Here is a 57,671-nt window from a genome sequence, read left to right as displayed (position 1 = left end):
TCCCACCCGGACCCCGAGGAACAGATCAGGGCGGTCCACGAGGTCTTCGCCGAGATCGACGCGACCGACGTGCCCGAACTCATCGTGGTCAACAAGGTCGACGCGGCCGCCCCCGACACGCTCAAGGTGCTGCGCAGCCGCTACCCCGACGTCGTCGAGGTCTCCGCGCGCACCGGTGAGGGCGTGTCCGACCTCGTCGCGGCGGTCGCCGACGCGCTGCCCGAGCTGGCGCACGAGGTGCGCGCGCTGGTGCCGTACTCGCGCGGGGACCTGGTCGCCAAGGCCTACGAGGAGGGGCGGGTCCTCAGCGAGGAGCACACCGGGGAGGGCACGCGGCTGCACGCGTTCGTCCCCGAACTGCTCGCCGCCAAGCTGGGGGAGTTCGCGCCCAGCACGGCCTGACGGTCGGGGGCTCCGTTCACCTGGAACGACGCCGAGCGGCCGGGGCACCCCGCGGGGTGCCCCGGCCGCTTCGTGTGTGCGTGGTGTTCGTCACGCGAGACGACTCGCGAGTATTGGCGGCAAACGCTCGCATTCGTCCCGCAGGGGAGGTGTACAGGGGGTCGGAGAATGGACTACGGTTTTGGAGCACCGGCCGTCAGCGGCCGCTGTCCCCTCCGACAGGCGACGCCCCCAACCGCTGACACGGCCCCCGGCGGCCTCGCCGCCGCCCCGGCTCAGTCGGATCGCTCCAGATACGAGGTCGCTATGTCCGCCCGTGCACCCCACGACCGTGTCGCCAGCCGTCATCGGCGGATCTGACCGGCGGACACGAACCCATGACGCTGGTACTCCTCACCAACATCGGTCGGCTGTGGACCGGGAACGAGCTGTTCACCAAGGCCGCGCTGCTGCTCAACGGTGACCGCGTGGCCTGGGCCGGCCCCGCCGCCGACCTGCCGCAACGCATCCCGGGCGTGTTCGACGACCTCACCGACGTCGACGAGGTCGTCAACATCGGCGGCGGCCTCGTCACGCCGGGACTGGTCGACGCCCACTGCCACCCCGTGTACGCGGGCGACCGGTACGCCGAGGTCAACATGTGGGCCAAGGGCGCGTCCAAGGGGGACATCTTCGCGGCCGGCGGGGGAGTGTCGACCACGGTGACGATCACCCGTGGGACCGACCCCTGGACGCTGTGCAACGCGGTCCGCGAGCGCCTGCGCCACTGGGTGCTCACGGGTACCACCACGGTGGAGGCCAAGACCGGGTACCACCTGACCAGGGACGGGGAACTCGCCGACGTGCGCCTGCTGCGGGCCCTGGAGGAGGAGCCCGGGATGCCGCGCCTGCACGTGACGTTCTTCCCCGCGCACGGGGTGCCGCCCGAGTTCTTCGGCCGCCCCAAGGAGTACGTGAGCACCGCCGCGTCGTGGCTGAGCGACGCCGCGATGGCCGGGGCCGACGGGGTGGACGTGTACTGCGACAACCAGCAGTTCACCACCGACGACGCGCACATGCTGCTGAGCGTGGGCCAGTCGGTGGGGCTGCGCACGACCCTGCACGCCTGCTCGCGCCCGCGGCACGGGGCCGTGCGGATGGCCGCCGAGCTGGGGTGTTCCTCGGTGGACCTGCTGCACGAGACCGACCAGGAGGACATCCTGGCGCTGGCCGCCACGCGGACACCGGTGGTGGCCTGCCCCACCACGTCGCTGCACGAGCGGCGGACGCCGCCGGTGCGCACACTGCTGGATCACGGGGTGCCGGTCGGACTGGGGACCGACCACAACCCGGGCCAGTCCGGGGCCACGTCGATGCCGCTGATCATCTCGCTGGCGATCTCCATGTTCGAGATGACCGTCCAGGAGGCGCTCAACGCCGCCACCACCGGCGGGGCCCGGGCGCTCGGCCTCGCCGACCGGGGCGCGCTCACCCCCGGCAGCGTGGCGGACCTCGTCCAGTGGGACGCCGACCACGAGGGCGCGTTCGCGTGGTCCATGGGCCTGAACGCGCTGCGGGTGTGGCATGGCGGGCGGGCGATCAACTAGGGCGCGGTCGGCCTTGGGGATCAGCGGGCGGCGCGGGCGCGGGCGATCTCGATCACGGCGCGCTCCAGGGCGTACTCGGGATCGCGACCGGCTCCCTTGATCAGCGCGTCGGTCTCGGCGACCACGCTCATGGCGCGGGTGATTCCGGCCGGGGACCAACCGCGTGCCTGCTGGCGGAGGGTGCGCATCTTCCACGGCGGCACCTTGGCCCGCTTGGCCAGATCCGCCTCGCTCATGCCCCGCTGCGGCTGGGCGGCCACGGCGATGCCGCGCACCGCACCCGCGAGGGCGCTGTTGATCAGCACCGGGGCGGTGCCCACGGCCAACGACCAGCGCAGCTGCTCCAGCGCCTCCGGCAGGCGGCCCTCGACGGCGCGGTCGGCGACCGAGAACCCGGACGCCTCGGCCTTGCCGGAGTGGTAGCGGGCCACGGCGGCGGCGTCCACCCGGCCCTCGGTGTCGGCGATGAGCTGCGTGCACGCGGCGGCGATCTCCCGCAGTTCGGTCCCCACCGCGTCCACCAGCGCCTGGGCCGCGTCCGGCGTGATCTGTCGCCCGGCGGCGGAGAACTCGCCCTTGACGAACGCCACCCGCTCCGGACCCTTCGTCGGCCCCTTGCAGTCCACCCGCTGGGCCCCCGCCTTCACCGCCGCCTGGAGCAACGCCTTTCCCTTGGCGCCGCCGGCGTGGGTGAGGACCAGGTGGACGTCGTCGGCCGGCGCCTTCAGGTAGTCGGTGACGGTCGCCGCCAGATCCTTGGTGAGGTCATGGGCGGAGCGCAGCACCACCACGCGGCGGTCGCCGAACAGGGAGGGCGAGGTGACCTCGACCAGCGTGGACGGGCCCACCTGGGCGGGCACGAGGTCGTGGACGTCGACGTCGGGGTCGGTCGCGCGGACCGCCGCGACCGCGGCGGCGACGGCGCGGTCGACGAGGAGTTCCTCGGTGCCGACGATGACGGTGACGGGGGCGGGTGCAGGCATACTCCGAGGATGCCACGCCGCACCGACCGGCCGGGCGCGATCCGCCGTCACCGGCCCGGATCCGGACCTCGCGCCACGGCCCGGACCGGGCCGGTCCCGCCGCCGTCCAGGACGGCGACGTCCCCGTCGCGATCGGTGCGCAGGTTGATCCGGCCCAGCCGCTCCAACAGGGCCCACGTGTACGGGGACGGATGTCCGTAGGGGTTGTCCCCGCCCACCGACGTCACCGTCACCTCCGGATCGGTGGCCGCGAGAAAGTCCGGGTCCTGGGTGTTCGCGCCGTGGTGCGGCGCGGTCAGGACGGTGACCGGCAGCAGGTCGGCCTCCGGACCCGCGAGCAGTCGCGCCTGAGCCTCCTCCTCGACGTCACCCGTCAGCAGCACCGACATGGACGCGCCGTCCGCCCGCACCACGACGGAACCGTCGTTGACCGACCCGGCGTAGCCCGGCGGCGGCCACAGCACGCGCAGGAGCCAGGGACCGACCCGGAAGGACTGCCCGCTCCGGCCCTCCCACAGCTCCACCTCCCCCTCCGCGAGCACCCGCCCCATCGCGGTGCCGTCGAACCCGTCCGGAGCCAGCGCCGCCTCGACCCGGCGGTGCCGCAGCACGCCCGGTGTCCCGTCCACGTGGTCGGCGTGGTCGTGGCTGAGCACCAGGAGCGGGACCTCCCGCACGCCCAGCCGGGTCAGGCACGTGTCGATCACGGCGGGGTCCTCCCCGGTGTCGGCCACGATCGCCGACCCCGCGCCCGCCGACAGCACGAACCCGTCCCCCTGCCCCACGTCGCAGGCGACCAGGTCCCACCCCGTCGGCGGCCAGCCGCCCGGGACGCATCGCGCCGCCAGGAACAGGAGCAGGACCGCGACGACGGCCACCGCGACCACGCGCAGCAGCCACCCCCGCGACAGCACCAGGACGAGCAGGATCCCGGCCAGGAACAGGGCGCCCACCACGTCCGAACGCCAGGGCAGTGCTCCGTGCGGCACCCGTGCCCCCGTCTCCGCCACCCACGCGATCCACGCCACCCCCCACCCGGGCGGATGCGCGGCGACCGCCGCGCCGACCGGCCAGAGCACGGACAGGACCGCGAGCACGAACCCGGCGACCGTCACCGTGGCCACCACCGGGGCGGCCAGCACGTTGGCGGGCACGGCCACCCACGACACCTCTCCCGAGAGCGGCACCAGCACCGGAGCGACCGCGACCTGCGCCGCCGTGGCGACCGCGACCGCGTCGGCCACCGGCTGCGGCAGCCACCGCGACCACATCCGGGTCCAGGACGGGACGAACGCCAGAATGCCCGCCGTGGCCAGGACGGACAACGCGAACCCGTGGGAGGCCGCGAGCCCGGGTGCGACGAACAGGACCCCGAGGACGGTGACGCTCAGCGCGCCCAAGGCGGCGTGCGCACGACCGGTGGCCAGCGCCAGGAGGGCGAGCGACCCCATGAACGCGGCCCGGACCACGCTGGGCTCCGGTCGGCACACCAGGACGAACAGCCAGATCATCACCGCGCCGCCCGCCACCGAACACCACGTGGGCGCCCGCAGCCACCGGGCGAGCCCCAGCACGAACCCGGTCAGCACGGCCAGGTTGGCCCCGGAGACGGTCAACAGGTGCGCCATGCCGGTCGAACGGAAGTCCTCCGCGGTCTCCTCGCGCAGGAGGGACACGTCCCCGACGACCAGCGCGGGGAGCAGCCCGCGCTCCGGCTGGGGGAGCGCGGAGGCGGCCTCGCGCAGCCCCGCCCGCACCCGACCGGCCAGCGCCTGGACCCCGCTCGGCTCCGTCACCCCCTCGGGGGGACCCCGCACCAGGACCAGGGCCGAGGTGAGCGGATCGTCCTCGGCGGGCAGGAAGACGCCACGGGCGCGGAACGCCTGGCCCGGCAGCAGACCGTGCCACCGCGCACCCGACGCGAGGACCACCACCTCCGCCCGCGACGCGGTCCGCCGACCGTCGACACGTACCCAGGCCGTCCGGGCGCCCACCACCCACTCCGCGCGCCCGGGCCGGGGAGCACCCGACCGGGATCGCGGGTCCGTCCGCACGATCGCCTCGAACTCCGCCTCCCCCTTCCGATCCGCCACCCGCGAGGCCGCGCTGCCCGCCTCACGGGCGACGTGGGCACCGGTGACCGCCGCCACCGTCGCCGCGCAGGCCAGGGTGGCCACCAGGGTGAGGGACACCGTCTCCCACGGCGGTCGTGCCCGCGCGTACACCCCGACCGCGGCGCCGCCCGCGACCGCCGCGCAGGCCCACGACAACCGGGGCGGCGCCGCCAGGGCTCCCAGCGCGGTGAGCCACGCCATCACCGCCGGGAGGAGGAGCCGCACGTCGGGCGGCCGCCGCAGGCCGAGCGCGTCCGTTCCCAGCCATGTCGTCACCGTGCCCACCCCACCGTCACGTGCGGCCGGAGGGTCTCCAGGGTCCGCTCCCCGATGCCGTTCACCTGGACCAGGTCGTCGACGCTGGTGAAGGGTCCGTTGGCCTCCCGGTGCGCGACGATCTCGGCCGCGATGACCTCGCCGATCCGGGGCAGGCCGGTGAGCGTGGCGGCGTCGGCCCGGTTGACGTCGACCGGCGTGCCCGGCGCGCCTCCCCTGTCGGCCGTCCGCGGGACGCCCACGAGCACCTGTTCGCCGTCGACCAGCGGGCGGGCGAGGTTGAGGGTGTCGAGGTCGGCGTCGGGCAGCGCACCGCCCGCCTCCTCCACGGCGTCCGCCACCCGGGAACCCGGCGGCACGGTGTACAGCCCGGGTTCGGCGACCTCCCCGCCCACGTGGACGACCAGGTCCTCCCGCGGCAGCGCGGCCTCGGGCGCCGTGCCGTCCCCGTCGCCCGCCGAGGACGGCGATTCGGGGGAATCCGCCGGGGCGGGCGACGCGGCGGCGACCACCTCGGCGGTCACCGACTCGGGCCGGTCGCGCAGCAGCACCAGGGCGGACCCCGCCGCGATCAGGCCCAGGACGAGGAGGGCGAGGACCGCGCGCCGCGACAGGACGGCGTCGATCCGCCACCGCCGGGTGACCCGTTCCAGAACCGACGCCGGCGGTTCGGGGAGGAACTCCTCGTATCCGGACGGCGGGCGTTCGATCCGGTCACCGTGGACATCGTCCGCGTGGGGGCGCACCCTCCGGGGGTTCGCTGTCTGAGGGATCGGTGGGTCCGTCGGGTGGCCGTGCCCGGTGCCCGAAGCGTCCGGCGGGCGTTGGTCCTCCCGGTCGCCGGACGCATTGCCCGTGTGGGGACGCGTCCTCCGGGCTGAGGCCGCCGTCAAGCGCGGTGGGGCCAGCGGGCGGTCGTCACCGGGGGCCGCATCCCGCCCAGCCTCCGTGGCCTGACCGGGGCGGGACCTCGGTGTGCCGTCCGGTCCCACGCCGGATCCGCCTGACCGGGCGGTCCGCGCCCGGGCTCCCGCACTCCGGCCAGTCGTCGCGGACCTGGTGTCCTCCGTCGTCGGTGCCTCGGCGGCCGTCGATCGCGGGACCCGGGGGCCGCGCGTCGTCGCGGTCGCCCACTGCGGGGACCGGCTGTCCACCACCGGTTCCGGGCTCCCCGGAGCGGCTACGGCGTAGGGCGCGCTCGGGATCGCGGGCGCCTCCGGCGGCGGCCCGGCGGCGCCGGTCGGCGGGCGGGGGACGGGCGGGCGCGGGCCGCCGTCGGGGTCGGCGGTTCCCGGGGAGAGCGCAAGGAGTCGCTCGCGGGGATCGGGGGCGGAGGGGTCACGTCGGAAGCGGCGCTGAAGGGTCATGCGTTCCACGGTAGGAACGCGTCCACGCGGTGTCAGCGGCCAGTTCCACGCTGTGGATAACTCGGGGAGCCCCTCCCGGGGAACGACGAGGGGCCCGGTCCGGCGAACGCGCCGGACCGGGCCCCACCCGTCGGGGTCCAGTCCTTAAGCGGACTGAAGCTGGTGCAGGCGCTTGGCGATCGCGCTCTTGCGGTTCGCGGCCTGGTTCTTGTGGATGACGCCCTTGCTGTGCGCCTTGTCCAGCGCACGCGCGGCGGCGCGCTGGGCGACGACGGCCTGCTCGACGTTGCCGGACTCGGCGGCCTCACGGAACCTGCGGATGGCCGTCTTCAGCGAAGAGCGCACCGCCTGGTTGCGGACACGAGCCTTCTCGTTCTGCCGAATGCGCTTCTTCTGCGACTTGATGTTCGCCATGCGAAAACGTGCTCCAGTTAATCTGATCATCGCGCCGGGCGAACCGGCGGCTCAGCTCGCGGGCAGCCGTACCGCGAGCGGCCAGCGCGGGCGCCGACGCAGGGTGTGTGAGTCCTCAGGGCTCGAATTCGAACGCGGAGGTCCGAGACACGGACTTCCAGTATGCCGCACGCCCGCACCACTTCGTGCACCGCCTGAGCGGTGTCCGCGGCACACGTCCTAGGACAGCAGCCACCCCGCCGTGTAGGCCGCCAGATCCTCCGCGTCGGCCTCGTCCGCCACGTACAGACCCACGCCCAGCGTCATCCCCTCCGGCGGCTCCACGCGCGTCATTCCCAGGCGCACCCCGGTGAGCGCGGTCGCCACCGACTCGGTGCCCTCGACCGGCCCCCACACCTCGCTCGTGTGGGTCGGCAGACCGAACCGCAGCGTCACCTCGTCCCGGCTCGTGAGCGCCGTCACCCCCTCGGTCACCTGCCGCACCATGAACCCCCCGTACAGGGCCTCCACGGGCATGTCCGCGCCCACGCCGGGGAGGACGACCTCGTCCGCGTACTCGGTCACGCGGTCCAGGTACCCCGTGGACCAGTACTTCTCCTCGCCGCCCGCCGCGAACGACGGCACCCGGCCACCGGGCACCAACTCGACGTGCTGGGCCTGCACCGAGAACACGGCGTCCTCACCCAGCTCCTCGCGCACCATGCCCATCAGTTCGGGCACGGAGGGGTCGTTCACGGTGACCGGCCGGATCTCCAGGTGCAGCCCCGCGAACCCGTCGGCGGCGACCTCGGCGGCCCCGCTCGCCAGCGCCGCCCTGGCCTCCTCGTCGAACCGGTCCCTGACCAGCGAGGATCCCTCCGTCACGTGCCGCAGCCACGCCAGCGCCCGCACGTCCGGGTGCTCGGACCCCAGCCACGCCAGCAGTTCCCCGGTGTCCGGAACCCGTTCGACACCTCCGTCGGCGTCGATGTCGCCCGCGTACACGTACACCGTGTTCACCCCGCCGGTCGCCAGAACGGCGTCGAGCGTCTCCGTGTCCTCCCACGAGCCCACCCACGCCGCGTCGGCGCCCCGCGACGCCGCCCACGGCGCCGGTTCACCCGTGAACTGGTACCCCAGGAGCGCCGCCGCCCCCACCAGGACCACCGCGATCGCCGCCAGTCCGGCCAGCACGCGTGTCAGAAACCACCTCAACGGACCGCTCCTCCCCGGCTCTCGAACCCGCGTGTCCGGCACGCCTCCCGACGGCCCGTTCCCAGCTCCAGGTCGCATAATCTGGACACCAGTCCCGAACCCGCGCCCCATCCTGCCGTACGGGCGGCGACCGTCTCCGGAGAGGACGGCCCCGTCCCCGTGGGATGATGGACGACGCCGTCGGCCCGAGCCGCGGCGGGGCGGAGCCCAGAGCCCGCCCGGGACCCGGACCCAACCTGTGAACGGAGCACGGTGGCACAGCCGAACTGGACCGATCCCGCGCTGATCCGCAACTTCTGCATCATCGCGCACATCGACCATGGCAAGTCGACGCTGGCCGACCGGATGCTCCAGATCACCGGCGTCGTCGAGGACCGACAGATGCGCGCCCAGTACCTGGACCGCATGGACATCGAGCGCGAGCGCGGCATCACCATCAAGTCGCAGGCGGTGCGCATCCCGTTCACCGCGCTCGACGACAGGACGTACACGCTCGACCTCATCGACACCCCCGGCCACGTCGACTTCACCTACGAGGTGTCCCGCTCGCTGGCCGCGTGCGAGGGCGCCGTCCTGCTGGTGGACGCCGCCCAGGGCATCGAGGCGCAGACCCTCGCCAACCTGTACATGGCGCTGGAGAACGACCTCACCATCATCCCGGTGCTCAACAAGATCGACCTTCCCGCCGCCCAGCCGGAGAAGTACGCCGAGGAGCTCGCCGGCATCATCGGCTGTGAGCCCTCCGACGTGCTCAAGGTCAGCGCCAAGACCGGTGAGGGCGTCGAGGAGCTGCTCAACGAGATCGTCAACCAGGTGCCGCCGCCGGTCGGCGAGGCCGACGCGCCCGCCCGCGCGATGATCTTCGACTCCGTCTACGACACCTACCGCGGTGTCGTCACCTACGTCCGCGTGATCGACGGCAAGCTCAGCCCGCGTGAGCGCATCCAGATGATGTCGACCAAGGCCTCGCACGAGATCCTGGAGATCGGCGTCAGCTCGCCCGAGCCCAGGAAGTGCGGCGGTCTGGGCGTGGGCGAGGTCGGCTACATCATCACCGGCGTCAAGGACGTGCGCCAGTCCAAGGTCGGTGACACCATCACCTCCCTGGCCCAGCCCGCGACCGACATGCTCGCCGGGTACCAGGAGCCCAAGCCGATGGTGTTCTCGGGCCTGTACCCGATCGACGGCACCGACTACCCGGTGCTGCGCGACGCCCTGGAGAAGCTCCAGCTCAACGACGCCTCGCTGGTGTTCGAGCCGGAGACCTCCGCGGCGCTCGGCTTCGGTTTCCGCTGCGGCTTCCTCGGCCTGCTGCACCTGGAGATCACCCGTGCCCGTCTGGAGCGCGAGTTCAACCTCGACCTCATCTCCACCGCGCCCAACGTGATCTACCGCGTGGAGATGGAGGACGGCATCGAGCACGTGGTGACCAACCCCAGCGAGTTCCCCACCGGCAAGATCGCCAGGATCTTCGAGCCCGTCGTCAAGGGGACCGTGCTCAGCCCCTCCGACTACATCGGCCAGATCATGGAGCTGTGCCAGGAGCGGCGCGGCACCCTGCACGGCATGGACTACCTGTCCGAGGACCGTGTGGAGATGCGCTACACCCTCCCCATGGCCGAGATCGTCTTCGACTTCTTCGACCACCTCAAGTCGCGCACCAAGGGCTACGCCTCGCTCGACTACGAGCCCACCGGCGAGCAGGAGGCCGACCTGGTCAAGGTGGACATCCTGCTCCAGGGCGAGGCCGTGGACGCCTTCTCGGCGATCGTGCACAAGGAGAAGGCCTACGCGTACGGCGTCGAGATGACCAAGAAGCTGCGCGAGCTCATCCCCCGGCAGCAGTTCGAGGTCCCCGTGCAGGCGGCCATCGGCGCCCGGGTCATCGCCCGGGAGAACATCCGCGCCATCCGCAAGGACGTGCTCGCCAAGTGCTACGGCGGTGACATCAGCCGTAAGCGCAAGCTGCTGGAGAGGCAGAAGGAGGGCAAGAAGCGCATGAAGATGGTCGGCCGCGTGGAGGTCCCCCAGGAGGCGTTCATCTCCGCGCTGTCCACCGACACCGGCGGCGAGGACAAGAAGAAGAAGTAGGCCTCTCCGGCCTCCAGAGGCCTCCAGAGCGGGATTCCCGGCCCCGCGCGTCCCGTCCAGGGCGCGCGGGGCCGGTTCCGTCAGCCCTTGACCGCGCCGGAGGTCAGGCCCTCGGTGATGAACCGCTGGAGGAACCAGAACACCGCCAGCGTCGGCAGCGACAGCATCACCGCGCCCACCGCGAACATCCCGAAGTTGGCGTTGCGCTGCGAGGCGACCAGCTGGTAGAGCCCCAGCCCGAGCGTCTTGGCGTCGGTGTCGCGCAGGAACACGCTCGCCAGCAGGAACTCGTTGATGGTGGAGATGAACACCAGCAGCGCCACGATCGCCAGGACCGGCGTGACCAGCGGCAGCATGATCCGGAAGAACACCTGCGCGTGGGTGGCCCCGTCGATCTGCGCGGACTCGTCCAGCTCCTTGGGAACCGTGTCGAAGAAGCCCTTCATCAGCCACGTGTTGATGCTCAACGCGCCGCCGAGGTACACCAGCAGCAGCCCCCAGCGGGTGTCGAACCCGATCGCCGGGTAGTACTCGCCGATGTTGGAGAACATCAGGTAGAGCGCCACGATCGCCAGGAACTGCGGGAACATCTGGATCACCAGGAGCCCGATCAACCCGACCCGGCGCCCCCGGAACCGCATCCGGCTGAACGCGTACGCCGCCAGCGCCGACAGCAGCACCGTGACGGCGGCGTTGGTGAGCGCGAAGAACAGCGAGTTGGCGTACCACGTGGTGAACGGCGTGTTCTGGAACAGGTCACGCGCGTTGGCCAGGCTCGCGCCCGTCGGCCACAGCTCCGCGCTGCTCAGCGTGCCCAGCGGGTTGAGCGCGGCCGAGAGGACGAACAGCACGGGGAAGAGGGCGAAGGCCGCGACCAGCCACATGACCGCGTGCCGCCAGCCCAGGCGCGCCGCCCACAGCCCGAACCGGGTCGCCGCGGTGCGTTCGTGGCGCGGCCGTGCCGCCCCGGCGGTCGGCGCCGTCATCAGTCCACCTCCTTGAGTGCCCTGCTCCGCCACAGGCTCACCACGGAGATCACCGAGACGATGACGAAGATCATCACCGACAGCGCGGCGGCGTACCCGTACTGGGCGGTGGCCTCGTTGAAGGCGAGCCGGTACGTGTAGGTGATGAGCAGGTCCGTCGCCCCGGCCGTGGAGTTGTCGGAGAAGAGCGGGCCGCCGCGGGTGAGCAGCCACACGGCGTTGAAGTTGTTGAAGTTGAAGGCGAACACGGCGACCAGGATCGGCGTCATCGCCACCATGAGCAGGGGCAGCGTCACGTGCCGGAAGGCCTGCCAGGCGCTGGCGCCGTCGATCCGCGCCGCCTGCTCCAGCTCGCGCGGGATGGCCTGGAGCGCCCCGGTGCTCACGAGGAACATGTACGGGTACCCCAGCCACACGTTGGCGAGGATGACCGCCGCGCGGGCGCTCCACGCGTTGCCGAACCAGTCCACCTGGAGTCCCAGCATCCGGTTGAACAGGCCGAAGTCGGTGTTGAACATGTCCCGCCACAGCAGGTACATGGCCAGCGAGCTCATGGCGTAGGGCAGGACCACCAGGATCCGGTACACGACCTTGCCGCGCATGCGGGGGACGTGCAGGGTCAGCGCCACGGCCAGGCCCACCACGAACACCAGGCCGGTCACGGCGACGGCGAAGACGATGTTCCACACCAGGATGCCGAAGAACGACGACGCGAAGGTCGGGTCGAGCAGGAACCGGGCGAAGTTGTCGAGGCCCACGTTCACCCGCCAGCCCTGCGGCAGGCGGTCGCCGTCCTCGGAGACGAACGCGCCGCGCTCGTCGTCGGCGACGTAGACGGTTCCGGTCTCGCCGTCGGTGACGCAGTCGCACCCGGCGTCGTAGGAGCGGACCGCCGTCCCCTCGTAGGCGGTGGACAGGCCGCTGGAACGGATGCCCGTGCCGCTCCCGGTCGGGACGGCGAACTCCTCCAGTTCGGCGCTGCGGGCGTTGACCTGCACGGGGGAGAGGATCGTGTACCCGAACGCCTCGGTGACCTTGCCCGAGGCGTCGACGGTGGCGCCCCCGAGGCCGGCGAGCCCGTCGGCGTCGCCGACGAAGGCCTCGCCCCCGCCGTCGGTGAGGAGGAAGACCAGCTCACCCGTGTCCGGGTCGCCGGTGGTGGCGACGGTGAGGACGTACTCCTCGGAGTCGGGCGCCCGTGTCACGGACAGCGACTCGACGGCGTTGATCGCCTGCTGCTTGTCCCCGCGGTGGCCGTCGCTCATGTTGGTGACCGACGTGCTCATCGTGTACAGGACCGGCAGGATCTGGAAGGCCAGCAGGAACAGGACGCCGGGCACCAGGTACTTGGCCGGGACGGCGCGCCTGGACAGGTAGACGTGGTAGACCAGTGCCACCACGGCGACGACCAGCCCGAGGCCGAGCCAGTTGCCCGCGAGGTAGAGGGGCAGCAGGGCCCACGCGCCGAGCGCGGTGAACAGGCCCAGCAGGCCGATCTTGACGATCCGTCCCGCCAGCGACCCGTCGCGGGCCCAGCGCCCGCCCGGTAGCGGTGGACGGGTGGGCGCCCCGTGCGCGGAGGCGCCCACCGTGTCGGATTCGGGGACCGCCACGCCTACTCGCCGATCTGCTCGGAGATCGTCCGCGACGCGGCCTCCATGGCCGCACGGACGTCGCCACCGCCGATGATCTCGGCCTGGGCGACGCCGAGCGGCTGCCAGGTCTCGCCCATCTCCGGGATGGACGGCATCGGCATGCCCTCGGCGCCCGCCTCGGCGATCGCGGCGACGTTGGGGTCGTCGGCGGAGACGCTCTCCAGGGCGTCGGTCTGGACGGGGACGCGGGGGTCGGCGTCGTACAGGCCCAGGACGAACTCGGTGTCGGTGACGAGGTTGGTCACGAACTCCTCGGCGAGCGCGGAGTTGGCGCTGCCCTCGGTCACGAAGAAGGACTGGTAGCCGATGTAGGGGCGGGCGGGGCCGCCGTCCTCGAACCCGGGGATGGGGCTGATCGCGTAGTCGACACCCGACTCGTCGGCGTCGGCGAGGTTCCAGGGACCCGCGACGAAGAAGGCGGTCTCCTCGTCGAAGAACAGCGCCGCGTCGTTCTGGGTGGTGATGGAGCGGCGGAGCACGCCGGAGCCGTCCTCGCCGTACTCGGCGATCCGCTCCATCGCCTCGACCGACGCGTCGGTGCCCACGCCGAGGTCGGAGGGGTCCCAGGTGCCGGTGTCGTCCTGGCCGAACAGGTAGCCCCCGGCCGAGGTGAACAGGGTGTTCATCCGGTAGGGGTCGCCCTCCTGGCCGACCGCCATGGACAGGACCTCGCCGACCTCGCCGTCGTCCTGGAGCCGGGTCCCGACCTCGACCATCTCCTCGAAGGTCGCCGGGGCCTCGGGGGCCAGCGCGGTGTTGCGCAGGAGGAAGAGGTTCTCCTGCGCGTAGGGGACGCCGAAGAGCTGGCCGTCGAAGGTCATGGCCTCCAACGCGGTCCCGTCGAGCATCGCGGCCCGGTCCTCGGGCAGCTCGACCGGCTGGACGGCTCCGTTGCGCACCAGGTTTCCGGTCCAGTCGTGGGCGCCGATGAAGATGTCGGGGGCGTTGCCCGCCTGGTGGGCGTTGAGCACGTCCCCCTGCATGTCCTCGAACGCCACACTGTCCACGCTGACGTTGACGCCGTTGGCCTCGGAGAACTGCTCGGCGGCGGCCTGGACGGCGTCGGCGCGCTCGGGGTCGGTCCAGACGACGAGTTCGCCGCCCCCGGACGCCTCGCCTCCGTCGCCCTCGTCGCCGCCGCAGGCGGTCGCCATCAGGGCGATCGCGGCGATACCGGCGAACGCTGGTGCGCTGCGGAATCTCATGGTGTCTTCCCTCCGGGAGGCGGTACTGATGGGGGAGCGCACGCGAGGGGCCGGTGGCCGGGACCGTCGCGGACCTGCGCTGTGGTGTGACATTAGCAATACCTTGCAAGTTTTGAAAGGTTTTGCAGGCGCTGGGGATAAAGATGCGGAAACGTCCGGGAAACGGTCCGGTGATGGCGGACCGGGGGTGACGGTTCCGTGTCAGCGTGTCGTCGTCGCAGGTGGCGGCGGTGACGGGTGGCCGGTGGCCCACCCGTCACCCTCGGCACTCGTGGACGAGGACGGGTGACGGGTGGGCGCGGCGGGGCCCTTCCGCGGGCACGGTTCAGCCCCGCAGCCACACCGCCGTGTCACCGGGCAGGGTCATGCGGCCGTCCGAGGGCGCCTCCACCGGACCGCTGGCGAGGAGCACCTCGCCCGCCGCGGCGATCTCCACCGGCGCCCCGCCGAGGTTGACCGCGCAGCGCACGCCCGGCTCGCGCTCGAAGCACAGCACACCCTCCGGGGCGTCCACCCAGGTCATGGTCCCGTCACCGAGCGCGTCCAGTTCGCGCCGCAGCCGCAGCGCGCTCCGGTACAGCTCCAGCGTCGACCCCTCGACCCCGTGCTGGGCGGCGCGCGCCAGCGCGCCCCACCCCTCGGGCATCGGCAGCCAGGGCACACTCCCCTCGGGGCCGAAACCGTACGGCGCGGCCCCCTCCTCCCAGGGCAGCGGCACGCGGCAGCCGTCGCGCCCGCGCTCGGTGCGACCCGACCGCTCCCACGTCGGGTCCTGGAGCGCCTCCTCGGGCAGGTCGGTGACCTCGGGAAGGCCCAGCTCCTCGCCCTGGTACAGGTAGACCGACCCGGGCAGCGCCAGCATGAGCAGCGTCGCCGCGCGCGCCCGGCGCAGCCCCTGCTCACCGCCTCCGAACCGCGTCACGTGGCGCGTCACGTCGTGGTTGGACAGCACCCACGTGGTCGTGGCGCCGACCGCCCCGTTGGCGGTCAGGGAGCGCTCGATGACCTGGCGCAGGCGCCCGGCGTCCCACGGCGCGGTCAGGTACTCGAAGTTGAACGCCTGGTGCAGCTCGTCGGGGCGCAGGTAGCGCGCCACCCGGTCGGCGTCCTCCACCCACGCCTCGGCCACCAGGGCGCGGTCGCCCGGGTAGGCGGCCGCGATGGCGGCCCAGCGCCGGTAGATCTCGTGCACGCCGTCCTGGTCGAAGTAGGGCAGGGTCGTGCTGCCGTCGAGCAGGTCGGCCTTGGCGTCGTCGGCGATGTCGGGCAGGGCCGGGTCCTTGACCATCCCGTGCGCGACGTCGATCCGGAACCCGTCCACGCCGCGCTCCAGCCAGAACCGGAGCACGTCGTCGAACTCCTCGTGGACCTCCGGGTGGGTCCAGTCGAAGTCGGGCTGCTCGGCGTCGAACAGGTGCAGGTACCACTGCTCGGGCGTGCCGTCGGGCCGCTTGAGGCGGGTCCAGGCCGGGCCGCCGAAGATCGACTTCCAGTTGTTGGGCGGCTGCTCGCCGTCCGCCCCCCTGCCGTCGCGGAACAGGTAGCGGGCCCGTTCGGGGCTGCCGGGCTCGGCGGCCACGGCCTCGCGGAACCAGCGGTGCGCCGACGAGGAGTGGTTGGGCACGACGTCGATGATGACGCGGACGCCCAGGTCGTGCGCGGCGGAGACAAGGGCGTCGAAGTCCTCCAGGGTGCCGAACCTGGGGTCGACGTCGCGGTAGTCGGCGACGTCGTACCCGCCGTCGGCGAGCGGGGACACGTAGAAGGGCGTCAGCCAGATGGCGTCGACGCCGAGGTCGACGAGGTGGGGGAGGCGTTCGCGGATCCCGGTCAGGTCGCCTTCCCCGTCGCCGTTGGAGTCGGCGAAGCTGCGCACGTAGATCTGGTAGATGGCGGCGTCGCGCCACCAGTGTGCCTGGAGCAAAACGGGGGTCCTTCCCTGTGGGCCTCTGCAACTTCTTGCGCAAGATTACCGCCTACTTGCGGTCATGTGACGGTGATCTCGACTAGAGTTGTCCGCATGGGTCCACGACTTGCCGACATCGCGCGGCACGCAGGTGTCAGCGAAGCCACCGTTTCGCGGGTGCTCAACGACAAGCCCGGTGTCGGCAGTGACACCCGCAAGGCCGTCCTGACCGCGCTGGACGTCCTCGGCTACGAGCGGCCCGCCCGGTTGCGCCAGCGTTCGGCGGGACTCGTCGGGATGGTCATCCCCGAACTGGAGAACCCGGTCTTCCCGATGTTCGCCCAGGCGGCGGAGGGCGCCCTCGCCCAGCGCGGCTACACCCCCGTCCTGTGCACCCAGACCCCCGGCGGGATAACGGAGGACGAGTACGTCGAACTCCTGCTGGAGCGCAACGTCTCCGGCATCCTCTTCGTCTCCGGGCGCCACGCGGACACCTCCTCCTCCCACGAGCGCTACCAGGCGCTCGTGTCGCGCCGCCTGCCCATCGTGCTCGTCAACGGGTTCGCCGACGCCATCCCCGCCGCCTTCATCTCCTGCGACGACCGGGAGGCCGGGCGCCTGGCCGTCAACCACCTGGTCGCCCTGGGCCACACGCGGATCGGCTTCACCAGCGGACCCGAGCGCTACGTCCCCGTCCGCCGCAAGCTCGACGGCTACCACCAGACGCTGGCCCAGCACGGCCTGGACGGCGAGGAACTCGTGGAGCTGTCCCTGTTCGGGGTCGAGGGCGGCCACGCCGCGGCCACCCGCCTCATCGAGCGCGGCGTCACGGCCATGGTCTGCGGCTCCGACATGATGGCCCTGGGCGCCATCCGCGCCGCCCGCCAGCGCGGACTGCGCGTGCCCGAGGACTTCTCGGTGGTCGGCTTCGACGACTCCCAGCTCATCGCGTTCACCGACCCGCCGCTGACCACCGTCCGCCAGCCGGTCAACGCGATGGCGCTCGCGGCCGTGCGCGCCCTGTGCGACGAGATCGCCGGACACCACGTCTCCCACACCGAGTACCTGTTCGACCCCGAGCTGATCGTGCGCGGTTCCACCGCCGTCGCCCCGCCCCGCGTCGCCGCCCCCGTCCAGCCCAGGGCCGCCGAGTCCGCGGGCGCGACCGCCGGCGGCGCAGTGGAGTCCGCCCGCGCGTAGCGGGGACGGGGACGTCCGACCCCCTCCGCCACGCCGACCCGGGCACGCCGCCGGGTCGGTGACACTGGAGGTATGCCTTCCGTTGCCCTCGACGGCGACCCCGTCCCGAGGAGCGGGGACCTTCCCGCGCCCTCCCTCGCCGAGCTCGGCGACCGCCCGCTCGGGTTCTACGTCCACGTGCCGTTCTGCGTCACGCGCTGCGGCTACTGCGACTTCAACACCTACACCGCGGACGAGCTGGTCTCGCGCGACGGCACCGCCACCGCCTCCCGCGAGACCTACGCCGACCAGGCGATCGCCGAGGTCGAGTTGGCCGACCGCGTCCTGCGCGGCGACCGCCCCGAGGTGAGCACGGTGTTCGTCGGCGGCGGGACGCCCACCCTTCTCCCCGCCGAGGACCTGGGCCGGATCGTCGCCGCGATCCGCGAACGCTTCGGCCTGGCCGCCGACGCCGAGCTGACCACGGAGGCCAACCCGGAGACCGTGGACCCCGACTACCTGGCGCGACTGCGCGAGGCCGGGTTCACCCGCGTCTCCTTCGGCATGCAGAGCGCCCGACCGCACGTGCTGCGCGTCCTGGAGCGCGGGCACACGCCGGGACGGCCCGAGCGGTGCGTCGCGTGGGCGCGCGCGGCCGGGTTCGAGCACGTCAACCTGGACCTGATCTACGGCACCCCCGGCGAGAGCGACGACGACTGGGCCGCCTCCCTGGAGGCCGCGCTGTCGGCCGACCCCGACCACGTCTCCGCCTACTCGCTCATCGTGGAGGAGGGCACCCGCCTGGCCGCGCGGGTCCGCAGGGGCGAACTCACCGCGCCCGACGACGACACCATGGCCGACCGCTACCTCATGGCGGACGAGGCCCTCGCCAAGGCCGGGTTCACCCCCTACGAGGTGTCCAACTGGGCGCGCACCCCCGAGGGCCGCAGCAAGCACAACCTCCTCTACTGGACCGGCGGCCACTGGTGGGGCGTCGGGCCGGGGGCGCACAGCCACGTGGGCGGCACCCGGTGGTGGAACGTCAAACACCCCGCCGCCTACGCCGCGCGGTTGGCGGAGCGGTCGAGCCCGGGCCAGGCGCGCGAGGTGCTCAGCGCGGAAGAGCGCCGGTTCGAGCGCGTCCTGCTGGAACTGCGCGTGGAGCGGGGGTGCCCGCTCGACCTCCTGGAGCCGCGGGGCCGGGAGGCCGCGCGGCGCGCCGTGGCCGCGGGGCTGCTCGACCCCGCGGCCCACGACGCGGGCCGCGCCGTCCTCACCCGCGGGGGGCGGCTGCTCGCCGACGCCGTGGTCCGCGACCTGACCTGACCCGCGTTCCTCCGGGCGCGCGGCCCCTCACGGGACCGGGACTACTTCACCCAGGTGACGTTGAACGGGTAGCGGTACCACTCGCCCCGGTTGGCGGCCAGGCCGCCGAGGATGCCGAAGACCAGGCAGACCACGGCCACGACGATCCACGTCAGCACGCCGATGATCACCAGCGTCAACAACCAGGACACCACGATCCCGATCGTGATGAGCAGCTGGAAGTTGAGCGCGTGCGCCGCCTGGTCGCGGACGAACGGCGACTCGTCCTTCTTGACCAGGTACACGATCAGCGGGACGAGCCAGCCGAATCCGGAGAAGAAGAACCCGGCCAGGCCGCCGCCCAGGTGGGCGATCAGGCCCATCTGCCGTTCGGCCTGGTTGGGCTGGCCGGTGGTGGCCGACGAGGGCTCGGCGCCGGGTGGCGGCGCACCCGGCTGGTAGCCGCCCGCCTGGTACCCGCCCGGCATCTGACCACCGGGCCGGTAACCGCCGGGAGGTGGGCCGTAGCCGGGTCCCTGACCGGGCGGGGGCCCGCCCGGCGGAGGCCCGTACCCGGGCTGGCCGCCGCCCGCGGGACCGCTGGCCGGTGGCTGGTCGCCCGGGCCCTCCTGGCCCTGTTGCCGCCGCTCCCGGTCGTCGGGTTCCTCAGGAGGTGGTGTGTTCGGGTGCGACATGGCGGTGTCCCTTCGTGCTGACTCACTCAGGCACTCATGGGGGGACTACTTCAGGAGTCGGATGCTCACCGGGTAGCGGTACCAGATTCCCTTGTTCGCGTTGGAGGCGCCCAGGACGCCGAGGACGATCGCGAGGATCCAGATCAGCGCGATCACGGCGATGCCGATCCAGGACAGCCCTGGGAAGAAGATACCCAGTCCGATGAAGACCACGCAGGCGAAGACGTAGGGGATGAGCAGCGTCAACTGGAAGTTGGCCGCCTCCGACGCGTGGTGCCGCACGGTCGGCGACTGCTCGCGCTTGGCGAGGTAGATCGCCAGGGGCGGGATCCAGCCGAGGAAGGCGACCACGAACCCGGACAGGTGCGCGATCATCGACACGAGGGTGCCGTCGTCGCCCCGCGCGGGCTGCTGGCCGTAGGGGCCGGGCTGGCCGTGGGGCGCCTGGGCGCCGGGGAACCGCGGAGGCTGGGGCTGTCCGAACCCCGGCTGGCCGGGCTGACCCGGCTGGGGAGCGAACCCGGACTGGGCGGCCGCGAGCTGCTGCCCGTAGGACTGCGGCGGCGCGGCCTCCGGCTGCGGGGCGTACGGCGACTGCCCGCCGGACGGCTGCGCCTGTCCGTGCTGGGCGGGCGACTGCGGAGGGTACGCCTGCCCCGGGGCGCCGGGCGGCGGCGCGAAGCCCGGCTGGCCGCCGTACGGCTGCTGCCCCTGCACCGGCTGGCCCTGGAACCGCTGCCCCGCCTGGTCCGGCGCGGGCTGCTGGGGGAAGGCCTGGGGCTGCGGGGCCTCCGGCTGGGGGGCGTACGGGGACTGGGAGGCCTGGCCGTAGTCCGGCTGCCCACCTGAGGGCTGCCCGTAACCCGGCTGCCCGCCGGACGGCTGACCCGCCTCCGGCCGCGGCGCGTACGGCGACTGTCCACCGGAGGACTGCGCGTATCCGGGCTGGCCGCCGTACGGCTGCTGCCCCTGCACCGGCTGGGCCTGGTACTGGGGCTGCCCCGGCTGGGGGGCGTAGGGGGACTGGCCGCCGGAGGGCTGGCCGTAGCCCGGCTGACCGCCCGAGGGCTGTGCGGCGTCCGGCTGCGCGTACCCCTGGGGATGGGGCTGGGCGGCCTCCGGCCGCGGGGCGTACGGCGACTGCTCACCGGACGGCTGGGCCTGCCCGGGTCGGGCGGGCGGCTGCTGCGCGTACCCCGGCGCCTCGGCCTGGTCCGGCTGTCCCGGAGCGGGCTGGGGCGGCTCCGGCGGTTGGCCCTGCGGGTCCTCCGGGGACGGGGGGTTCGTCGGGGTCTCGCTCATGCTGTTCCTTGGCTCCGCTGCTGAGGGGCGGTTGTTCTCTGTGGGGCTGTGCCGACGACCGCGGAGGGCCCGGGACGGGCGACCGGCACGACCGGACGCAGGGCGTCCTCGCCGTCGCCTGGTGTGAATCCTAGTGTTCGCCGGGATGCGGTCCCGTAACGAAGTCGATGAGCTCCTCCACACGGCCGAGAAGGGACGGTTCCAGGTCGGCGTACGAACGGACCGACCCCAGGATCCGGCGCCAGGCCTCACCGGTCTCCACGCGCCAGCCCAGGGCCCGGACCACCCCCTCCTTCCAGGGGATACCCCGGGGCACCTCCGGCCAGGCCGCGATGCCCACGCTGCGGGGGCGCACCGCCTGCCAGACGTCGACGTAGGGGTGTCCGGTCACCAGCACGTGCTCGCCGCGGACCCGTTCGGTGATCCTGCTCTCCTTGGAGCCGGGCACCAGGTGGTCCACCAGCACGCCCAGCCGACGGCCGGGGCCGGGCGCGAACTCCGCGACGATCGCGGGCAGGCCGTCGACGCCCTCCAGGAACTCCACGGCCACGCCCTCCACACGGAGGTCGTGGCCCCAGACCCTCTCGACCAACTCGGCGTCGTGCACGCCCTCGACGTAGATGCGGCTCTCACGTGCCGTGCGCGCCCGGGCGTCCGTCACCGCGATCGAGCCCGAGGCGCTGCGCAACGGGCCTCTCGGGGCGCCGGCGGGGCGGACGAGGGTCACCGGCTCGCCGTCCACCAGGAACGCCGCCGGCTCCAGGTCGAACACGCGGCGGCGGCCGTGCCGGTCCTCCAGGGTCACGGTCGCCTTGTCCCAGGCCACCACGGCGCCGCAGAAGGTCTCCTCGACGTCCTCCACGACCAGGTCCCGGCTCAGCGGCGTCTCGCGGACCGCGCGCCCGCCGGGTCGCCGCCGGTCCTCGGCCAGCACGTCGCGGCCGTAGCGGCCGGTTCCCTTGGTAGCCACGGTCGTGCAGTCTACTGGTGCGGGGCCCGCGCCCCGTGAGGCGATCGGGCGTGGCCGACGACACGGCCGCGACGCGCGCGCCCGACGCCGTCCAGGCCGGACGGGAAGGGAAGATCGGGGAGGGGCGGCCGCGTTACTACCCGCGGGTAGCCGACCGCGTTTGCTACCGGGCATAGAATTAGCACTGAGGACCACGGAGTGCCAGGAGGTGGCGAGTTGCTGGATGAGCGCAAGCTCGCGGTCCTGCGTGCGGTCGTCGAGGACTTCGTCAACACCAACGAGCCCGTGGGATCCAAGGCTCTCGCCGACCGGCACCGCCTCGGGGTCTCACCCGCGACCATCCGCAACGACATGGTCGCCCTGGAGGAGGACGGCTACATCACCCAGCCGCACACCAGCGCCGGGCGTGTGCCGACCGACAAGGGCTACCGCCTCTTCGTCGACCGCCTCTCCTCGGTCAAGCCGCTGTCGGTGGCCGAGCGGCGGGCGATCGAGTCCTTCCTCACCGGAGCCGTGGACCTCGACGAGATCATCGCGCGCACGGTGCGCCTGCTCGCCCAGCTCACCCGCCAGGTCGCGATCGTCCAGTACCCCTCGCTGACCCGTTCGTCGGTGCAGCACGTCGAACTGGTGCCCCTGGGGGCGATGCGACTGATGATGGTCGTCATCACCAACACGGGCCGGGTCGAGCAGCGGGTGATCGACGGTGCGGGCGAGATCAGCGAGAGCGCCGTCGCGGATCTGCGCTCCATGCTGAACCGGGCCATCGCGGGACTCCCCCTCGGAGACGTCCCGGACGCGGTGGACGACCTCCCCGCCCAGGTCGACCCCGAACACCGGCCCATGGCCGTCTCGGTCCTCTCGATCCTGTTGGAGAGCCTCGTCGAGCGGCACGAGGAGAAGATCGTCCTGGCCGGGACCGCCAACCTCGCGGCGGTGGACTTCGCGGCCAGTCTGCGGGACGTTCTGGAAGCGCTGGAAGAGAACATGGTCCTCATCCGTTTGCTGGGTGAGGCGAAGGACCCTTCGATGCTGACCGTGCGCATCGGCGAGGAGAACTTCCACGAGGGTCTGCGGTCCACCTCCATCGTGTCGGCCGACTACGGCGTGGGAAACCAGTCGCTGGCCAAGATCGGAGTCGTGGGTCCCACCCGGATGGACTACCCGGGAACGATGGGCGCCGTGCGTGCGGTGGCCCGGTATGTCGGACAGATTTTGGCAGGACAGTAACTCAGTGGCCAGAGACTATTACCAGGTTCTCGGGGTGCGTCGTGACGCGTCCAAGGACGAGATCAAGAAGGCGTACCGTCGGCTCGCACGCGAGCTGCACCCGGACATCAACCCGGATCCCGCCACCCAGGAGCGCTTCAAGGAGGTGACCCAGGCCTACGAGGTCCTCTCCGACGAGAACAAGCGCCGGATGTTCGACATGGGCCAGGACCCCTTCGCTCCGGCGGGCGGCGGCCCCGGCGGCTTCGGCGGCGCGGGCGGGTTCGCGTTCGACGACATCATGAACGCGTTCTTCGGCGGTGGTCAGCCCGGCGCGCGCGGTCCGCGTGAACGGGTGCGCCGCGGACGCAGCATCAAGATCCGCGTCGAGCTGGACCTGAAGGAGACCGCCTTCGGCGTCAGCAAGGACATCACCTTCCCCACGGCGATCCTGTGCGAGACCTGCCAGGGCGAGGGAACGGCCGCCGGATCGCACCGCAGCACCTGCGACATGTGCCACGGCCAGGGCGAGGTCTCCCAGGTCACCCGCTCCTTCCTCGGGCAGGTCATGACCTCGCGCCCCTGCCCGCAGTGCTCCGGCCAGGGCACGGTCATCACCGACCCCTGCGCCGACTGCGCGGGCGAGGGCCGGGTGCGGGAGAAGGTGACCCGCACGGTCAAGATCCCGGCCGGCGTCGACGACGGCACCCGCATCCAGCTCGCGGGCGAGGGCGAGGTCGGCCCCAACGGCGGACCGCGCGGCGACATCATCCTGGAGATCGTCCAGCGCCCCCACCCCACCTTCGAACGCCGGGGCGACGACCTCCACTGCACGGTGACCGTTCCGATGACGGCCGCCGCACTGGGCGCCTCCTTCGCCTTCGACACCCTCGACGGCACGGAGAACATCGACCTGCGCCCCGGCACCAACTCCGGTCACGTCATCACCCTGCCGAACAAGGGCGTCACCCACCTCGACGGAGGCGGCCGGGGCGACCTGCGCATCCGCGTCGACGTGGAGACCCCCTCCAAGCTCGACGAGGAGCAGGAGGCCCTGCTGCGCAAGTTCGCCGAGCTGCGCGGCGAGGACCAGTCGCCGGGCCGGTTCAGCCCCGGTCACGGCGGACTGTTCGCCAAGCTCCGCGACGCCTTCGGAGCCAAGTGACCCCGCCGGTCTTCCTGGTCGGGACCGCCGACCTGGCGGCCGACCGGATCGAGGTGTCGGGTCCGGAGGGGCGGCACGCGGCCGTCGTGCGCAGGATCCGCGAGGGCGAGACGGTCGACCTGTCCGACGGCCTCGGTCGGCGTGCGCGCTGCACGGTGACCGGGGTCGCCAAGGACGGGATCGTCTGCCAGGTGGTCGACCGCTGGGACGAACCGGAGCCCAGCCCGCGCCTGACCGTCGTCCAGGCCCTGCCCAAGGGCGACCGCGGCGAACTGGCCGTGGAGATGATGACCGAGGCCGGGGTGGACACCGTCGTGCCCTGGGCGGCCGAACGCTGCGTCACCCGCTGGAAGGGCGATCGGGCGGCCAAGGCCCTGGGCAAGTGGCGCGCCACCGCTCGGGAGGCCGCCAAGCAGGCGCGGCGCGGACGGCTGCCGGAGGTGGCCGACCTCGCCGACCGCACGGCCGTGGCGACGCTGCTGGCCGAGACGGACCTCGCCGTCGTCCTGCACGAGGACGGCGCCCGGCGCCTGGCCGACCTCGACCTTCCCCGGGACGACGGGGCCGGGATCGTTCTCGTGGTCGGCCCCGAGGGCGGCTTCTCCGACGCCGAACTCGACGCCTTCGCCGCGGCCGGGGCGGTCCGCGCCCTGCTGGGGCCGACGGTCCTGCGCACCTCCACCGCCGGGGTGGCCGCGCTGTCGGTGCTCCAGACGCGCACCGGGCGCTGGTGAGGGGCGCCCGGTCCGCTGACGGTCGGTCAGTGCACCGTGGACTCCACCGGAGCGGTGGTGGTGTCCCTGCCGCCCGCGCTGTTCCCGGGGGACTCGCCGCCGTTGCCCGTCCCGCCCGAACCGTCCTCCTGGCCCGAGTCGCCCTCACCGCCGCCGTTGCCGCCCGTGCCGCCCCCGGAGTCCTCGTCGGTGGGCTCGTCGTCGGGGGTGACGCACTCGCCCTCGTCAGCGGGGGGCGCTGACGGCTGGGCACCGCCGTCGGAGCTCTCGTCCCCGGCGGGGGAGGCCTCGACCGCCGAGCAGGTCTGCGTGGCCTGGACGTCGTCGGGCGACGAGGACGGCGCTTTCGAGGGTTCCGGGGTGGGCGTCGGCTCGTCCGCGGGCTCCGGCGCAGGCGCCGCCACGCCACCGCCCGCGTCGGGGGCGGGCGCGGTGGTGGCGACATCGTCCTCGGACGGCTCGGCCGCCTGGGGCGCGCCCTCGCGGTCGGCGCCCGCCGGGACGATCTCCAGCACGTGGTCGCGGACCTCGGGGCTGGAGACGACCACGGACGCGGCGATCAGGACCGCTCCCGCCACCGCGAGCGTCGGTCGTAGCCAGGGCAGTCCGAACCACGCCCAGCCGCGCCCGCGTTCGGTCCGCTCGCGGATCAGGTTCAGGGCCTCGGCGGAGGGCTCGACCGCGTCCGCCTCGGATCTCAGGATCGAGCGGAGTCGGTTCTCGAACGCGTCGTTCTCGGATGGACTGGTCATGTCGTCTGCTCCAGGACAGAGCGCAGTGCGGAGATGCCACGGGACGTGTGACTCTTCACCGCGCCCTTGCTGATCCCCATGGCGTCCGCGATCTGCGCCTCGGACAGGTCGCCGTAGTACCGGAGCACGATGGCCTCTCGCTGACGGGTGGGTAGTTTACGCAGGGCCCTGATGACGGCCTCGCGTTCCAACTGACTCATGGCGCCGTGTTCCGCGCTGGGAGCGTCGGGCAGCGCCTTGGGTGCGTGCTTCTCCACGACGGCCCGGTGGCGCAGTACCGACCGCGCCTTGTTCACGACCGCCTGCCGGAGGTAGGACAGGGCCTTGTTGGGATCGCGCAGGCGTCGCCAGGCCGAGTGCATGGCGACGAAGGAGTCCTGCACGACCTCCTCCGCGGTCGCGTGGTCCCGGACGAGCAGCGAGGCGAGACGGACCAGGGGGCGGTAGTGCTCCCGATAGAGTTCGGTCACCGCGTGGTCGGCGTCCCAGGCCACGGCGAGGGGAGCCGTGGTGGCTCCCGCCACCATGGTTTCTGTCGTCACATCAGTTCGACGCACACCCTTGTCGCGGGGTTTACGAAAGGGCATACCTCTTCTTTTCCAAGTAGGGGTGCGTTTCAGGCCGAACACGCAGGAGGTGGACGTCAGCGGAGGAGGCCGACGACCCGCCGCGCACGGGTGCAAAGCCTATCGTGCTTCTCTCAAAGGAGACGCGGTACCAGGGCTTCCGGTCCCGAACCCGGTGGCGTTCGGCCGACCGGACCTGCGGCATCATGGTGACCGGACAATCCGAGACGGCCGCTCCGGCAGCCCGCCGTGCGGGCCCGTGGGCGGGAACAACCGGGCGACAGTCCCCCGACGGAGGTACGCGATGGCCGAGGCCGACTGCCTTTTCTGCAAGATCGTGCGGGGGGAGGTGCCCGCCGAGATCGTCCGCGAGGGGAAGCGCACCGTCGCCTTCCGCGACATCAACCCCCAGGCGCCCACCCACGTGCTGATCGTCCCGCGCGACCACCACCCGGACGCCGCGACCGCGGCCGCCGCCGGGACGGGGCTGTTGGACGAGATCGCGCTGGAGGCCCGTGAGGTGGCCGAGGCGGAGGGCGTGGCCGAGTCGGGGTACCGGCTGGTGTTCAACACCGGGAGCGGCGCCGGACAGACGGTGTTCCACCTGCACGGGCACCTGCTGGGCGGGCGCGGGCTGAACTGGCCTCCCGGGTAGGGGCGCGGTGCCCCGGGCGGTCGAAAAAGCGATCGAGCCGGGCGGGGGCGCGTTGGTAGACTCAAGGCGTGGTCCCAGGGACCGGTGAGCCGCCGGAGGCGCCGGTCCAGGGACGGGCCCGGTACCGGATCGGGTGCCGGAGGCGGCGCACCCCGCCGGAGAGGGCGGGGTCGGAACGAAGGGTGGGGCAGGGGCCGCAAGGCCACGTCATGGCCGAGACAACGCACACGCAACCGCGACAGGACACGCAGGTCAAGGTCGTGGTCCCGGACGAGCACACCATGGTCGGCCTGCTGGGCTCGGGGGACGAACTCCTCCGGGCGCTGGAGCGGGCGTTCGAGAGCGACATCCACGTCCGCGGCAACGAGTTCACGATCAGCGGCAGCCCCGAGGAGACCGCGGTCGTGGTCCGCCTCGTCGAGGAGCTCATCGAACTCGCCAAGAGCGGTACCCACGTCACCCCCGACACCATCGAGCGCATGATCCACATGCTGCGCACGCCCGGCACCGAACGCCCCGCCGACGTGCTCACGACCAACATCCTGTCCAACCGGGGCAGGACCATCCGCCCCAAGACCGTCAACCAGAAGCGGTACGTCGACATCATCGACCGGCACACGGTCGTGTTCGGCATCGGACCGGCGGGAACCGGCAAGACCTACCTGGCGATGGCCAAGGCGGTCAAGGCCCTCCAGGACAAGGAGGTCAACCGGATCATCCTCACCCGCCCGGCGGTCGAGGCGGGCGAGCGGCTGGGGTTCCTGCCGGGCACCCTCTACGAGAAGATCGACCCGTACCTGCGGCCGCTGTACGACGCGCTGCACGACATGCTCGACCCCGACTCGATCCCCAAGCTGATGTCGGCCGGGACGATCGAGGTCGCGCCCCTGGCGTACATGCGGGGTAGAACGATCAATGACTCCTTCATCATCCTGGACGAGGCCCAGAACACCTCGCCCGAGCAGATGAAGATGTTCCTCACGCGGCTCGGCTTCGGGTCGAAGATCGTCGTGACCGGCGACGTCACCCAGGTCGACCTCCCCGGTGGGCAGACCAGCGGCCTGCGCACCATCGAGAACATCCTGCGTGACATCGACGACATCGCCTTCGTCCGCCTGTCCAGCGAGGACGTGGTCCGCCACCGGCTCGTCGGACAGATCGTGGACGCCTACGGCCGCTACGACGCCACCCAGGCCGGTCGGTCGGGCGCCAACGGCGGGCGCCCCCGTCGGCCGGGGCCCCGACGGAGCTCCACCGACACCCCGACCGACGCCGGGGCGGGGAGCGGCCGCGCCGAATAGCGGGCAGACTGGAGTAGTACGACGTCCGAGCTGATGGGCCCGCCGTGGTGCGGGCCCATCGGCGTCGGACGTCCCGGCGCGGACGCGAGGGCGACGCGCCGCCGGGCGGCCACCCCGCTCGGCCATGACGATTCCCAAGTGAGGCAGCCGCAACCGATGAGTATCGACGTCGCCAACGAGTCGGGCGTCACCACCGTGGACGAGGAGCGACTCTCCCGCCTGGCTCGGCACGTGCTCGACGCCATGCGCGTCCACCCGCTGGCCGAGCTGTCCGTCGTGCTGGTGGACGAGGAGCCGATGACGGACCTGCACGTGCGGTGGATGGACGAGCCCGGTCCCACCGACGTCCTCTCCTTCCCGATGGACGAGCTGCGTCCCGGGGGCCCCGGCCGCACCAGCGAGCCGGGCGTCCTCGGTGACGTGATCATCTGCCCCCAGGTCGCCGAGCGCCAGGCCCGCACGGCGGGGCACTCGACCGAGGCCGAGATCGACCTGCTGTGCACGCACGGCATCCTGCACCTGCTGGGCTACGACCACGCCGAGCCCGACGAGCACAAGGAGATGTTCGGTCTCCAGGCCGAGATCCTCTCCGCCTGGCGTGAGCGGGAGGCGATCGCGTCCGGGGGAGACGAGAGCGACCGATGAACGCCGCGTCGACCACGGAGCCGTGGGCCGCGGGCGACCCCGTCCTGTGGGCGGGCGCGTTCGCCGCCGCCCTGCTGCTGACGGCCGTGGCCGGGTTCCTCGCCGCCGCCGAGGTGGCGGTCACCCGGGTGGCCTCCGTGGGGCTGCCCGAGACGTCCGGTGAGCGGGGCGCCGCCCCCGGGTGGGCGCGCGTGGCCGCCGACCCCGGCCGCCACCTGAACGTCCTGCTGTTCCTGCGTGTGGTCACCGAGGTGTGCGTGGTGCTGGCCACCGCGTCGGGCATGGTGGTCCTGCTGGGGCCGGGCTGGCCCGCGCTGGTCCTGACCCTGGTCGTGCTGGTCGTGGTCGAGTCGGTGTTCGTCGCGATCGCGCCGCGCATCCTCGGCCGCCAGTTCGCCGGGCCGATCGCGTTGGCGAGCGCGGCCGTCGTGCGGCCCCTCCAGTTCGCGGTGGGACCGGTCGCCCAGCTCCTGGTGGGGTTGGGCCGAGCGCTCACCCCTCGGGAGAAGGGGGACCGCGAGGGCCCGTTCAGCACCGAGGTGGAACTGCGCCAGCTCGTGGACCTGGCCGAGCGGGGCGAGGTGATCGACCCCGAGGAACGCCAGATGATCCACTCGGTGTTCAAGCTCGACGACACCTCGGTGCGCGAGGTCATGGTGCCGCGGCCCGACATCGTGTTCACCAACCGGGACGCGGACGCCGACGCGGTGCTGTCGCTGGCGCTGGCCAGCGGCTACTCGCGGATCCCGGTGACGGGTGAGGACGAGGACGACGTGGTCGGCATCGTCTACCTCAAGGACCTCGTGGAGCGGTTGCGCGACCGCTGGTCGGCGACCGCGGGCGGGGGCGTGGAGCCGCCGATGACCGCCGCGGACGTGATGCGTTCGGCCACCTACGTCCCCGACACCAAGCCGATCGACGAACTCCTGCGCGAGATGCAGCAGCAGCGCAACCACGTCGCCGTGGCCATCGACGAGTACGGCGGCACGGCGGGCCTGGTGACGCTGGAGGACATCGTGGAGGAGATCGTCGGGGAGATCACCGACGAGTACGACCACGAGATCCCGCCGGTGCAGTGGCTCGACGACTCGCGGGTGCGGGTGACCGCCCGCCTGCCGCTGGGGGAGCTCGCCGAGCTCTTCCCCGACCTGGACCTGGACGCTCCGGAGGTGGAGACCGTCGGCGGTCTGGTCGCGTACGTGCTGGGCCGGGTCCCCGCGGGTGGTGCGCAGGCGCAATACGCTGGTCTCAGACTCACCCTGGAGGGTCGGGGCGGTCGCCGGAACCGTCTGACCACGGCCCTGGTGGAGCGCCTGCCGGACGATGACGGGGCGCCCGGGGGCCAGGGGAAGAACGAGGACGTAAGGAGCACGGAGCAGTGACGGACACGACGGGGCTGGGCCCCGAGGACGGCAAGCTCATCACCCTCGCTCGGGCCTCCCGGGCCCGGAACGCGGCGGCCGAGGGCGCGGCGGTACGCGACGAGACCGGGCGCACCTACGTCGCCACGACGGTGTCGCTGCCCTCGCTCCGGCTCACCGCGTTGCAGGCGGCCGTCGCCGCGGCCGTGTCCAGCGAGGCCTCCGCCCTGGAGGCGGCGGTGGTGGTGACCGAGGCCAAGGAACTGAACGAGGACGACCGCGCGGTCGCGGACGACCTGAAGACCCAGGTGGTGGTGATCGCCGCCCCCGACGGGGTGCCCGCGAGCATCACCCGGCGCTGAGAAGGAAAGATGAACGACCTCGACCTGGAGAAGCTGCGGCTTCCGCTGCCCCCGCCCTCCCATCCGGAGGGCTACCGCAGCGGGTTCGCCTGCTTCGTCGGCCGTCCCAACGTGGGCAAGTCCACGCTGATGAACGCGCTGGTCGGCCAGAAGGTGGCGATCACCAGCAACCGGCCGCAGACGACCCGGCGGACGGTGCGCGGGATCGTCCACCGGCCCGACGCGCAGCTGATCATCGTGGACACGCCCGGTCTGCACAAGCCCCGCACGCTGCTCGGGGAGCGGCTGGACTCGTTGGTGCGGTCCACCCTGGTCGAGGTGGACGTGATCGCGTTCTGTCTGCCCGCCAACGAGCCGATCGGCCGGGGCGACACCTACATCGCCAAGGAGTTGGCGGAGCAGACCAACACGCCGGTGGTCGCCCTGGTCACCAAGACCGACCTGGCCGACCGGGCGGCCGTCGGGGAGCAGTTGCTGGCGGTGCAGGAGCTGGGCGACTGGGCGGACATCGTCCCGGTGTCGGCCGAGGGCGGCTTCCAACTCGACACGGTGACCGACGTGCTGTGCTCGCACCTGCCCGAGGGGCCGCCGCTCTACCCGGACGGCGACCTGACGGACGAGCCCGACGAGATGCTCGTGGCGGAGCTGGTGCGCGAGGCCGCGCTGGAGGGTGTGCGCGACGAGCTGCCGCACTCGATCGCGGTGGTCGTGGACGAGATGACCGAGCGGGAGAACACCAGGCCGGGCAAGGAGCTGGTGGACATCTACGCCTCGCTGTACGTGGAGCGCTCCAGCCAGAAGGCGATCGTCATCGGGTCGAAGGGGTCGCGGCTGCGCGACGTCGGTTCGCGGGCGCGCAAGCAGATCGAGGGGCTGTTGGGGCGGCGGGTCTTCCTGGACCTGCGCGTGCGGGTGGCCAAGGACTGGCAGCGCGATCCCAAGCAGCTGCGGAAGCTGGGCTTCGACCAGCCGACGTAGCCTTCCTGGGCGCGGCGCGGGCCCGGAAACGGCAGGGCGGGCCGTGACCCTTCCGGGTCACGGCCCGCCCTGCGTTCGGGGAGGGTCAGGTCTGGTGGTTGAGGTCGGAGGCCAGGGTGCGGGCGGCCTCCTGGACCAGCGGGGCGGCCCGCTCGACGAACTCCCAGGTCACGCGACGGTCCGGGCCCGAGACGGACACGGCCATCCGGGAGGGCGCGCCCTCCACGGGAACCGCCACGCAGCGCACGCCGATCTCCTGCTCGCCGTCGTCGATGGCGAAGCCGCGTTCGCGGATGCGCTGGAGTTCGGCGGCGAACTCCTCGGGGCTGGTGATGGTCCGGTCGGTGGCCGCGGGCATGCCGGTGCGGCGCACGGTCGCCAGCGCCTCCTCGTCGCTCAGCTGCGACAGCAGGGCCTTGCCGACCCCGGCCGAGTGCGGCAGGACGCGTCGGCCGACCTCGGTGAACATGCGCATGGCGTGCGGCGAGGGCACCTGCGCCACGTAGATGACCTTGTCGCCGTCGAGCATCGCCAGGTTGGCGGTCTCGCCCAGGACCTCGACCAGGTGGGCGAGGTGGGGGCGGGCCCAGGTGCCGAGCATCTGGGAGGCCTTGTCGCCCAGGCCGATGAGCCGGGGGCCGAGGGCGTAGCGGCGCGAGGGCAGCTGTCGTACGTACCCGTTGCCGACCAGCGTCCGGATGATCCGGTGGATGGTGGGCAGCGGCAGCTGGGACGACTCGGCGAGCTGGCTGAGGGAGGTCTCACCGCCCGCCTCCGCCATGATCTCCAGCAGGGCGAAGGCCCGTTCGAGGGACTGCACCCCACCGGAACGACCGCGCCTACTGGTCTCCTCAGGTAGGGGCGGGGTGTCGGTCTGGGTGGTCTGCGAGGCTGACAACGGTCATGCTCCCCTGTGAAGGCCGCTTGAGGTCACGGTCTTTATTCTGCGATACGAAAAATACTTCCCATCTCTGAGTCCTCTATAGCACGGCGTGGTCACGTAGCGCTGCCCCAAGCGCCACGGGTCGGGGCGATCGGGGGCACTCCCGACACCGCTGAACTCTTGTTATTCCGAATCGTAGAAGTTAACATCCGCATATAGGAATTCTGGTGGGCCTTCCCTCGGGAGGCCGAACCACCCCTACGGAGAGGAACCGCAACGTGACAGCGGAGGACCCCCTGTCCCTCGACGAGCTCACCACGGCGTTGGACGCTCGTCTGGCCGACGCCGACGCGCGCCTGGCCCGTGAGTACCCCGGCGCCAACACCGCGCGCCAGCCGGTGCACACCGTCTACGTTCCCGCTGACCGGATCCGCCCCGGCCTGGCCGCCGACTGGGGGCGCGAGGCCCTGGACGCCCTCGACGAGTTCGCCCCGAAGGCCGCCGACCTCGCCGAGGTCACCGGACTGGGCGAGTCCGCCGTCGCCGAGGCGCTGCCGCGCGTGCGCGCCAAACTCACCCGCGAGCCGATCGAGGACCTGCGCGCCGACCTGGAGGACGGCTACGGGAACCGCGGTGACGAGGCCGAGGACGCCGACGTGACCTCCGCGGCCGGAGCCTTCTGCGCCGACCTCGCCGCGGGCACCGCCACCCCCTACTTCGGCATCCGGATGAAGGGCATGGAGGCCGCCGGACGGCACCGCGGCGTCCGCAGCCTCACCCTGTTCCTCCAGACCCTCCTGGAGCGCCACGGCTCCCTGCCGGACAACCTCGTCCTCACCCTCCCCAAGATCACCTCCGTCGAGCAGGTCGAGGCCATGGCCTGGGTCTGCGACCGGCTGGAGCGGCGGTTCGGCCTGCCCGAGGGCCGCCTGCGGTTCGAGCTCCAGATCGAGACCCCCCAGTCGATCCTGCTCCAGGACGGCACCGTCGCCGTGGCCCGGATGATCGGTGCGAGCCAGGGCCGCGCGAGCGCCCTGCACTACGGCACCTACGACTACAGCGCGGCCTGCGGGATCACCGCCGCCTACCAGAGCCTGGCCCACCCGGTCGCCGACCACGCCAAGGCCGTCATGCAGGTCGCCGCCGCCGGGACCGGCGTGTGGCTCTCCGACGGGGGCAGCAACGTCCTGCCCGTGGGCGGGCGCGCCGACGTCCACGAGGCCTGGCGGCTGCACGCCGGGCTGGTCCGGCGCTCCCTGGAACGCGGGTACTACCAGGGCTGGGACATGCACCCGGGCCACCTGCCCATGCGGTTCCTGACGGTCTACGCCTTCTACCGGGAGGCGTTCGCCCCCGCCGCGGCCCGCCTGAAGGCCTACTTCGGCGCCGTGGCCGGCGGCGTCATGGACGAGCCCGCCACCGCGCAGGCGTTGGCGTCGGCCCTGGTCAACGGGTTGCGCTGCGGCGCGCTCGACGAGGCCGAGGTCCAGGAGCACACCGGGACGGACACGGCCACCCTGCTGGGCCTGGCCACCCGCCGAGTCGGACAGGAGCAGTGATGACCACCCACGACCTCGTTCTGCGCGCCCGGCGCGCCGTCACCCCCGAGGGCGAGCGGCCGGTGACCGTCGCCGTCACCGACGGCCGGATCGCCGCCGTCCTGCCGGGCGCGGACGCCCCCGCCAGCGCCGCCAGGGAGATCGTCCTGGCCGACGACGAGGTGCTGCTGCCGGGCCTGGTCGACTCCCACGTGCACGTCAACGAGCCCGGCCGCACCGAGTGGGAGGGCTTCGCCAGCGCCACGCGTGCCGCCGCGCTGGGCGGTGTCACCACGATCGTCGACATGCCGCTCAACAGCGTGCCCCCGACCACCACCGTGGACGGCCTGAACGTCAAGCGCTCCGTGGCGCGCGACCAGGTCGCCGTCGACGTCGGGTTCTGGGGCGGAGCCGTGCCCGAGAACAGCACCCCCGGGACCACCGAGGAGCTGCGGGCGCTGCACGAGCGGGGCGTGTACGGGTTCAAGGCGTTCCTGTCGCCGTCCGGCGTGGACGAGTTCGGCCACCTGTCGCCCGACCAGCTGCGCACGGCGGCGGAGGCGATCGGCGAGTTCGGCGGTCAGATCATCGTGCACGCCGAGGACCCCTCGGTCCTGGACGAGGCGCCCGCCGCGTCGGGTCGCGAGTACGCGGCCTTCCTGGCCTCGCGCCCGGACGAGGCCGAGCACGAGGCGATCGCGCTGGTCATCGAGACCGCGCGCCGGACCGGGACCCGGGCGCACATCCTGCACCTGTCAAGCGCCTCGGCGCTGCCGCTGATCGCCCAGGCCCGGGCGGACGGCGTGCCGCTGACCGTGGAGACGTGCCCGCACTACCTGACGCTGGAGGCGGAGGCGATCCCCGCCGGGGCCACCCAGTTCAAGTGCTGCCCGCCGATCCGCGGCCACGCCAACCGCGACCTGCTGTGGCGGGCGCTGGCGGACGGCCTCGTCGACTGCGTGGTCAGCGACCACTCGCCGAGCACGCCGGACCTGAAGGACCTGGACACGGGGGACTTCGGGACGGCCTGGGGCGGGGTGTCCGGGCTCCAGGTGGGCTTCAGCGCGATGTGGACCGAGGCGCGTCGGCGCGGGGTGCCGCTGGTGGACGTCGTGCGGTGGATGTCCTCGGGCCCGGCGCGCGTCGCCGGGGTCGAAGGCAAGGGGTCGATCGTCGAGGGAGGCGACGCGGACTTCGCGATCGTGGCCCCTGAGGAGGCGCTGCACGTGGTCGCGCGCGACCTGCAGCACAAGAACCCGGTGAGCGCCTACGACGGCGCCGACCTGGTGGGCCGGGTGCGCCGCACGATCCTGCGCGGTGCGGACGTCGACCTGAAGGCCCCCGCCGGCCGGCTGCTGACCCGGAGCTGAGGCCCCTGTCTCCACGGCCCCGGCGCGCGATCGCGCGCCGGGACTTCACGTGTGTTCGGGGTCTCAATCTTCCTGGCTGTGCTATCAGTGGAGCGACCAGGGAGGTTCACCATGTTGGCACTGCGACTTCCGGCGGAGATCGAGGAGAGACTCGAAGCCCTGGCCAGGAAGACCGGCAGGTCGAAGAGCTTCTACGCCCGAGAGGCGATCGTCGCTCACCTGGATGAGCTTGAGGAGATCCACCTCGCTGAGAGCAGACTTGAGGACCTGCGAGCGGGGCGGAGCGGCACGACGCCGCTCTCGGACGTGATGGACGAATACGCTCCTGAGAGTTAAATTCCACGATGACGCCAAGCGTGAACCGCGCAAGCTGGACGGACAGGCCGCGCGAAGAGTCCTCCGGTTCCTGGACGACCGGATCTCGGGCTCGGAGGATCCGCGGGCGCTCGGAGACGCTCTGAAGGGCAACCGACTGGGTGACCTCTGGCGCTATCGGGTCGGGGACTACCGGATCATCGCCGACCTTCAGGACGGGATCGTCACGGTTCTCGTCCTTCACGTGGGTCACCGCCGGGAGGTGTACCGGGGCTGACCACATGGGCGCCTGTTCGTAGGGCGGACAGCCGTCGGGCGCATTCGGCCGCCTCCCGAAGTGCGGCGTTGACCGTCTCCTCGGGGGTCGAGGTGCCCAGGATGGCGGCGGCTTTGGCCAGTGCCCCGTCATCGATGTCGGTCAGGGGCATGCTCATGGTGACCTCCTGGTGTTCGATCTCTGAACACCCTGGAGGCGTGAGGGTGATGCTCACCGAGGAATCCACGGGCTGGTGGCCCCGGCGCGCGATCGCGCGCCGGGGCCACCTTGCCGTCGAGCGGATCAGCCGCAGTAGGCGTCCTCCTCGCCGATGATGCGGTACGGGCAGTCGGCGTAGTCGAGCAGGCGCAGGACCGCCTCCCGGTTGCGCGAGGTCTCCCGCTCGATCACCGAGGACGGCGGGTAGAAGCCGCCGCCCCAGTAGCTGCTCGGGTACAGCTCATAGGTGAAGTTGACGATCCGCTGGTCGCCCCACAGCCAGTCGTTGATCGTCCCGTCCGTCACGTACAGGTCGCTGGACTGCTGGGGCGTGTACCCGTTGGCCTGGGCCATGTACGTGCCCAGGGCCTCGTGGGTGTCGTACTCGTCGCGGTTCATCCCGTTCGTGACCTCGTCGTAGGTGTAGCCGAACGGCCACAGGATGAGCTCGCTGTAGGTGTGGAAGTCGATCGCGGACGTGATCTGCTGCTCGCCGCCCACCACCCGGCTCCGCACGAAGTCGGCGACCTGCGAGACCTCGGGTGCGGACTCGGGGTAGGCGCCCCGGTAGGTGCTGCTCGACGTGCTGCCCGACGAGCCGCCGCAGCAGCCCCAGTTGTAGTCCCAGTTGCGGTTGAGGTCGGTGCCGACGTAGGACGAACCCCGGTTGGGCTGCCGGTTCTTGCGCCAGTACCGCCACGACGAGCCCGCCATGTCGTACTCGGCCCCGTCGGGGTTGACGTTGGGCAGGATCCAGATCTCCCGGTCGTTCACCAGGTCGGTGATCCGTGCGTCGGACCCGTACTCGCCGGTGAGCAGCTCCATCAGGTAGACGGCCATCTCGACCGTCAGGTGCTCGCGGGCGTGCTGCGAGTGCGTGAACAGGACCTCGGGCTCGTTCTCGTCGGCGCCGACGTTGTCGCTGATCTTGATCGCGATCAGCTCACGCCCCTGGTAGGAGTACCCGTACACCGACTGGGCGGCGATGCCCGGGTTCTCGGCGGTCACCCGGTCCACGACGTCCCTCAGCTCCGAGTACGTGGTGTACCCGTTGTCGGGGGCGAGCTGGGTGGTGGGCGGGTTGAACTCGGTGACCTCGTATCCGAGGTCGTCGATGGCCTGGGCGGTCTCGGCCGTCGCGGTGACGAGCACCGAGTCGGCGCTGACGTCGTCGATCGCCGCGCCGGTCGAGGCGATCTCGGTCCGTTCCTGAGCCGTCGACACACCGCTGACCTCGTACAGGGCGGGGTCGTCGGCGGTCTCGGCGCTGGCGGGGCTGAGCAGCCCGAGGAACAGCGCTCCGGCGGCGAGGGGGGCGAGGATTCTTCGGGGGGTGGGGGAACGCATGACACGGCCTCCGTGGAGCGGGGGGTGAGGCGTCGGACATTTGGCGTCATTGCTAAGGAATGTCGTAAATCCTGTCAATCCGTCTAACGCAGCGTGTCCGTCGTGACGAGACGCCTGGTTTGACCCCTTGGGCAGGTGGGGCCCGCTTCCCCGCGCCGTGGACGCGCACACGCCGTGGCCGGATGTGGCCACGGCGTGCACGGTGCGCACACCCCGTACCGGAGCGCACACGGCGCGTCGACCGCCCGCGCGCGGTGGTCGGTCGTCGTCCGGATCAGCCCACGGGGATGTCGGCCAGCGCCCAGCCGATCGCCGCCTCGGTCCCGGCCGCGTGGCCCCGCGCGAACTCCTGGTCCGCCCTGGCGGTGCCGATCGACCCGTTGAGGGCCCGGGTGAGGCGGTCGACGTCGAACCGGTCACCGGGCGGCAGCGGCACCCCGACGTCCTCGCGGGTGCGCGCGGCCGCGCCCAGGAGCCGTGCGGCGAGCGTGCCGTCCCCCTCGACGGCGGCCACGCCCGCGAGCCCCTCCAGGGACAGGGCCACGGCGCGGGGGTCGTCGCTCTGGCGGGCGAAGTCCAGCCCCTCGGTGTGCCGCTCCCGCGCGGCGCGCGCGTCCCCGCGCATCTCGGCGCAGAACCCCAGCTCGGCCAGGGTGAAGGCCAGACCCGGCCGGTAGCCGTCCTCCCTGTGGCCGGCCAGGACCACGGAGTAGAGCTCCTCCGCCTCCCCGACACGCCCGCGTCGTCGCGCGCTCAGGCCCAGACCCGCACGGGCGAACCGCGCCCGATCCGGCAGGCCCTGCTCGGTGGCCACGGCGATGGCACGGCGGTTGGCCTCGTCCGACGCGTCGAGGTCCCCGTTGAGCAGGTGGACCCGCGCGAGCCGGGTGTGCTCCTCGACCACCGACGGCCACAGTCCGATCCGCTCCGCCTGCTCCAGCGCGTCGCCGTGCAGCCGCGCCGCCTCCGCGTAGTCGCCCTCGATCCCGGCCAGCACGCCGAGCAGGTTGCCCGCGCGGACCAGCCCCCAGGGCTCTCCCAGCTCCTCGAACACCGCCAGGCTCTCCCGCCCGTCGCGCCCGGCCTCGGCCAGTTCGCTGCGCCGCAGCGCCCGCCAACCGCGCATGTGCAGGACGAAGGCCCGCCACCACCGGTCCGACCGGGCCTCGAACACCGCCAGGGCCTCCTCCAACTGCTCGTCCGGCAGTTCCACGCGCGCCCCCTCCAGCTCCGCCGTGCGCGTCATGAAGACCAGGAGCGCGCGTGCCCGGGCGAGCGCGGCGGGGTCCGGCAGTCGTGCGGCCAGGTCGATCGCGGCCCGCGCCGTCTCCACCGCCTCCAGACTGGGAGTGTCCGCGAAGGACAGGGCGGCGTGCCAGAGCAGTCCGGCGGCGCGTTCGGCGTCGGTCGACCCGCCCGGGGCGGCCAGGGCCAGCGACAGCAGCCGGTGGCCCTCCCGGTAACGGCCGCGCAGGTACCAGTACCAGCCGAGGGAACCGGTGATGCGCAGCGCCAATCCGGACTCCCCCTGGGCGGCGGCCCACTCCACGGACGTGCGCAGGTTCGCCGTCTCGTGGTCCAGCCACTCCAGGCAGCGACCCTGCTCGCGGTCGGAGCCGAAGAGCCGGGGCTCGAACTGCGCGGACTCCTCGGCCAGGTACGCGGCCAGCGCGTGGACGGCGGCGGTCTCCTCACCCGCCTCGACCAGACGCTCCCGCGCGAAGGCCCGGATGGTCTCCAGGAGCCGGTACCGGGTACCCCACGGGTCCTGCTCGACCACCACCAGGGACCGGTCCACGAGCGAGGCGAGCAGCCCGGCCACGGCCGGAGTCGGGATGGCGCGCGCCCCCTCCGGGGCGAGTCCGGCGATCGCCTCCGCCTTGTCCAGCCAGAACGGCCCGGCGTGCACCGACAGGCGGCGCAGGACGGCCCGTTCGTCGTCGCCGAGCGGCTGCCAGCTCCAGTCCACGAGGGCGTGCAGGGTGCGCTGGCGTGCGTGCAGGCCCGACCCGCCGCTGCCCAGGACCTGGAAGCGGTGGTCCAGACGGGCGGCCAGCTCGTGCACGCCGAGGGAGCGCACGCGCGCCGCGGCCAGCTCCAGGGCCAGCGGCAGACCGTCCAGGTGGCGGCAGATCGCGGCGACGGCGTCCGCGTTGTCCGCGTCCACGGCGAACCCGGGCAGGGACGCGGTCACGCGCTGGACGAACAGTTCGACCGCCGTCGACGCGGACAGGGCCTCGGGGGTGGCCTCCCTTGGCAGGTCGAGGGGCCGGACCTGGTGGAGGCGCTCGCCGGGAACGCCCAGGGGTTCGCGGCTGGTGGCCAGGATCCGCAGGTCGGGGGCCGAGCGCAGTAGCTGGGTCACCAGTGCGGCGACGGGACCGGCCACGTGCTCGCAGTTGTCGAGGACGAGCAGACCGGTGCCCAGGCACTGGCCGAGGCGGGACGCCGAGGAGCGCTGGCCGGGGGAGCAGCCCTCGTCGGACAGGCCCACGACGGTCGCGATGTCCTCGGCGACGCTCTCCGGCGTGGTGGTGTCGGCGTCCCGACCGGCGAGTTCGACGAACCACACGGCGGAGGAGGGCGGGGGAGCGGGGCGCACCGAGGCGAGCGCGAGCGTCGTCTTGCCGACCCCGCCCGTCCCGACGAGAGTGACCAGGCGGAACCGCTCGACGTCGCCGCGCACCCGGGTCACGGACTCCTCCCGGCCGATGACCTCGGTCAGCGGGGCGGGAACGTTCCCCGTCAGCCGGGGCGGCGCCGCGACCGCGGCGCGTTCGCCCCTCGGCTCGACCGGTGCTGGGCGCGCGGTCGGCTCCTCGCCGGTCCGCCCGTCCCCGGGACGGGCGAGTGCGGGGCTCTGGGCGAGGATGTCCTGGTGCAGCCGGACCAGTTCCGGGCCGGGATCCACGCCCACCTCCTCGGCCAGCAGGTCGCGGATCCGCCGGTAGCTCTCCAGGGCGTCGGACTGGCGCCCGGCCCGGTACAGGGCCAGCATGTGGGCGGCGCGCAGGCGTTCGCGCAGGGGCTCGCGGTTCACCAGGTCGTCGAGCTCCGCGACCAGGGCGGCGTCCTCGCCGAGGTCGAGCCGGGCCCGGATCCGGTCCTCCACGGCCGACAGCCGCAACTCCTCCCACCGGGCGATGCCGGGTCGGGCGAAGGGGGCGTCCGCGTGGTCGGCCAGGGCTGGGCCGCGCCACAGCTCCAGCGCCCGGCCGAGGACGTCCGCCGCCTCCTCGGGAGCGGCTCCGCGCGCCCGCCCGGTCAGTTCCTCGAACCGCGCGGCGTCCAGCCGCTCGGCATCGACCCGCAGCCGATAGCCGGACGGCCCGGACTCCACGCGGGCCCGGTACCCGGCCTCGGCCGCATCCAGGGCGCGCCGCAGCCGCGACACCGCGGTCTGGAGGGCGGCGGTCGGGTCGGGCGGCGGATCCTCCCACAGGTCCACGCTCAGCCGGTCGGCGGAGACCCAGGCTCCCCGGTGGATGAGCAGGTGGGCCAGGAGGGCGCGAACCTTGGCGCCGGGAACGGTGACGGGAGCGCCGTCGTCGGTCCATACCGCGAGCTGTCCCAACACGCCGAATCGCATACGAGGCAGCCTATCCGGACGAGGCGGTCGGGTCGGGCGACCGCGCTGTCCGCGGGCGGACAGCCGACGGCAAGGGGACGGTGAGCGCTCCTCCCTAACGTCGGTGTCGTCAACGAGGGGCGGCGCCCCGCACACGACCTGGAGACGACATGAGTCAGCTGTTCGAGCCCATCACCATCGGCCGCGACGAACTCCCCCACCGCCTGTTCATGGCTCCGATGACCCGCTCTCGCGCCTACCGGGACGGCCTGGTCGACGACCTGGTCGCCGAGTACTACGCCCAGCGCGCCTCGGCCGGACTGATCGTCACCGAGGGCGTCCAGCCGAGCGTGCGCGGCCAGGGCTACATCAACACCCCGGGCCTGCACTCCGCCGAGCAGGTCGAGGCGTGGCGGAAGGTCACCGACGCCGTCCACGCCAGGGGCGGCCGTATCTTCGCGCAGATCATGCACTCGGGCCGGGTCGGCCACCCGAGCCTGTACCCCGACGGAGGCCTTCCGGTCGGCCCCTCCGCGATCGCCACCGGCGAGTCCCTGTTCGACGGCTCGGGCATGGTCCCCCACCCCGTCCCGCGCGAGATGACCTCCGCCGACATCGCCGAGGCGCAGGACGACTTCGTCTCCGCCGCCCGCAACGCGATCACCGCCGGATTCGACGGGGTGGAGCTGCACGGGGCCAACGGCTACCTGATCCACCAGTTCCTGGCCGACGGCGCCAACCAGCGCACCGACGGGTACGGTGGCAGCGCCGCCAACCGGGCCCGGTTCGCGGTGGAGGTCGTCGACGCCGTCGCCGACACCATCGGCGCGGACCGCACCGCCCTGCGGATCTCCCCGGCCAACACCGCCAACGGCATCACCGAGAGCGACTCCCTGGAGCAGTACCTGACGCTCCTGTCGGCCCTGCCGAACCAGGCCGACCTGGCCTACCTGCACATCATGGGCGTGGGGCCGGTCGAGACCAGCCGACGTCTGCGCAAGGAGTGGGCGGGAACCCTGGTGTACAACCCCGTCGCGGGCCTGGACGTGGCGCGCGCGACCCAGGCGCTGGAGGAGGATCTGGCGGACGCGGTCGCCCTGGGCGCCGCCTGGCTGGCCAACCCCGACCTGGACGCCCGGATCAAGGCGGGCGGCCCGTTCAACGAGCCCGACCGCGCCACCTTCTACGGCGGCGACCACCGCGGGTACACCGACTACCCGACCCTCGGCGCCTGACCGCGCCGACGGCGCCGGGTCCGGCCGGACCCGGCGCCGTCGCGTCGCTTCGGGGAGAGGTCAGCCCTCTCGACCGTCGGCGGCCCTCGGCTCCTCTCCGCGGTGGGCCGCACCGGCCTGGTCGGTGTACTTGGCCTCGCCCGGACCGGCGCTGCCGATCTCGGCGGTGTCGATCGCGGCCGGGGAACCCCCGTCCGACGTCCGCCCGACGACGTTGAAGCAGATGTTGAGCAGCACCGAGACCAGGGCGGCGCCGATGATGCCCGAGTGCGCGATCAGCTCCACGGACTCGGGGAGGAAGGCGTAGAAGGTCGGGTAGGCCAGCGGGATGACCGCCACGCCCATCGACGTCGCGACCAGCACCAGGTTGAGGTTGTTGGTGAAGTCGACCTTGCCGAGGGTCTTGACGCCGCTGGCCGCCACACTGCCGAAGAGCACGAGCCCGGCGCCGCCCAGCACCGGGGCGGGCAGCGCGGCCATCACCCCGCCCAGGATCGGGAACAGGCCGAGCGCCAGCAGGATGACGCCGCCCGTCGCGACGACGAACCGGCTGCGGATCCCGGTGAGCGCCAGCAGTCCGATGTTCTGGGCGAAGGAGCTGGTGGGCGTGGCGCTGAAGATCGGGCCGATGATGGAGCCGCTGACGTCGGCGCGCAGACCGGCGGAGATGCGTTTGGCGTCCACCCTCGACCCGGTGATCTCGCCGACCGCGATGAGGTGCGAGGCGCCCTCGGTCAGCACCACCAGCATGATGACGCACATGGTCAGCACGGCGGCGAGTTCGAGGCGGGGCGCGCCGAAGTAGAAGACCGACGCGGGGTTGAAGACGATGTCGGCCTCACCCACCCGGCTGAAGTCGGCCATCCCGAAGGGCACCGCCACGAGCGTGCCCACGACCAGCCCGAGCAGGACGGACAGGCGTCCCCAGATGCCGGGGAGGACCCGGGAGCCGAGGATGATGACGGCGAGGGTGAACCCGGCGAGCGCGAGGCTGGACAGCGGGGCCGCGGCCACCGTCGACCCGTCCTCCAGGGTCCGGGTCCCGCCGTCCATGATCCAGCGGGCGGCGACCGGCATCAGGCTGATCCCGATGACGGTGATGATCGTCCCCGTGACGATCGGGGGGAAGAAGCGGATCAGCTGCCCGAAGAACGGGGTCAGCACCAGGGCGAAGACGCCGGCGGCCATCGAGGCGCCGAAGGCCACGGGCAGGTTCTCCCCGGCCTCTCCGGCCGCCAGCGAGGTGATGGCGCTGACCGGGACGAAGGAACAGGCGACCACGATCGGCATCTGCGCGCCGAGGCGGCGGTGTCCGACGGTCTGGAGGAGAGTGGCGATTCCGGCGGCCAGGAGTGCTCCGCTGACGAGGATGCCCATGGCGGCGGGCTCGTTCGCGAGTCCAGCGGCGGCGCCGATGACCAGGGCCGGCGCCACCGCGCCGGCGTACATGGTGAAGATGTGCTGCAACCCGTAGACGATCAGCAACCGGAGCGGGAGCTTCTCGTCCTCGGGGCGGGTGGGGGATGAGGCGTTCGTTGTGGCCGAGTCCTTCGCGGACGGACTGTTCGACATGGCCAGTTTCCAGCCTTTGCGTTGGGTGGCCACCGGTGGGGGTGACCGGTTTCTCGGGCGCGCGGGCCCGGTGGTGTCCACCGCTTCGGCACCCGTGTCCGGGCACGCCGAGGAGCGGTGTGTCGCCGCGTCGGTGCGCGGCTCGCGAGGCGGTGCCTCGAACGGGGATTCCCGCGGGTGCGGGGCGGGGACCGGGACCCGGCCGGCGAGGTGCGCGGGCCCCGGGACTGGCGGGCTCGTTACACGAAGCCGGGGACGGCCTTCCAGGCGTCACCGGCGTCGGGAGCGTCGTCGCGCTCGACGGTGGCCTCGATCTTGCCGTAGGGACGGTCGGCGGCGAAGAAGACCTCGTTCGGGTTGTCCAGGCCGAACGGCGACAGGTCCACCAGGAAGTGGTGGTTGTTCGGCATGGAGAACCTGATCTCGGCGACCTCGGGGTGCGCCTCCAGGACGGACTTGCCCATCTCGTACAGCGTCTGCTGGAGGGCGAGGCTGTGCGTCTCGGCGAACGCCTCCAGGCAGATGGCGCGGATGGAGGAGTAGAGCTTGTCGAACTCCAGGTCCGTGCCGACGTAGCGCCAACGGGCGGTGACGTCCGTGGCCAGGATCCGGTCGTCGGTCTCCTTGAGGGTGGTGTACTTCGTCTTCGGGTACCCGTGGAACTCGGACCCGGTGGACTTGAGGACGGTCAGGCCCTCGAAGCCGGATACCACCCACTCCCGGTCGCCGTCCTTGTTGACCACGGTGGTGCGGGTCTCGGCGCCGCTGCGGGAGAAGGCGTGGTCGTGCGGGCCGTGCGAGGTGGCGATCCGCTCCCAGGAGTACTCCTGGATCTCCTGGCGCGCGCCGTGCACGTACTCGTGCTCGTCGACGAAGTGACGCGCGAGCCCGAGCGCGAAGTCCTCGATGGCGCCGACGCCGCCCCACTCCCTGGCCTTGGCGTAGACGGTGTTCTTCTGCGTGTCGGTCGGCAGGCACGTGCTGTTGTCGCCGACGGTGTGGACGGTCTCCAGGTCGCCGCGCAGCTGCGAGGTGACGTTGACGTCCTTGATCTGGTGGACCGCGGTGTCGCGGTTGACGTGGACGAGGCGGACCTCGGCCTTGCCGTACTGGTTGTCTCCGAGTCGGATACCCATCAGGGCGTACTCCATCTCATGTGTGTACATGACGTCGTTTCGCGTCGGGCGCCGCGCGCCCGTGCCGTGCGCACGAGGGAGGACCGCTGTGGACATGCGGAAGGACCTATCACGCACTCGAAGAGGGTCGGTGTCTTCGCTACGGGATGTGGGGCGTGTCGTGGCTCCCTTCTTCGCGGTTGCGACCGGGGCCGGGCTAGGAACCCCGGTAGGTCGAGTAGGCGAACGGGCTCAGCAGCAGCGGCACGTGGTAGTGCGCGTCCTCGTCCGCCAGGTCGAAGACGATGGTGACCTCCGGGTAGAAGCCCTTCTGACCGGTGGCGGCGAAGTAGGCCGCCGTGTCGAAGACGACCCGGTAGTAGCCGGCGGCGAGCTGGTCGGGCCCCAGGTCGGGGACGCGCCCGTCGTCGTTCGTGCGGCCCTCGGCGACGGTCTTCCAGGAGGTGCGCTCCGCGTCGGCGGCGGCCTCCAGGCGGACCGGGACGTCGCGGGCGGGGCGTCCCAGCGACGCGTCGAGGATGTGCGTGGTCACGTGGCTCATGCGGCGTCCAGGAGTTTGTCGAGTCGGAGTCCGGCGATCTTGCGCAGTTCCTCGGCGACCACCCGCAGTTCGCTGGAGAGGTCGTTGTCGAGTCGCGCGACGAGGTCGGCCAGCAGTTCACGGCTGGACCGGCCGCTGGCGCAGACCAGGTAGATCTGCCCGAACCGGGCCTCGTACTCACCCTGGGCGAACTCGAAGATCCGCTGCACGCGCAGGGACGCGTCGTCGGTGTCGGCGGCGAACGCGGACTGCTCGCCGCGCGACCACCGCGCCTCGGTCCCCTTGCCCTCGGCCTTCTCCCCGATGCGCGGGTGGCGGGCCAGCGCTGAGGCGACCTCGTCCCCGGTGATCTCGCGCGCGTGCTTGTCGGCGAGTTCGGTGAGGGCGCGCCGGTCGGCGTAGGGCGCCTGCTCCGCCACGGCGTCGACCCAGCGGTCGATGTCGAGGACCTGGGCGAGTTCGACGCGCAGGTCCTGCCGTGACAGGGCGTTCAGGCGCGCGAGACCCGGATCGGCGGTCCGGTCCGGCTCTCGCGCGTTGGTCTCGGGCATGTGTTCTCTCCCGTGTCCGGTGGGTGCGGTCACTCCCGTGAGGGGTCCCTACCCGCTCACGTCTCTCGGATGTTCCCACAGAGCTACCGGGTGTTTTTCGTAGTGCAGAGGGTTGTTTCCGTATGGCGGATGGAGGGACTCTAACTCCAGACCGTGTGATCTTGTCAACACTGGCAAGGGGGGAATGTCGAAAAAGTCCGAGTTTCGTGCTCTCGCACGAAGTTCGGGACATCTTCCCCGTGGAACGCGCGGGACGGATGGGGCGAGAAGGGGCTCGTGGGCGGGTTCGCGGCGGCCGTTCGGCGGCCTGGAGCACATCGGGTGGTTGACAAGGTCACGCTGGGGCCGCACACTCTGATTATTCCTTCAAGTGAAAACTACTTTCCGCATCGCGGAACACAAGGTGACGGAGGCCAAGCATGAGCCACGCGCTGGGCTACACGGTGAACTGCTCGCTGCTGTTCACCGAGCTCCCCATCAACGAACGCCCCAAGGCCGCACGCGACGCGGGCTTCCACGCGGTGGAGTTCTGGTGGCCGTTCGAGAGCGCGACGCCCGCGCAGGACGAGATCGACGCCTTCGTCTCCGCGATCGACGCCGCCGGTGTCCGGCTGAGCGGCCTCAACTTCTTCGCCGGCGCCCTTCCCGGCCCCGACCGCGGCGTCCTGTCGCAGCCCGCGCGCAGCGACGAGTTCAAGGCCAACATCGAGGTCGTCGCGCGCATCGCCGAGCGCACCGGCACCACGGGCTTCAACGCCCTCTACGGCCTGCGCCAGGAGGGCGTCGACCCGGCCGAGCAGGACCGCCTCGCCCTGGAGAACACGGTCGCCGCCGCGAACGCCGTGGCCAAGGTCGGCGGCACCGTGCTCGTCGAGCCGATCAGCGGCTCCGAGGACTACCCGCTCAAGACCGCCGCCGACGCCCTCGCGTTCGTGGCCAAGGTCAAGGAGGCCGGGGCCGCCAACGTCGCGTTCCTCGCCGACTTCTTCCACCTGGCGGTCAACGGCGACGACGTGGCCGCGGTCGTGCGCGACCACGCCGCCGAGTTCGGCCACATCCAGATCGCCGACGCCCCCGGCCGGGGCGAGCCCGGCACCGGGTCGCTGCCCCTCGACCAGCTCCTCACCGAGGCCGAGGCTCGCGGCTACCGAGGCCTGGTCGGTCTGGAGTACAAGCCGACCGTGCCCTCCGCCGAGAGCTTCGGCTGGCTGAACCGCTGACCACCACGTCCCAGACGGGCGGCCGCCGCACGCGGTGACCGCCAGCGGCCGTCCGCCCCGCACGCCCTCGGGGCGGGCGGCCACACCACCCGGACGCGTTCGACACACCCGCAGACGACAGACCACGAAAGGGGCGGACATGCCCGCCAACAGCGACATCGCCTTCATCGGACTCGGGATCATGGGCCTGCCCATGGCCACCAACCTGGTCAGGGCCGGGTACAGCGTCACCGGCTACAACCTGGACCAGGCCGCGATCGACAAGCTCGTCGCGGCCGGCGGCAAGGGGGCGGGCGACATCGCCGAGGCCGTGGCCGGCGCCGACGTCGTCATCACGATGGTCCCGGACTCCCCGCACGTGGAGGAGGTCCTCACCGGTGAGGGCGGCGTCTACGACAACGCCAAGGCCGGCGCCCTGGTCATCGACATGAGCAGCATCCGCCCCGACGTCACCCGCACGCTCGCCGAGACCGGCGCCGAGCGCGGCTTCCGCGTCCTGGACGCCCCCGTCTCCGGCGGTGAGGCGGGCGCCATCGAGGCCAAGCTGTCCATCATGGTCGGCGGCAAGCGGGAGGACTTCGACGTCGCCAAGCCGATCTTCGACGTCCTCGGCACCACCCCGGTCCTGGTCGGCCCCAACGGCGCCGGTCAGACCGTCAAGGCCGCCAACCAGCTCATCGTCGCGGGCAACATCCAGCTCGTGGCCGAGGCCCTCGTCTTCCTGGAGGCGCACGGCGTCGACACCGAGGCGGGCCTGGAGGTCCTCGGCGGCGGGCTCGCGGGCAGCACCGTGATGGCGCGCAAGGGCGAGGCCATGCGCAAGCGCGAGTTCCAGCCGGGCTTCCGGATCGCGCTGCACGACAAGGACATGAAGATCGTGACCACCGCCGCCCGCGAGGCCGGCGTGGCGATTCCGCTGGGTGCCCAGGTGGCCCAGTTCGTCGGCGCCCTCAAGCACCAGGGCCACGGCGGACTCGACCACTCCGCGCTGCTGAAGATCGTCGAACAGCTCTCCGGCCGCACCGAGTAACGGCCACCTGGCAATGGGCTTCCGCCGGCGGTACCGGCCTGCCGTACCCACGTCTTACGTGTGATCCGCGTGGCTGACGGCGGCCTCGGGTGTTGGCCGCACCCTGGATCCCGCCGGCGGAATCCGTCAACCCCCCTAGCACTGAAGGGTTCGCTTCAAATGGTACAGATGCCCGCGATGAACGCCGTCATCGAGGTCCTCAAGGACGAAGGCGTGGACACCGCGTTCGGCTGCCCCGGCGCCGCCATCCTGCCGCTCTACAAGGCGATGGAGGAGGTCGGCGGCATCGAGCACCTGACCGTCCGCCACGAGGAGGGCGCCACCCACATGGCGGACGGGTGGTCGCGCACCACCGGCAAGGTGGGTGTCGCCATCGGCACCTCCGGCCCCGCCGGCACCAACATGATCACCGGTCTGTACACGGCGATGGCGGACTCCGTCCCGATCGTCTGCATCACCGGTCAGGCCATGACCTCCCTGCTGGACAAGGAGGGCTTCCAGGCGGTCGACATCGTCGAGATCGCCAAGCCCGTCACCAAGTGGGCCGTGCAGATCAGGGAGGCGGCCACCGCCCCCTGGATCTTCCGCGAGGCCTTCCGCGTCGCCCAGGAGGGCCGTCCCGGCCCCGTCCTGATCGACATCCCGCTGGACGTGGCCAAGCAGGTCATCGAGTACGACCCGTCCATCGACGCACCGCTGAGGATCAACGCCGTCGAGCCGCACCAGCCGCGCGTCGAGCGCGCCCTGGACATGCTGCTGGCCGCCGAGCGCCCGCTGCTGCTGTCCGGCGGCGGCGTGATCCTGTCCGAGGCCTCCGAGGAGCTCAAGGAACTCGCCGAGTACCTGAACGTCCCCGTCCAGGTCACGCTCATGGGCAAGGGCTCCTTCGACGAGGACAGCCCGCTGTACTCCGGCATGACCGGCGTCCAGACCTCCCAGCGCTACGGCAACGCCTCCTTCCTGGAGTCGGACCTGGTCCTGGCGGTCGGCGCGCGCTTCGGTGACCGCCACACCGGCCAGATCGACGTCTACCGGGGCGACCGGAAGTTCATCCACGTCGACATCGAGCCCACCCAGATCGGCAGGGTCTTCGAGCCGGACCTGGGCGTCGTCTCCGACGCGAAGCTGTTCCTGTCCGCGCTGCTGGAGACCGCCAGGGCCCGCGGGAAGAAGGCCGAGGTCCAGCCGTGGGTGGACCGGGTGAACGAGCTCAAGCGGACGCTGACCCGCCGCGAGGACTTCGACACCGTGCCGATCAAGGCGCCGCGCGTCTACAAGGAGATCAACGAGGTCTTCGACGCCGACACCTACTTCGTCACCGCGATCGGCCTCTACCAGATCTGGGGCGGCCAGCACCAGAAGGCCTACAAGCCGCGCCACTACCAGATCTGCGGCCAGGCGGGCCCGCTGGGCTGGGAGATCCCGGCCGCCATCGGTGTCAAGAAGGCGCTCAAGAACACCGAGCCGGACGCCGAGGTCGTCGGCATCGTCGGTGACTACGGCTTCCAGTACATGGTGGAGGAGCTGGCCGTCGCCGCGCAGTACGACGTCCCGTACGTGATCATCATGATCAACAACGAGTACCTGGGCCTCATCCGCCAGGCCTCGCTCCCGTACGAGATGAACTACCAGGTCGACATCCACTACGACGAGTTCGGCACCGACAACGTCAAGATCATGGAGGCCTACGGCTGCTCCGGCCGCCGGGTCGCCGACCCGAACGAGATCCGGGACGCCCTGGAGTGGGCGCGCAAGGAGGCCAAGGCCACCTCGCGTCCGGTGCTGGTCGAGATCATGATCGAGCGCGAGGCCAACACGCCGCACGGCCCCGCCATCGACGCGGTCAAGGAGTTCGAGCCCCTCCCCGAGGCGTAACGGGCTGGGGACCCGCCTCCCCCGGGAGGCTTCCCCTCGGGGAACAAACAGACGGGCGTCGCGGTCGTAACGAACGGGGTACGGCCGCGACGCCGCCATTCCCACGCGATGCCGCTGTTTCCATCTGTTGGAAAGGGACCAGGTCACACGCATTGTGTCCCAGAATGTGGACGTCGAGTACCAGCATTCCCGAACACTCTGCTAGCGTGACGACCACTATGCTGCGCGAGCTGCTTCTCCTTAGTGGCCGCGGCGGGGGTCGTAAGACGGTCGGCTCCCTCGCCGCGGGACTTCGGCTTGCCCTGGTCGGCCACTGACCTCGCAGATTCCTTCAGGAGACACCCGATGGTGCCGCAGCAGCAGCCCAGTCCCATGCCCTTCCAGCGTTATCAGCCCTTCACGCCGGTCGATCTGCCCGACCGCACCTGGCCGTCCAGGACCATCACCGAGGCGCCCCGGTGGCTGTCCACCGACCTGCGCGACGGCAACCAGTCGCTGATCGAGCCGATGGACGCCGAACGCAAGCGCGAGATGTTCGAGCTGCTGGTGAAGATGGGCTACAAGGAGATCGAGGTCGGCTTCCCCGCCGCCAGTCAGACCGACTTCGACTTCGTCCGGTCCCTGATCGAGGGGGACCTGATCCCCGACGACGTCCAGATCTCCGTGCTGACCCAGGCCCGCGAGGACCTGATCGAGCGCACCGTCCAGAGCCTGGTCGGCGCCAAGCGCTCCACCGTCCACCTGTACAACGCCACCGCCCCCACCTTCCGCCGCGTGGTCTTCCGCGTCGACCGCGAGCAGTGCAAGGCGATCGCCGTCGAGGGCACCCGGCACGTCATGCGCTTCGCCGAGCAGTACCTGGGCGAGACCGAGCACTTCGGCTACGAGTACTCGCCCGAGATCTTCGTCGACACCGAGCTGGACTTCGCCCTGGAGGTCTGCGAGGCCGTCATGGACGTCTGGCGGCCCGGCCCGGGCCGCGAGATCATCCTGAACCTGCCCGCCACGGTCGAGCGCGCCACCCCCAACGTCTACGCCGACCAGATCGAGTGGATGAGCCGCAACCTGTCCCGCCGCGAGCACGTGGTGGTCTCGGTCCACCCGCACAACGACCGCGGCACCGGCGTGGCCTCCGCCGAACTGGCCGTGATGGCCGGGGCCGACCGCGTCGAGGGCTGCCTGTTCGGGCACGGCGAGCGCACCGGCAACGTCTGCCTGGTCACCCTGGGCCTGAACCTGTTCAGCCAGGGCGTGGACCCCAGGATCGACTTCTCCCAGATCGACGAGATCCGCCGCACGGTCGAGCACTGCACCCAGCTGCCCGTCGCCCCGCGCCACCCCTACGGCGGCGACCTGGTCTACACCGCCTTCTCCGGCTCCCACCAGGACGCCATCAAGAAGGGCTTCACCGCCCTGGAGGCCGAGGCCGCCGCGGCCGGCGCCCCCGTCGACGAGTACGCGTGGGACGTGCCCTACCTGCCCATCGACCCCAAGGACGTGGGCCGCAACTACGAGGCGGTCATCCGCGTCAACAGCCAGTCCGGCAAGGGCGGCGTCTCCTACATCATGCAGCGCGACCACTCGCTGGACATGCCGCGCCGCCTGCAGATCGAGTTCTCCCGGGTCATCCAGGAGCACACCGACGCCGAGGGCGGGGAGTTCTCGGCCGAGCGCATCTGGGAGATCTTCTCCCGCACCTACCTGTCCGAGTCCGGGCAGGTCGCCGTCCTGGCCCACCGGTCCACCACGGCCGAGGACGGCACCTACCGGATCGAGGCCGACGCCCGCGTCAACGGCGAGATCCGCGAGCTGACCGGCACCGGCAACGGCCCGATCTCGGCGTTCTGCGACGCCCTGACCGACGTCGACGTCAAGGTCCGGGTGATGGACTACGTCGAGCACTCGCTGGGCGGGGACGGCGACGCCCGCGCCGCCGCCTACGTGGAGGCCGAGATCGACGGGAACGTGGTGTGGGGTGTGGGCATCCACAACAGCATCACCACGGCCTCGCTGAAGGCCGTGTGCAGCGCCATCGCCCGCGCCTGATCCGCACGCCGCCGCCCCGGCTCGCCCGCGCGGGCGACCGGGGCGCTGTCCCGGGCGGAAAACCCGTGGTGGATGTCGGCCCGCGATGGCAGCATCTCCGGTCATGGCGTACACCCAGATCATCCAGCGAACCCTCAGGGTCCCCCGGCCCACGGGTGCTCCCGGCGACGGCTCCGCCGCCACCCGCCAGCTCGACGCGGCGCTGCTGTCGGCGGGCTTCGGGCTCACCGCCGAACTCCGCGCGCACCTGGCCGGACTCGAACCGTACGCCGTCGTCGCGACGGGCCGGATCGTCCTGGGGGCGGTCCGCGCGCTGGTCGGCGCGCACGTGGCGCACAACGTGTACTTCCGCGACTTCCCCGAGAACGTCCCCGACACCCTGGAGTTCTGGACCGGGTGCCTGGTCGAGGCGCTCACCGACCCCAGGCGCGGGGGAGCGGTCATCCGGCCCGACGGCACGGTCAACCTCCTGGACCTGCCGAGCTACGGCCGCTACCGGCACACGTACGACGAGCTCGCCGCCTCGCGCGACGCCTTCGTCGCCTCGGCCGAGGACCGGTTCACCCTCCTGCACCTGGGCCGCACGCTGGAGGAGGAGACCCGGGCGCTCTACGAGGAGCTGGCGGGCAGCACGGTGCCGCTCGGCGGAGACGACCTCGTCCTGCTGGCCCGGCTCGCCTCCGTCTGCGCCGACCAGGAGCCGCCGTCGAGTGTCCCGGTCCGGGAGAACCGCGCCGTCGTCAACCGGGCCAGAGTCGCGAGCGGTCGGCCGCCGCTGGCCGACACCGTCACCGACGTCCTCCGTCTGGCCTGCGCGTTGTCCGACGGCGACGTCACCCTGGACGAGCCCACCCGGTTCCGCTCCTTCAGCCGCCGCGAACGGCGCGCCCTGCTGAACGCGCTCGACGCGGTGGTGGCCGCGGACCCGACCAAGCTGGGTGACGTGGCGCGCCACCGGGAACCGTTCAAGCGGCTGGGGGAGCGGCTCCACCCGCACGAGTACCCGCGCCTGACCCACGCGTGTGAGGTGTTCGCCGTGGCACGCGGCGACCGCCGCGTGCGCACGTTCGACGCACGGGTCGAGGCCGCCTTCTCCGACGGTGACACCACCCGCGCGGTCGGCCTTCTGACGTCGGCGCCGGGCCGGTTCGTGCGGTCCCTGGACCGGATCCTGAGCCGGTCCTCCGCCGAGGAGGCCCGAGCGGTGGCGGCCAGGCTCGACGGGTGCGCCGACCGGGTCGCGCCGCGTGTCCTGGTCTCGGCCCGCGAGCACCTGGCCGCCAGGGCGACGGGAGGCTCGACCGTGCGCCTGTTCGTCAACCGCAAGGCCCGGACGTGGGTGGAACGCGAGCACAGGGAGCCCCTGCCGACCGACCGGGCCGATCCGGTCATCGCCGTGCTGGACGACGCCGTGGCCCGGCGCCTGCCCCGTTTCGACCGCGTGTTCACGGACGAGGCCGTGCGCACCGTCGCGGTGCCGCGCTCGGGCAAGGGCACGGCCGGAGGCGTGGGGGTGCTGCCGCGTGGATCGGCCATGCCCGTGACCGGTGATCGCCTGCGCTTCTTCGTCCACTGGCGTCAAACGGAGCTGCGGACGGACCTGGACCTGTCGGTGCAGATGCTCGACGCCGACTTCGCCCCGGCCGGGCAGGTCTCGTGGACCAACCTCCGGAGCGACGGCATGGTGCACTCGGGCGACATCGTCGACGCCCCGGAGGGCGCCACCGAGATGATCGACCTGAACCTGGCCGGGGTGGACCCCCGGGTGCGACACGTGGTGCCGCAGGTGCTGCTGTTCTGCGGTGAGAGGTTCACGGCGTTGGCCGAGAGCTTCTTCGGGTTCATGACGCGCGACGGCGAGCAGGACGGTCTGCCGTTCGAACCGAGGACCGTGCGGTTCAAGTCCGACCTGCGCGGATCCTCACGCGTCGCACTCCCGCTGATGTTCTCCCGGGGCGAGGACGGACGATGGACCGCACGCTGGCTGCACCTGTTCCTGCCGGGGCGGATCGGACTCAACCGGGTGGAGGAGACCGGCGTGTCGGCGGGTGCCATCGCCCGAGCCCTGGTCGAACGCGAGCCCCGCACCGTGGGCGATCTGCTCGACGCGATGGCGCGCTCCGGCGCCGAGGTGCGGGTGTTCGACGCCGACGCGGTGGCGGAGGAGACGGTGCCGGAGGGACGGCGCTGGGCCTACGTCGGGCTGGAGCGTCCGGACGGACTGCCGGAGGGGACCGAGGTGTTCACCACCAGGGAACTCGGTTCGCTGCTGCCGGACTGACCGCCCGTCCCGGACCCGCGCCGGAAAACCCGGTGCGGACTGTCGGGGCGTCCGGTTAGAGTACGTGACGGCGAGGCCATGTGGGAGCTTCCTTCTCCACCATTGACCTGGCGTCCGCGCCTGGCCCCGCGCCAGCGGCAGCGGACCAGGACAGCCCTCACGCACTCCTCGCCGCCAGTGCCGGGCGGCCATGCGGCGGCTTCCCACCCGGGGGTTCGACCCCCTTCGGTCGGTCAGCCGTCGCGTACTCCGCTCCGGCCGTGTGAGGCCATGCCGGGGCTTCCTTCTCGGCCCCGAAAAGGCCCCTCTCACAGGTTAGTCCCGGCGCTCTCCTCACACCGCGAACGGGCCGCACCCCACGGGGGCGCGGCCCGTTCGTCACGCGCGGCTACACCCGGCCGAAGAGCTGGGTCCAGGCGTTGCCCGACTCGCCGACGCCGATCGCGACGAGGTCGCAGTTGAGGATGTTGGCGCGGTGCCCCGGGCTGTTCATCCAGGCGTCCATCACCTGCTCGGCGCTGGTCTGGCCCTTGGCGACGTTCTCCGCGCCCCACGAGTCGTACCCGTGCCGCTGGGCGCGGTCGCCCGGCCCCTCGCCCTCGGGGCTCTCGTGCGCCATGTAGTTCCGGGCGTCCATGTCCTCGCTGTGCTCCTGGGCGGCGGCCGTCAGCCGGTCGTCCACGCGCAGCGGGCCGCATCCCGCCTCGGCCCGCTCGGCGTTGACCAGCTGCACGACCTGGTTGACCTCCGGGCCGCTCAGCGGGGTCTCCGGGGTCGAGTCGCCCGCGCCGCCGCCACCTCCGCCTCCGGAGCCCGACCCGTTCGACCCGCCCGACGATCCGCCTTCGGAGTCCGAACCGCCGCTGCGTTCGCCGGTGTCGTCGGCGGGCGCGTCGGAGGCCGTGGCGCGCGCGGTCGCGGGCTCGGGGGAGTCGGTCCGCCCCTCCTCCCGCGGCGTGGCGGTCGGGGTCTCGAAGAAGTCGTCGTCGGTCACGCTGGCGGGGACCGCGGAGTCGTCCGCCACGGCGTCCCCGATCTGCCCGACGGTCGGGGCGCCGCCGGACGAACTCAGCGGATTGATCTGGTCGCCCAGGTCGGTGACCAGGAGGGTTCCGGCCAGCGTCAGTCCGACGGGCACCGCCGCCAGACCCGCCACCAGCGGCAACGGACGGCGCCGTCCGCCGCGTCCCGAGCCCCGTTCCTGAGCGCTCGCTCTACGCCTGCCTCGGCGGCCTCGTGCCATGTCGCTCTGTACCTTCCGTGCGGGTGCGGATGGGGGGTGGCCGTGCGTCGTTGGCGACGGTCACCGGGGGATCCCCTCGGCCGTCCGTGTGCGTACACGTGGCCGGGTGGCTCCGCGTCTCGGGGCGGCCCGATCCTCTTCCTGGACATCGGGCGCCACTCTCGGGCGTGGGGAGCCCGTCGCGGAGCACTTAGCGCGTGAGAGTAGAGCAAATGTCTCGAAAAGGGAATCCAAACCGTAATAAAGCTGGTCATGGTGGTCGGCTCAGCGCGGCCGGATGTGCGGAGGGTCGGTGGGATCCGTGAGAATGGAGAGGTGAGTCTCTATCGCGACGAGGGTGTCGTCCTGCGCAACCAGAAGCTGGGCGAGGCCGACCGCATCGTCACCCTGCTGACCCGGCGCACCGGACTGGTCCGCGCCGTCGGCAAGGGGGTGCGCCGCACCAAGTCGCGCTTCGGCGCCCGCCTCGAACCGTGCACCCACGTCGACGTGCAGCTCTACACCGGCCGCACGCTGGACGTGATCACCCAGGCCGAGACGGTGCGCTCCTACGGTGAGGCGGTCGTGCACGACTACGCCCGCTACACCGCGGCCACCGCGATGCTGGAGACCGCCGAGAAGATCGTCGCCGTGGAGAAGGATCCGGCGCTGCGCCAGTTCCTCCTGCTCGTGGGAGCTCTGCGCGTCCTGGGCGAGGGATCGCACGACGCCCGCCTGGTCCTGGACGCCTTTCTGCTCCGGTCGCTGGCCGTCGCCGGGTACGCCCCGGCTCTGGGGGAGTGCGCCCGCTGCGGCAGCCGGGGGGAGCACCGCTCGTTCGCGGTGCACGCTGGCGGTATGGTCTGCTCGGTGTGCCGTCCCCACGGCGCCGTGCACCCGTCCGTCGAGACGCTGCGCCTGATGACGGCGCTGCTCGAGGGCGACTGGGAGAGCGCGGACGCCAGCGGGGGAGGGCACCGTTCCGAGTGCAGCGGGTTGGTGGCGGCCTACCTGCAGTGGCACCTGGAGAACGGAATCCGATCACTGCGGCACGTGGAGCGCTCTTGAGCCTGTTCAGCTTCGACACCGGAAACCGGCGGGAGTACACCGATCCCGTCCCGCACCCGAGCGGGGCGCGCCCGCCGGAGCTGCCCGCCGACCTGGTGCCCAAGCACGTGGCCGTGGTCATGGACGGCAACGGGCGCTGGGCCAAGGAGCGCGGTCTGCCCCGGACCGAGGGGCACAAGGCGGGGGAGTCCTCCCTCTTCGACGTCATCGAGGGCGCCCTGGAGCTGGGCATCTCCCACCTGTCGGCCTACGCGTTCTCCACCGAGAACTGGAAGCGCTCACCCGACGAGGTGCGCTTCCTCATGGGCTTCAACCGCGACACCATCCGCCGCCGCCGCGACGAGCTGCACGCCCGCGGCGTCCGCATGAGGTGGGCCGGCCGTTCCGGGCGGCTGTGGAAGAGCGTCATCAAGGAGCTCCAGGACGCGGAGGAGATGACGCGCGACAACGATCGGCTCACCCTCCAGTTCTGCGTGAACTACGGGGGGCGGGCCGAGATCACCGACGCCGTGCGCGCGCTCGCCCGCAAGGCGGCCGACGGCCGGATCTCCCCGGAGAAGATCAGCGAGGACGCCATCGCGCGGGAGCTGTACGCGCCGGAGGTCCCCGACGTCGACCTGTTCGTGCGCTCGTCCGGCGAGCAGCGGACCTCCAACTTCCTCCTGTGGCAGTCCGCGTACGCCGAGTTCGTCTTCCTGGACACGCTCTGGCCCGACTTCGACCGCCGCGACCTGTGGCGCGCCTGCGAGATCTACGCGCGCCGCGACCGCCGCTACGGCGGCGCCGTGCCCAACCCGGTCCCGGGGGAGGCCGAATGACCGCCGCGACGGGCGCGGACGGCGCCTCGCTGGTGCGGCCCGGCATGTCCTACGTCGCGGTGGGCGACAGCTTCACCGAGGGCGTGGGCGACCCCTATCCGGACGGCGTCTTCCGCGGGTGGGCCGACCGCCTGGCCGAACACCTCGCCGACCACGTGGGCGAGGTGCGCTACGCCAACCTGGCCGTGCGCGGCAAGCTCATGCGCCAGATCGTCACCGACC

50 protein-coding genes (2 of these 50 only partly in view) are annotated in these 57,671 nt (G+C 72.1%); 27 read left to right on the top strand and 23 right to left on the bottom strand.

Going from position 1 to position 57,671, the window contains the following annotated elements:
* Positions 1-402: the 3' end of a GTPase HflX gene (gene hflX / locus AB0I72_RS06005; protein ID WP_358563486.1), read on the top strand. Its footprint begins 1,122 nt before the window's first position; only the last 402 of its 1,524 coding nucleotides appear in the window; its start codon lies beyond the left edge, outside the window; the stop codon is at positions 400-402.
* A 377-nt stretch (positions 403-779) separates the two neighbouring features.
* Positions 780-1,988, top strand: a complete 1,209-nt coding sequence (locus AB0I72_RS06000) for an amidohydrolase family protein (protein WP_358563484.1) — start codon at positions 780-782, stop codon at positions 1,986-1,988.
* Positions 1,989-2,008: 20 nt separating this feature from the next.
* Here AB0I72_RS06000 and holA read toward each other — a convergent pair whose 3' ends face one another.
* The 5 genes from holA to AB0I72_RS05975 form a co-directional block, all read right to left on the bottom strand.
* Positions 2,009-2,971: a DNA polymerase III subunit delta gene (gene holA / locus AB0I72_RS05995; protein WP_358563482.1), complete on the bottom strand. Its 963-nt coding sequence runs from the start codon at positions 2,969-2,971 to the stop codon at positions 2,009-2,011.
* A 47-nt stretch (positions 2,972-3,018) separates the two neighbouring features.
* Entirely contained in the window at positions 3,019-5,361 is a 2,343-nt protein-coding gene (locus AB0I72_RS05990) for a ComEC/Rec2 family competence protein (protein WP_358563480.1), read from the bottom strand.
* Complete coding sequence (locus tag AB0I72_RS05985) at positions 5,358-6,107, bottom strand: ComEA family DNA-binding protein (protein ID WP_358563478.1); 750 nt, start codon at positions 6,105-6,107, stop codon at positions 5,358-5,360. The genes AB0I72_RS05990 and AB0I72_RS05985 overlap by 4 nt, the downstream gene beginning before the upstream one ends.
* Positions 6,108-6,872: 765 nt before the next feature.
* Positions 6,873-7,142: a 30S ribosomal protein S20 gene (gene rpsT, locus AB0I72_RS05980; protein ID WP_358563476.1), complete on the bottom strand. Its 270-nt coding sequence runs from the start codon at positions 7,140-7,142 to the stop codon at positions 6,873-6,875.
* A gap of 219 nt (positions 7,143-7,361) precedes the next feature.
* Positions 7,362-8,336 (bottom strand): hypothetical protein, encoded by a 975-nt coding sequence (locus AB0I72_RS05975; protein WP_358563474.1) that lies wholly within the window; start codon positions 8,334-8,336, stop codon positions 7,362-7,364.
* A gap of 252 nt (positions 8,337-8,588) precedes the next feature.
* On the opposite strand from AB0I72_RS05975, the gene lepA reads away from it, so the two are divergent.
* Positions 8,589-10,427 (top strand): translation elongation factor 4, encoded by a 1,839-nt coding sequence (gene lepA / locus AB0I72_RS05970; protein WP_358563472.1) that lies wholly within the window; start codon positions 8,589-8,591, stop codon positions 10,425-10,427.
* A gap of 80 nt (positions 10,428-10,507) precedes the next feature.
* Here lepA and AB0I72_RS05965 read toward each other — a convergent pair whose 3' ends face one another.
* The 4 genes from AB0I72_RS05965 to AB0I72_RS05950 form a co-directional block, all read right to left on the bottom strand.
* The gene (locus AB0I72_RS05965) at positions 10,508-11,413 is read right to left on the bottom strand and encodes a sugar ABC transporter permease (RefSeq protein ID WP_358563470.1); all 906 of its coding nucleotides are present in this window, start codon (positions 11,411-11,413) and stop codon (positions 10,508-10,510) included.
* Complete coding sequence (locus AB0I72_RS05960) at positions 11,413-13,026, bottom strand: ABC transporter permease subunit (protein WP_358563468.1); 1,614 nt, start codon at positions 13,024-13,026, stop codon at positions 11,413-11,415. Before AB0I72_RS05960 ends, AB0I72_RS05965 begins: the two co-directional genes overlap by 1 nt.
* A gap of 2 nt (positions 13,027-13,028) precedes the next feature.
* Positions 13,029-14,273, bottom strand: coding sequence for an extracellular solute-binding protein (locus AB0I72_RS05955; RefSeq protein WP_358563466.1), 1,245 nt, complete (start codon positions 14,271-14,273; stop codon positions 13,029-13,031).
* A gap of 325 nt (positions 14,274-14,598) precedes the next feature.
* A complete protein-coding gene (locus AB0I72_RS05950) occupies positions 14,599-16,197 on the bottom strand; it encodes a glycoside hydrolase family 13 protein (protein WP_358563464.1) in 1,599 nt (532 codons plus the stop codon).
* A gap of 96 nt (positions 16,198-16,293) precedes the next feature.
* On the opposite strand from AB0I72_RS05950, the gene AB0I72_RS05945 reads away from it, so the two are divergent.
* Together AB0I72_RS05945 and hemW are read left to right on the top strand one after the other, a co-directional pair.
* Positions 16,294-17,379, top strand: coding sequence for a LacI family DNA-binding transcriptional regulator (locus AB0I72_RS05945; RefSeq protein ID WP_358563462.1), 1,086 nt, complete (start codon positions 16,294-16,296; stop codon positions 17,377-17,379).
* Positions 17,380-17,451: 72 nt separating this feature from the next.
* Positions 17,452-18,684, top strand: a complete 1,233-nt coding sequence (gene hemW / locus AB0I72_RS05940) for a radical SAM family heme chaperone HemW (protein WP_358563460.1) — start codon at positions 17,452-17,454, stop codon at positions 18,682-18,684.
* A 41-nt stretch (positions 18,685-18,725) separates the two neighbouring features.
* On the opposite strand, the gene AB0I72_RS05935 is transcribed toward hemW, so the two are convergent.
* The 3 genes from AB0I72_RS05935 to AB0I72_RS05925 all read right to left on the bottom strand — a co-directional run bounded on the left by AB0I72_RS05935 (position 18,726) and on the right by AB0I72_RS05925 (position 21,630).
* Positions 18,726-19,358 carry a DUF4870 domain-containing protein gene (locus AB0I72_RS05935; protein ID WP_358563458.1) on the bottom strand — a complete coding sequence of 211 codons (633 nt, stop codon included), beginning with the start codon at positions 19,356-19,358 and terminating at the stop codon, positions 18,726-18,728.
* A 45-nt stretch (positions 19,359-19,403) separates the two neighbouring features.
* A complete protein-coding gene (locus AB0I72_RS05930; protein WP_358563763.1) occupies positions 19,404-19,733 on the bottom strand; it encodes a DUF4870 domain-containing protein in 330 nt (109 codons plus the stop codon).
* 1,057 nt (positions 19,734-20,790) lie between these two features.
* Positions 20,791-21,630 (bottom strand): DUF3097 domain-containing protein, encoded by an 840-nt coding sequence (locus AB0I72_RS05925; RefSeq protein ID WP_358563455.1) that lies wholly within the window; start codon positions 21,628-21,630, stop codon positions 20,791-20,793.
* Positions 21,631-21,846: 216 nt separating this feature from the next.
* Between AB0I72_RS05925 and hrcA the strand changes: the two genes are divergently transcribed.
* Genes hrcA through AB0I72_RS05910 form a run of 3 tightly spaced genes read left to right on the top strand, consistent with a single transcriptional unit; the run spans position 21,847 to position 24,738 of the window.
* Positions 21,847-22,860, top strand: a complete 1,014-nt coding sequence (gene hrcA / locus AB0I72_RS05920) for a heat-inducible transcriptional repressor HrcA (protein WP_358563454.1) — start codon at positions 21,847-21,849, stop codon at positions 22,858-22,860.
* A 4-nt stretch (positions 22,861-22,864) separates the two neighbouring features.
* Positions 22,865-24,004, top strand: coding sequence for a molecular chaperone DnaJ (dnaJ, locus tag AB0I72_RS05915; RefSeq protein ID WP_358563452.1), 1,140 nt, complete (start codon positions 22,865-22,867; stop codon positions 24,002-24,004).
* A complete protein-coding gene (locus AB0I72_RS05910) occupies positions 24,001-24,738 on the top strand; it encodes a 16S rRNA (uracil(1498)-N(3))-methyltransferase (RefSeq protein ID WP_358563450.1) in 738 nt (245 codons plus the stop codon). The genes dnaJ and AB0I72_RS05910 overlap by 4 nt, the downstream gene beginning before the upstream one ends.
* A 26-nt stretch (positions 24,739-24,764) precedes the next feature.
* On the opposite strand, the gene AB0I72_RS05905 is transcribed toward AB0I72_RS05910, so the two are convergent.
* Positions 24,765-25,490: a hypothetical protein gene (locus AB0I72_RS05905; RefSeq protein WP_358563448.1), complete on the bottom strand. Its 726-nt coding sequence runs from the start codon at positions 25,488-25,490 to the stop codon at positions 24,765-24,767.
* Positions 25,487-26,017: a SigE family RNA polymerase sigma factor gene (locus AB0I72_RS05900; protein WP_358563761.1), complete on the bottom strand. Its 531-nt coding sequence runs from the start codon at positions 26,015-26,017 to the stop codon at positions 25,487-25,489. Before AB0I72_RS05900 ends, AB0I72_RS05905 begins: the two co-directional genes overlap by 4 nt.
* A gap of 343 nt (positions 26,018-26,360) precedes the next feature.
* Between AB0I72_RS05900 and AB0I72_RS05895 the strand changes: the two genes are divergently transcribed.
* From AB0I72_RS05895 to era, 6 genes are all read left to right on the top strand, one after another.
* A complete protein-coding gene (locus AB0I72_RS05895) occupies positions 26,361-26,711 on the top strand; it encodes a histidine triad nucleotide-binding protein (protein WP_358563446.1) in 351 nt (116 codons plus the stop codon).
* 209 nt (positions 26,712-26,920) lie between these two features.
* Positions 26,921-28,012 carry a PhoH family protein gene (locus AB0I72_RS05890; protein WP_358563444.1) on the top strand — a complete coding sequence of 364 codons (1,092 nt, stop codon included), beginning with the start codon at positions 26,921-26,923 and terminating at the stop codon, positions 28,010-28,012.
* Positions 28,013-28,168: 156 nt separating this feature from the next.
* Positions 28,169-28,657 (top strand): rRNA maturation RNase YbeY, encoded by a 489-nt coding sequence (ybeY, locus tag AB0I72_RS05885; protein WP_358563442.1) that lies wholly within the window; start codon positions 28,169-28,171, stop codon positions 28,655-28,657.
* Positions 28,654-30,039, top strand: coding sequence for a CNNM domain-containing protein (locus AB0I72_RS05880; RefSeq protein WP_358563440.1), 1,386 nt, complete (start codon positions 28,654-28,656; stop codon positions 30,037-30,039). Before ybeY ends, AB0I72_RS05880 begins: the two co-directional genes overlap by 4 nt.
* On the top strand, positions 30,036-30,380 hold the full coding sequence (locus AB0I72_RS05875) for a cytidine deaminase (RefSeq protein ID WP_358563438.1): 345 nt from the start codon (positions 30,036-30,038) through the stop codon (positions 30,378-30,380). Before AB0I72_RS05880 ends, AB0I72_RS05875 begins: the two co-directional genes overlap by 4 nt.
* Before the next feature lie 9 nt (positions 30,381-30,389).
* A complete protein-coding gene (gene era, locus AB0I72_RS05870; RefSeq protein WP_358563436.1) occupies positions 30,390-31,358 on the top strand; it encodes a GTPase Era in 969 nt (322 codons plus the stop codon).
* 85 nt (positions 31,359-31,443) lie between these two features.
* Here era and AB0I72_RS05865 read toward each other — a convergent pair whose 3' ends face one another.
* Entirely contained in the window at positions 31,444-32,178 is a 735-nt protein-coding gene (locus AB0I72_RS05865) for an IclR family transcriptional regulator (RefSeq protein WP_358563759.1), read from the bottom strand.
* Positions 32,179-32,519: 341 nt separating this feature from the next.
* On the opposite strand from AB0I72_RS05865, the gene AB0I72_RS05860 reads away from it, so the two are divergent.
* The 4 genes from AB0I72_RS05860 to AB0I72_RS05845 all read left to right on the top strand — a co-directional run bounded on the left by AB0I72_RS05860 (position 32,520) and on the right by AB0I72_RS05845 (position 35,741).
* Entirely contained in the window at positions 32,520-33,800 is a 1,281-nt protein-coding gene (locus AB0I72_RS05860; protein WP_358563434.1) for an aldolase, read from the top strand.
* Entirely contained in the window at positions 33,800-35,149 is a 1,350-nt protein-coding gene (gene allB / locus AB0I72_RS05855) for an allantoinase AllB (RefSeq protein ID WP_358563432.1), read from the top strand. The genes AB0I72_RS05860 and allB overlap by 1 nt, the downstream gene beginning before the upstream one ends.
* 111 nt (positions 35,150-35,260) lie before the next feature.
* Complete coding sequence (locus AB0I72_RS05850; protein WP_358563430.1) at positions 35,261-35,485, top strand: TraY domain-containing protein; 225 nt, start codon at positions 35,261-35,263, stop codon at positions 35,483-35,485.
* Positions 35,475-35,741 (top strand): type II toxin-antitoxin system RelE/ParE family toxin, encoded by a 267-nt coding sequence (locus AB0I72_RS05845; protein WP_358563757.1) that lies wholly within the window; start codon positions 35,475-35,477, stop codon positions 35,739-35,741. Before AB0I72_RS05850 ends, AB0I72_RS05845 begins: the two co-directional genes overlap by 11 nt.
* Here AB0I72_RS05845 and AB0I72_RS05840 read toward each other — a convergent pair.
* The 3 genes from AB0I72_RS05840 to AB0I72_RS05830 all read right to left on the bottom strand — a co-directional run bounded on the left by AB0I72_RS05840 (position 35,689) and on the right by AB0I72_RS05830 (position 40,875).
* Positions 35,689-35,955 (bottom strand): type II toxin-antitoxin system VapB family antitoxin, encoded by a 267-nt coding sequence (locus AB0I72_RS05840; RefSeq protein WP_358563428.1) that lies wholly within the window; start codon positions 35,953-35,955, stop codon positions 35,689-35,691. The two genes, AB0I72_RS05845 and AB0I72_RS05840, sit on opposite strands and share 53 nt — an antisense overlap.
* Before the next feature lie 68 nt (positions 35,956-36,023).
* Positions 36,024-37,286 (bottom strand): M14 family metallopeptidase, encoded by a 1,263-nt coding sequence (locus tag AB0I72_RS05835; RefSeq protein WP_358563426.1) that lies wholly within the window; start codon positions 37,284-37,286, stop codon positions 36,024-36,026.
* A gap of 274 nt (positions 37,287-37,560) precedes the next feature.
* Positions 37,561-40,875 carry a BTAD domain-containing putative transcriptional regulator gene (locus AB0I72_RS05830; RefSeq protein ID WP_358563424.1) on the bottom strand — a complete coding sequence of 1,105 codons (3,315 nt, stop codon included), beginning with the start codon at positions 40,873-40,875 and terminating at the stop codon, positions 37,561-37,563.
* A 149-nt stretch (positions 40,876-41,024) separates the two neighbouring features.
* Here AB0I72_RS05830 and AB0I72_RS05825 point away from each other — a divergent pair, with 149 nt between their 5' ends.
* Complete coding sequence (locus AB0I72_RS05825) at positions 41,025-42,089, top strand: alkene reductase (RefSeq protein WP_358563422.1); 1,065 nt, start codon at positions 41,025-41,027, stop codon at positions 42,087-42,089.
* Positions 42,090-42,149: 60 nt separating this feature from the next.
* On the opposite strand, the gene AB0I72_RS05820 is transcribed toward AB0I72_RS05825, so the two are convergent.
* The 4 genes from AB0I72_RS05820 to uraD all read right to left on the bottom strand — a co-directional run bounded on the left by AB0I72_RS05820 (position 42,150) and on the right by uraD (position 45,889).
* Positions 42,150-43,661, bottom strand: coding sequence for a nucleobase:cation symporter-2 family protein (locus tag AB0I72_RS05820; protein WP_358563420.1), 1,512 nt, complete (start codon positions 43,659-43,661; stop codon positions 42,150-42,152).
* A 239-nt stretch (positions 43,662-43,900) separates the two neighbouring features.
* Positions 43,901-44,797: a factor-independent urate hydroxylase gene (gene pucL / locus AB0I72_RS05815; protein WP_358563755.1), complete on the bottom strand. Its 897-nt coding sequence runs from the start codon at positions 44,795-44,797 to the stop codon at positions 43,901-43,903.
* 196 nt (positions 44,798-44,993) lie between these two features.
* Positions 44,994-45,338 carry a hydroxyisourate hydrolase gene (uraH, locus tag AB0I72_RS05810; protein ID WP_358563418.1) on the bottom strand — a complete coding sequence of 115 codons (345 nt, stop codon included), beginning with the start codon at positions 45,336-45,338 and terminating at the stop codon, positions 44,994-44,996.
* Positions 45,335-45,889 (bottom strand): 2-oxo-4-hydroxy-4-carboxy-5-ureidoimidazoline decarboxylase, encoded by a 555-nt coding sequence (uraD, locus tag AB0I72_RS05805; RefSeq protein ID WP_358563416.1) that lies wholly within the window; start codon positions 45,887-45,889, stop codon positions 45,335-45,337. Before uraD ends, uraH begins: the two co-directional genes overlap by 4 nt.
* A 419-nt stretch (positions 45,890-46,308) precedes the next feature.
* Here uraD and AB0I72_RS05800 point away from each other — a divergent pair, with 419 nt between their 5' ends.
* The 5 genes from AB0I72_RS05800 to AB0I72_RS05780 all read left to right on the top strand — a co-directional run bounded on the left by AB0I72_RS05800 (position 46,309) and on the right by AB0I72_RS05780 (position 54,341).
* A complete protein-coding gene (locus tag AB0I72_RS05800; RefSeq protein ID WP_358563414.1) occupies positions 46,309-47,109 on the top strand; it encodes a TIM barrel protein in 801 nt (266 codons plus the stop codon).
* A 139-nt stretch (positions 47,110-47,248) separates the two neighbouring features.
* Positions 47,249-48,139, top strand: coding sequence for a 2-hydroxy-3-oxopropionate reductase (locus AB0I72_RS05795; RefSeq protein WP_358563413.1), 891 nt, complete (start codon positions 47,249-47,251; stop codon positions 48,137-48,139).
* 159 nt (positions 48,140-48,298) lie between these two features.
* The gene (gene gcl / locus AB0I72_RS05790; RefSeq protein ID WP_358563411.1) at positions 48,299-50,014 is read left to right on the top strand and encodes a glyoxylate carboligase; all 1,716 of its coding nucleotides are present in this window, start codon (positions 48,299-48,301) and stop codon (positions 50,012-50,014) included.
* A 345-nt stretch (positions 50,015-50,359) separates the two neighbouring features.
* On the top strand, positions 50,360-52,060 hold the full coding sequence (gene leuA / locus AB0I72_RS05785; protein WP_358563409.1) for a 2-isopropylmalate synthase: 1,701 nt from the start codon (positions 50,360-50,362) through the stop codon (positions 52,058-52,060).
* 85 nt (positions 52,061-52,145) lie between these two features.
* Positions 52,146-54,341, top strand: coding sequence for a TerD family protein (locus tag AB0I72_RS05780; RefSeq protein WP_358563407.1), 2,196 nt, complete (start codon positions 52,146-52,148; stop codon positions 54,339-54,341).
* Positions 54,342-54,729: 388 nt separating this feature from the next.
* On the opposite strand, the gene AB0I72_RS05775 is transcribed toward AB0I72_RS05780, so the two are convergent.
* Positions 54,730-55,497, bottom strand: a complete 768-nt coding sequence (locus AB0I72_RS05775) for a CAP domain-containing protein (protein ID WP_358563405.1) — start codon at positions 55,495-55,497, stop codon at positions 54,730-54,732.
* A 402-nt stretch (positions 55,498-55,899) separates the two neighbouring features.
* Here AB0I72_RS05775 and recO point away from each other — a divergent pair, with 402 nt between their 5' ends.
* The 3 genes in view from recO to AB0I72_RS05760 are tightly spaced (each overlapping or abutting the next) and all read left to right on the top strand, a layout consistent with a single transcriptional unit that may run on beyond the window.
* Positions 55,900-56,631 carry a DNA repair protein RecO gene (gene recO / locus AB0I72_RS05770; protein WP_358563403.1) on the top strand — a complete coding sequence of 244 codons (732 nt, stop codon included), beginning with the start codon at positions 55,900-55,902 and terminating at the stop codon, positions 56,629-56,631.
* Positions 56,628-57,449: an isoprenyl transferase gene (locus AB0I72_RS05765; RefSeq protein WP_358563401.1), complete on the top strand. Its 822-nt coding sequence runs from the start codon at positions 56,628-56,630 to the stop codon at positions 57,447-57,449. The genes recO and AB0I72_RS05765 overlap by 4 nt, the downstream gene beginning before the upstream one ends.
* Positions 57,446-57,671, top strand: partial view of an SGNH/GDSL hydrolase family protein gene (locus tag AB0I72_RS05760; RefSeq protein ID WP_358563399.1) — the 5' portion only. 605 nt of this gene lie beyond the right edge of the window; only the first 226 of its 831 coding nucleotides appear in the window; its start codon is at positions 57,446-57,448; the stop codon falls past the right edge of the window. The genes AB0I72_RS05765 and AB0I72_RS05760 overlap by 4 nt, the downstream gene beginning before the upstream one ends.

The organism is Nocardiopsis sp. NPDC049922, assembly GCF_040660275.1.
Lineage (GTDB): Bacteria > Actinomycetota > Actinomycetes > Streptosporangiales > Streptosporangiaceae > Nocardiopsis.
This window is presented reverse-complemented; position numbering and strand designations above follow the sequence as displayed.

Bases quoted from the DNA above. Each gene is read 5' to 3' on its own strand.
- AB0I72_RS05900 (WP_358563761.1), bottom strand. From the start codon at position 26,017: ATGGTGGCGGGAGCCACCACGGCTCCCCTCGCCGTGGCCTGGGACGCC.
- uraH (WP_358563418.1), bottom strand. From the start codon at position 45,338: ATGAGCCACGTGACCACGCACATCCTCGACGCGTCGCTGGGACGCCCC.
- ybeY (WP_358563442.1), top strand. From the start codon at position 28,169: ATGAGTATCGACGTCGCCAACGAGTCGGGCGTCACCACCGTGGACGAG.
- AB0I72_RS06000 (WP_358563484.1), top strand. From the start codon at position 780: ATGACGCTGGTACTCCTCACCAACATCGGTCGGCTGTGGACCGGGAAC.
- AB0I72_RS05935 (WP_358563458.1), bottom strand. From the start codon at position 19,358: ATGTCGCACCCGAACACACCACCTCCTGAGGAACCCGACGACCGGGAG.
- holA (WP_358563482.1), bottom strand. From the start codon at position 2,971: ATGCCTGCACCCGCCCCCGTCACCGTCATCGTCGGCACCGAGGAACTC.
- gcl (WP_358563411.1), top strand. From the start codon at position 48,299: ATGGTACAGATGCCCGCGATGAACGCCGTCATCGAGGTCCTCAAGGAC.
- uraD (WP_358563416.1), bottom strand. From the start codon at position 45,889: ATGCCCGAGACCAACGCGCGAGAGCCGGACCGGACCGCCGATCCGGGT.
- AB0I72_RS05800 (WP_358563414.1), top strand. From the start codon at position 46,309: ATGAGCCACGCGCTGGGCTACACGGTGAACTGCTCGCTGCTGTTCACC.
- AB0I72_RS05945 (WP_358563462.1), top strand. From the start codon at position 16,294: ATGGGTCCACGACTTGCCGACATCGCGCGGCACGCAGGTGTCAGCGAA.
- AB0I72_RS05905 (WP_358563448.1), bottom strand. From the start codon at position 25,490: ATGACCAGTCCATCCGAGAACGACGCGTTCGAGAACCGACTCCGCTCG.
- AB0I72_RS05965 (WP_358563470.1), bottom strand. From the start codon at position 11,413: ATGACGGCGCCGACCGCCGGGGCGGCACGGCCGCGCCACGAACGCACC.
- leuA (WP_358563409.1), top strand. From the start codon at position 50,360: ATGGTGCCGCAGCAGCAGCCCAGTCCCATGCCCTTCCAGCGTTATCAG.
- pucL (WP_358563755.1), bottom strand. From the start codon at position 44,797: ATGGGTATCCGACTCGGAGACAACCAGTACGGCAAGGCCGAGGTCCGC.
- AB0I72_RS05795 (WP_358563413.1), top strand. From the start codon at position 47,249: ATGCCCGCCAACAGCGACATCGCCTTCATCGGACTCGGGATCATGGGC.
- AB0I72_RS05930 (WP_358563763.1), bottom strand. From the start codon at position 19,733: ATGATCGCGCACCTGTCCGGGTTCGTGGTCGCCTTCCTCGGCTGGATC.
- AB0I72_RS05820 (WP_358563420.1), bottom strand. From the start codon at position 43,661: ATGTCGAACAGTCCGTCCGCGAAGGACTCGGCCACAACGAACGCCTCA.
- AB0I72_RS05895 (WP_358563446.1), top strand. From the start codon at position 26,361: ATGGCCGAGGCCGACTGCCTTTTCTGCAAGATCGTGCGGGGGGAGGTG.
- AB0I72_RS05835 (WP_358563426.1), bottom strand. From the start codon at position 37,286: ATGCGTTCCCCCACCCCCCGAAGAATCCTCGCCCCCCTCGCCGCCGGA.
- AB0I72_RS05825 (WP_358563422.1), top strand. From the start codon at position 41,025: ATGAGTCAGCTGTTCGAGCCCATCACCATCGGCCGCGACGAACTCCCC.
- AB0I72_RS05880 (WP_358563440.1), top strand. From the start codon at position 28,654: ATGAACGCCGCGTCGACCACGGAGCCGTGGGCCGCGGGCGACCCCGTC.
- AB0I72_RS05780 (WP_358563407.1), top strand. From the start codon at position 52,146: ATGGCAGCATCTCCGGTCATGGCGTACACCCAGATCATCCAGCGAACC.
- hemW (WP_358563460.1), top strand. From the start codon at position 17,452: ATGCCTTCCGTTGCCCTCGACGGCGACCCCGTCCCGAGGAGCGGGGAC.
- AB0I72_RS05955 (WP_358563466.1), bottom strand. From the start codon at position 14,273: ATGAGATTCCGCAGCGCACCAGCGTTCGCCGGTATCGCCGCGATCGCC.
- AB0I72_RS05830 (WP_358563424.1), bottom strand. From the start codon at position 40,875: ATGCGATTCGGCGTGTTGGGACAGCTCGCGGTATGGACCGACGACGGC.
- rpsT (WP_358563476.1), bottom strand. From the start codon at position 7,142: ATGGCGAACATCAAGTCGCAGAAGAAGCGCATTCGGCAGAACGAGAAG.
- era (WP_358563436.1), top strand. From the start codon at position 30,390: ATGAACGACCTCGACCTGGAGAAGCTGCGGCTTCCGCTGCCCCCGCCC.
- AB0I72_RS05890 (WP_358563444.1), top strand. From the start codon at position 26,921: ATGGCCGAGACAACGCACACGCAACCGCGACAGGACACGCAGGTCAAG.
- allB (WP_358563432.1), top strand. From the start codon at position 33,800: ATGACCACCCACGACCTCGTTCTGCGCGCCCGGCGCGCCGTCACCCCC.
- AB0I72_RS05850 (WP_358563430.1), top strand. From the start codon at position 35,261: ATGTTGGCACTGCGACTTCCGGCGGAGATCGAGGAGAGACTCGAAGCC.